Source organism: Weissella uvarum (assembly GCF_016908785.1).
In the GTDB taxonomy this organism is placed as follows: Bacteria; Bacillota; Bacilli; order Lactobacillales; family Lactobacillaceae; genus Weissella; species Weissella uvarum.
Window position 1 is genome coordinate 57,672 of record NZ_JAFBEO010000004.1, and the last position, 57,671, is coordinate 115,342.

A 57,671-nucleotide genomic window follows, 5' to 3' on the forward strand; every position below is an offset into this window, starting at 1 on the left:
TTAGGGCCGTTGGTTTAATCACAGATTCTTGATCCATTAACTTTAAAATATCTGCAGTTTGGTAAGCAATCGACTGTAACGTGGCTTTAATCAAATCATTTTTGGTTGAATTTCGTGTTAGCCCAACGATTGAACCGCGGGCTTGTGGGTCCCAATAAGGAGCGCCAAGTCCGTTAAAAGCAGGGACCATGTAAATTTCGTTGTGGTTGGTTGAAGCTTCAGCAGCATGCCAACTATCAACTTGGTTATCAATCATTTCTAAACTATTGTGTAACCATTGGAGGGCAATTCCAGCACTAAATACGGCTCCATCCAAAGCGTAAACTGTTTCATCACCAATTTGATAAGCGATGGTTGTTGTAAGGTTTTTATCTGAAAGAACCGGTTGGGTACCTGTATTTAGTAATAGGAAAGCTCCCGCTCCGTAAGTTGCCTTGATATCACCGGGATGGGTGCCTAATTGGCCGATTAAACTGGCGTTTTGATCTCCGATTAGGCAAGCGATTGGGACGGCATTTCCAAAGAAGTGTAGTGGGCTTGTTTCGGCAACAACTTCACTTGATGCATGAACTTCGGGCAACATGTCACGTGGAATATCAAAAATATCTAATAGCTCTTGGTCCCATTCTTGGGTATGAATATTGAATAACATTGTCCGGGCGGCATTCGAACTATCAGTGACATGCTTTTTTCCATCAGTTAATTGCCAAACAATCCAGCTGTCTACGTTACCAAAGGCGAGTTTACCTTTTGCCGCTAAGGCTTTGGCACCAGGAACATTATCTAAAATCCAACGAATTTTAGTGGCTGAATAGTAGGGATTAATATTTAATCCAGTTTTTTGGTGAATTAAATCACCATAGCCAGCTTGAAGGTAGTGGGTGGCAATTTTTTCTGATTGAAGTGATGCCCAAGAAATGGCGTTGTAGATTGGTTCACCAGTGTCTTTATTCCAAACAATGGTCGTTTCACGTTGGCTAGCAATTCCAATCGCCTTGATGTCACTGGCATTAATTCCAGCGTTAATTAAGGCATCACCGATAACGGTTTGTACCCCTTCCCAAATATCGGCTGGCCGTTGTTCCTGCCAACCAGAGTGTGGCGTGTGTGAATTTAACGGCGTTGAGGCCGTAATAACTCGACGAGTGTTGTGATTAAAAATGACCGCGCGCGTACCAGTCGTCCCTTGATCTAAGGCTAGTATGTATTCTGGATGCGTAATTGGCATGCTGTTTCCTCAATTCCAAATAAAATCTTTTTATATCAAGCTCATTATAGCATTATCATGGCCGAGATGATTTAATCAAGCTTAAAAAGTATTCCCGCTGGTTGGAAGTTTCGGGATTTGCTAGTCTTGAGCTTAAATAGATGAACGTATTATGGTATAATAATGTGAATATATATAAATACCGAACATTCGAGGATAAAAACTATGAAAACACGTCGCAGCGACCGGTTGGTCGATATGACATATTACTTATTGGAACGACCACGTACGCTAGTGTCGTTAACACATTTTTCTGAAGAATATGAGAGTGCCAAATCTTCTATTTCAGAAGATTTGACGATTTTGAAGCGCACTTTTCAAGAGCGGGGCATTGGACTATTGGAAACAATTCCAGGCGCTGCTGGTGGGGCCATTTTCACACCCTACATGCTGCAAGCTGAGGCTGACGAGTTTGTCGCTTCTTTGATTAACGCTGTTAATGATGACACACGCGTATTACCAGGCGGATATGTGTATTTGTCTGATTTGTTAGGCCAACCATGGTTTTTGAAGCGGATTGGTCGTTTAATTGCGACTCAATACTTGCGAGAACCCATTGATGCAGTGATGACAGCTGCAACTAAAGGGGTTCCTGTTGCGCAAGCCGTCGCTGAAGAGTTAAATGTACCATTCGTGATTGTTCGAAATGATACTAAGGTTACGGAAGGGCCTACCATGTCAGTTAACTATGTGACAGGACAGTCACAACGACTAGAAAAGATGGAACTTTCACGGCGTTCTTTGCCAATGGGCTCACGTGTATTAATTGTCGATGACTTTATGAAGGCTGGTGGGACCATTCGTGGAATGGCATCGTTGGTAAAAGAGTTTGAAGGTCAAGTCGTTGGTGCTGCAGTTGTAGCTGAAGGCCGCGTAGAAAATCGTGTTATCGATGACTATACTTCATTGGTACATGTTGAGACGAATGCTGAAAATGACGGCATTAAGGTGACTCAAGGGAATTATCTACAAGAAATTTATGGTGAAAAAGCCTAAGTTGCGTTAGCAATGAGGCTGAGTTGAGAAGGGGTAAAAATGGATCGTTATATTATTATTCTTGCAGCTGGTAAAGGGACTCGGATGAAGTCAGACATGCCAAAGGTATTACACCAAGTTGGCGGAAAAGCCATGGTTGAACTGGTCTTGGATGCTTCTGAAGCGTTGCACCCTCAAAAAATTGTGACGGTTGTCGGACATGGGGCTGAACAAGTTAGCACTGTAATCGGTGATCGGAGTGCAGTGGTTGAACAAAAGGAACAATTGGGCACAGGACATGCCATCTTGATGGCTGAGGATGAACTAGGTGATAAAGATGGGATGACCTTAATTGCATCTGGGGACGCACCATTGTTTACAGTTGACACATTGAACCATCTCTTTGAGTATCATGCTACTTCTGGTAATGCGGTAACGGTTTTGACTGCTAAAGCACCTGATCCAACTGGTTATGGTCGAATCGTACGAGATGAGCTAGGTAATGTGGTTCGGATTGTTGAGCAAAAAGATGCAACGCCAGCTGAACAGGCCATTCATGAAGTGAATACTGGTGTCTATGTTTTTGACAATAAGTTGCTATTTAGTAGTTTGCATGAAGTGACCAATGATAACGCGCAAGGTGAATATTATCTTCCAGATACTTTGGAAATTTTGCGGACGCAAGGGTACACAGTTGGTGCTTACACGATGGAAGACTTTGATGAATCAATGGGAGTTAATGATCGTGTGGCTTTGTCAAAGGCAAATGCGGTTTTGCGGGAACGTGTGAATAAGCAACACATGCAAAATGGGGTAACTTTGATTGACCCTCAAACAACCTATATTGATACAGATGTTCAAATTGGTCGTGATACAGTGATTGAACCAAATGTAGTCTTGAAGGGACATACGGTCATTGGTGCGAATGTCCATTTAACATCAGGTACGCAAATTGTTGACAGTGTTGTTGATGATGGCGCACAAATTGATGCTAGCCACTTAGAAGAAGCTCACGTTGGGCCAAAAGCAACGGTAGGACCGTTTGCACATTTGCGGCCGAAGGCTGATTTGCGTGAGGAAGCCCATGCAGGTAATTTTGTGGAAGTTAAAAATGCAACTCTTGGGGCTCGTTCAAAGATGGGACATCTATCATACTTAGGCGATGCAACCGTCGGTGAAGATGTCAATATTGGAGCTGGAACGATTTTTGTTAATTATGATGGCGTTGATAAGCATCATTCAAATGTTGGTGATCGTAGTTTCATCGGTTCAAATACTAAAATTATTTCACCAGTTAATATTGGGGATGAAGCGGTTACTGCTGCAGGTTCAACGATTACCGATGATATTCCAGCCCATGCAATGGGGATTGCCCGCAGTCGTCAAACGACTAAGCCTGATTTTTGGAAGCGGACACCGCTCTTTAAAAAATTCGGACAAAGTGATGATGCCAAGTAAATATTTCGATTTAATGACTAATCGTATACATCCGTTGAATTAAGCGCTTGAAGCGGTTAAAATTAAATGTAATCGTTGGGTGACATAATTGTCAGTTGAAAGTAATTTTGGAGGGTAAGGATGGCAACCTATGGGGATGCGCACTTAAAAATCTTTTCGTTGAGTAGTAATCGGCCACTGGCTGAGAAAATTGCCGCATCAATTGGGGTCGAATTATCAAAGATTAACTTGGCTCATTTTAGCGATAATGAAATCCAAGTTAATATTGAAGAATCAGTGCGTGGTGATAATGTTTATATTATTCAGTCTACGTCAGCACCGGTTAATGATAATTTGATGGAAGTCATGATCACGATTGATGCGCTACGCCGAGCAAGTGCGAAATCAATTAACGTGGTTTTGCCATATTATGGTTATGCACGCCAAGATCGAAAGGCACGTTCACGCGAGCCAATCACGGCTAAGCTAGTTGCGAATATGTTACAAATGGCTGGGGCAACACGTGTCTTAGCAATGGACTTACATGCTGCACAAATTCAAGGATTTTTTGATATTCCAGTCGATCATTTGATGGGAGCGCCATTGTTGGCTGATTATTTGCTCACATCAGGCATCGTCGATGACAATACTGTTGTGGTGTCACCTGACCATGGTGGGGTGACCCGTGCACGTAAATTAGCAGAACTATTAGGTTCAGAAGAACCCATTGCCATTATTGACAAACGCCGTCCTAAGGCGAACGTCGCTAAAATTATGAATATCATTGGTGATGTTAAGGGAAAGCGTGCCATCATGATTGATGATATGATTGATACCGGTGGTACAATTACGCAAGGGGCACAAAAGTTAATGGATGAAGGTGCAACAGAAGTATATGTTGTGGCAACACACGCTGTCTTTTCAGATGATGCGCCAGAACGTTTACAAAATTCATGCTTTAAGAAAGTGATTGTTACTGATTCCATTGCATTACCAGAAGAGAAGAAATTCGATAAATTGGTTCAGGTTTCAACTGCTGATTTGATTGCTGAAACAATCGTTCGTATTAATGAAAATCAGGCGATTTCACCATTGTTTAATAGTCGTTATCACCGTGATTAAATAAAAGGCATCCATATGTTATGGATGCCTTTTATTGTTGTACTAGAAAATGCTTGCACATTGCTCAAATAATGTGTACACTTAACTTCTGTGAGTAACGATGAATTTTCGTCGTGGCTCCTTGCTGGAAGTACCAGCCATAGACCAAAAGGAGGAAGATAAAATGGCATACGAACTAACGTACATCATCCGCCCCGACATGGAGGCAGATGCTAAAAAGGCATTGGTTGAACGTTTTGACAAGATTTTGAGTGACAATGGTGCAAACATCATTGACTCAAAAGACTGGTCATCACGCCGTTTCGCATACGAAATTGAAGGATACCGTGAAGGAACATATCATATTGTTAACTTCACTGCCGACGATTCAGCAGCGATTAACGAATTCGATCGTTTGGCTAAGATTTCACAAGACATCTTGCGTCATATGATCGTTAAGCGCGATGATATCGCACAATAATTAGACCGAGCGTTTAATTATATTGTCACAACTTAGAATTAAGTTGAAATCAGAAAGGAGATTCTCCAATGATTAATCGTGTTGTTTTGGTTGGGCGCTTAACGCGTGATGTTGAATTGCGTTACACGACGTCTGGTACAGCTGTTGGGTCATTTACTTTGGCGGTTAACCGTCAATTTACGAATGCTAGCGGTGAACGCGAGGCTGATTTTATTAATTGTGTGATTTGGCGTAAGTCAGCTGAAAACTTTGCGAACTTTACATCGAAGGGTTCACTAGTTGCAGTTGAAGGACGGATTCAAACACGTAATTACGAAAATCAACAAGGACAACGAGTTTATGTAACTGAAGTTGTTGTTGATAATTTCTCATTGTTGGAGAGTCGTGCAGAAAGTGAGCAACGTCGTAACTCAACTGATACGAATAATGGTAGTTTTGGTGGTCAAAATAATGGTAACCAAAATTTCCAGAATAACTCACAAAATAATGCGCAAACTGCAAGTCCATTCGGTACGCAAAATAATACCGGTGGAAATGTGTTTAATGCTTCTGGAGCTAACAACAATCAGGGGAATGCAAATAATGATCCGTTTGCTGGTGGCCAAGAAGTTGATATCTCTGACGATGACTTACCATTCTAAGTTTGAGTAACTTGTCAAAAGACAAAGTCTATTTAGGAGGAAATTAATCATGGCACAACAACGTCGTGGTGGCGCACCTCGTCGCCGTCGTAAGGTTGACTTCATTGCAGCCAACCATATCGAATATGTGGATTACAAGGATACAGAATTGTTGGAACGTTTCATTTCAGAACGTGGTAAGATCTTGCCTCGTCGTGTAACTGGAACTTCAGCAAAGAACCAACGCAAGGTAACAACTGCTATCAAGCGTGCACGTATCATGGGTCTTTTGCCTTTCGTTGCAGAAGACTAATGTAAAAAGAGTGAACTTCGGTTCGCTCTTTTTTATTTGTCTAAAAAAACTATTGAAGCATAAAAAAACACCAGTTCCGAAGAACTGGTGTTTTAAGTAGTGGACAGACAGGGGCTCGAACCCTGGACCCACGGATTAAGAGTCCGTTGCTCTACCAACTGAGCTATCTGTCCAAATGTTTATCGCTATCGCAACAACAGATAATACTATAACATCGTTTTGGAGATGGTGCAAGGGGTTTTCTGAAATTTTTTATCACAAAGCAATATTGGTTGCTAAAAATAGTTAAAAGATTTAAGTTGGCTTTACCGGTAGAGCTGTTAAAGCACAAAAAAACACCAGTTCCGAAGAATTGGTGTTTTAAGAAGTGGACAGACAGGGGCTCGAACCCTGGACCCACGGATTAAGAGTCCGTTGCTCTACCAACTGAGCTATCTGTCCAAATGTTTGTCGCTATCGCAACAACAGATAATAATATACCATCGATTTGAGATTCATGCAAGCCCTATTTGTGTTTTTTTCAAAATTGGGTCAGAAACTCTCTCGGCGTGCATATAGTCAAAGGCTGTGTTTTTTGGTAAACTAGCCTATGTATCATGAACTTTAAATTCGTAATCATATGATTAGCGTAACATGAACATGTTATAATAATAAGCATATAAACCTACCCATAAAGGGGGATAATGAAATGACTAAAATCTTAGTAGTCGATGATGAAAAACCAATCTCGGATATTATTAAATTTAATTTGACCAAAGAGGGCTATGATGTTGTCACAGCCATGGATGGACAAGAAGCATTAGATAAGTTTGATGAAGAAGATCCTGATTTAGTATTACTTGATCAAATGTTGCCAGAAGTTGAAGGGACTGAAGTACTACGTCAAATTAGAACTAAGTCACAAACACCGGTAATTATGGTTACAGCTAAGGATTCTGAAATCGATAAAGTCTTAGGTCTTGAAATGGGTGCGGATGATTACGTTACTAAGCCATTTTCAAATCGTGAACTGTTAGCGCGTGTTAAAGCTAATTTGCGCCGTCAAACACCTGCGACGCCTAGCGAAATGACTGATGGAGATACCGATGATATTAAGGTTGGACCATTGGTTATTCATCCAGATGCCTATATGGTATCAAAAGATGGTGAAGACATTGAATTAACCCATCGTGAATTTGAATTGCTTTATCACTTGGCTAAGCATATTGGACAAGTCATGACGCGTGATGATTTATTGCAAACGGTGTGGGGGTATGACTATTTCGGAGATGTCCGGACGGTTGATGTAACGGTTCGACGGATTCGTGAAAAGATTGAAGAAACTCCTAGCCATCCGCAAATTTTAATGACGCGGCGTGGCGTTGGCTATTATTTGAAGCCAGCGGAAGAAGCACAATCATAATGATGAGATAATGTTGAGCGGGTGCTTTGTTTTGAATACAGGGTACGCGCTTATTTTTATGAAACTATTCAAAAAAGAAAGAAGCTTGTTTCCATGCAACAACCAAAAAAACAAAAATCTAGAAAAAGCTTTTTTTCGTCGATTCATTTTAAGATTGCCTTAGTTTTCACGTTAACGCTATTGGTAACTTTAGAAGTTGTCGGCGCTTTTTTCGTGAAACAGTTGGAACGGCAAAGTTTAGATACGGTTAAGAGCCAAATCACACTTAAGCCATATGCCACAGATACATTGACTGAAGCTTTGACCAGTTCAGATAATCACGATGAAGTGAATGAAAAAATATATAAGGTGCTCAATTCGATTAATAATCCGGCCATTAGTGACTTTACGGTGGTGGATTCCAATGGTGTGATTCGTGGAACGAATGATGTTAATAACCAAGATAATATTAATCGAAAAACTACGGACTCAAATGTTAAAGCTGCTTTGGCAGGAACTAAATATAATAAAAGCCCGATTGAAGAACATGCCGGTAAACGTTATCAAGTTGTCATCCGACCATTGGTGAATAATCGATCGACTGATAATCGCATTGTTGGGGTTGTGGTTGTTCGTGCTAATTTGGAGCCGACGTATAAGAGTCTGAATAATATCTCCCTTATCTTTTTCTCAGCAGCTTTCTTGGCAATTTTGTTGGGATTAGTGATGTCGATTATTATTTCGCAAGGTTTGGCTAAGCCAATTACTGAAATCAATGATCGCACATTGCGGATTGCGCAGGGAGATTATTCTGGTGAAATTCAAGTTCGGTCAAATGATGAAATCAGTCAGTTGGCTGAAAACGTGAATATCTTGGCTTTGCGGATTGAAGAGACTACAAATTCAATTGATTTTGAACGACGACGCTTGGATTCAGTGCTTGAATATATGACAGACGGCGTTATTGCGACCGATCGGCGTGGAAGCATCAATATGATTAATTCAACAGCGGTACGTGATTTAAATCTTGATGATGGTGAAAGTGCCATCGGTAAGTCAATTTTGGATGTTCTGCACATTGATGGTAAAGAAAGTTTGCGTGATTTAGTTGAGAGTCCACATGAATTATCATTGGACTTTAGTGATAATCAACGTGAACTTTACTTGCAAGCTTATTTTAGCTTGATTCAACGTTCTTCAGGTTTTGTTTCTGGAATTGTTGTTGTGCTACATGATGTAACAGAGCAGTATCGGATTGATGCGGAACGTCGTCAATTCGTTTCGAATGTGTCACACGAGCTTCGAACGCCACTAACTTCGGTGAAGTCTTATGTTGATGCATTGCAAGAAGGCGCCATTGATGATCCACAATTAGCTCATAACTTCCTTGATGTGATTCAAGATGAGACAACCCGTATGATTCATATGGTGAATGATTTACTTGAGTTGTCACGGATGGATTCTGGCACAATGCAGGTTGAAAATGAATTCGTGAATATTGCTGAATTATTCAATTATATTTTGGATCGTTTTGACATGATTATTGCGAATGATGAGCAACCTGAAAAGACATATTCGATTCATCGTGAAATTCCAAAGAGTGAGATTTGGGTTGAACTAGATCCTTCAAAGTTCACGCAAGTGATTGATAACATTATGAATAATGCGATTAAGTATTCACCAGATGGTGGAGTGATTACTGCCAAAATGGATGATGAGCAAACGGATGTCGTATTGAGTATTGCTGACCAAGGATTGGGAATTCCAAACAAGGATGTAAACCATGTCTTTGATCGTTTCTTCCGGGTTGATAAAGCGCGTTCGCGGGCACAAGGTGGAACTGGTTTGGGCTTGGCAATTTCTAAGGAAATTATTGAACGCTTCGGCGGTAAAATCTGGGTTGAATCAGTTGAAGGCCAAGGCTCAACCTTCTTCATTTCATTACCATATGAACCATATGTAATTGATGACGAGGATGACTGGGATGATTAAATTAATAAAAAATATTTGGTTTGGCCTAGGTCGTTTCATTAAACGTTATGGGTTGGGGATTTCAGTAACAATTTTAGTTGGTATTAGTATCGTACTTTCAGCTTTATTATGGTATAGCGTTAGTAATCCAGGTGAAATGGATGCGCGCCAAGAGCAACAAGAAGGGGCAAAAAAGATTGTTGCTAATAAACCAATTCAAGCGGTATATGATACAGATCGTTTGATTTTAAATCATAACCATAAGATGACATATGTCGTGAATTATCGCGGCCTTGCCAATGCCGTCTCACAGCAAGCCTATACTTGGAAGGTTGATCCTGTTAAGAGCAAAACTTATTCTAAAAAGGCATATGTGGAACAAATAGCCTCCGATAATCATGTTGTGTTGGGGTATCCCGATGATGTTGCGGGCGAAATTGTGAATAAAGACTTCAAGAGTGATTTGAAGTTTCCTAAGAATACTGCAATTAATCAGGTCGTTGTTCCATTAAATGGTGAAGGGGCAATTTTGTTTGGTGATGATAAGCATCATAAAATTTACCGTGCCAAGTTAAAAACTACTGAGCGACCAATTAAATATAAAAAGCCGACGAATACGGTTGATGTGAAATTAATTTGGCGGAATGGTAAGACGCAATCGTTTAGTACCTCGCCAATTCATATTGAGAAACGTAGTTACTTGCTAGAATCAAGCAAAATCGGTGATGTTACGCAAAATGTGTTTGAAGGAACCAATAATTCGCCGAAGGTGACAACGCAGGGAGATAAAACAACCTATCGCTCCGGTAATCGTCAATTAACATTGAATCAAAAAACGGGTGGGTTAACTTTGAACGCCTATTTGAATCAAAAGACGCCCCATGCGTTATCTAAAAAAGATATGTTAAGTTATCGTTGGTTAACTGCACGGACAACCATTCCCGAAAATATGTATTATTTTGAAACTGATAATCATGGGCGTGATTTAAATTATCGTTTGTATTCAGATGGCTTACCAATCTTTAATCACGATGTTGCGAGTTTGGTAAAGGTAGCTTTCAATCAGAACCAACAAGTTGAAGTACGCTTCTCTAAGTTTTCAATTCAAGTGCCACTACCTCAGCATGAAAATCGCATGGTGACCTTACCAGATGAGGGGACGGCTACGAAGAAAGTTGAAAGTTACGGTGTTAAGGCTGACGAAATCCAAGATTTACGGGTTGGTTATGAATGGGTCAACCAAGGTAATCCGGACTTTGTAAATCTGAACCCGCAGTGGTTTGTTAAGACGAATGGGCGTTGGTTGCCTGTTGATCAACGGCTTAAGGCGTATAAGGATGGTGGCGTCGAATGAATCTGAAAAAAATTCTATGGGCTTTTTTCTACACATTCTTAGTGCTAGATATTGTCTTGATCTATCAATGGGTCGTGGTAAACCGTCCGTTGACCGATCCTGGATCAAGCCAAAGCGTTAAAAAAGAGATGCAGATGGATGGTATTAAATATCATCATATGGATTCTAAGCCACTCTCAGGGGCCTATTTATCTGCGGATGAAGATAATGCGCTGTATGGACAACGTTATCGGATTAGTGGTGCGTTTTCGGCAACTAAATCAGGCAACACATTAGTTGCTACACCTAAAAAGCCGGTTAACCTTGGGCATACACGGGCACAGGCCATTGCTAAGCTCAAAAAAATGATGTTGGATAAAAACGCGGTTATTGATGGGAGCGAGTATCAATATGATCGTTTCATGACTGATTATTTGAATGAGAAGCAAAACGCATCGGGTGATGGTTTTCAAGCTGTCTTTAGTCAACGGGCTCGTCCGGACGTGACGGGAAAAGTTTTCTCAACGGCACGAGCACGCATACAATTTACCGTGGATGAAAATTATAATTTGAAAAACTATACCCAAACCCATGTTAATCATGTCGAAAAGTTGCGGGATATTTCATCGCTGATTAGTGAAGAAGATGCACTAATTAATGCTTATCAGTATAATGAAATCCCCAATAACAGTGTGGTGCAATCAAGCCAGTTAAATTATATGATTTTTAAAATGGTGCGTGGAGATGTCATTTACGTCCCTGTGTGGTCATTTGTGATTAAAAATAATGCAAATGAAGTTTCAACAATTTCGATTAATGCGATGAATGGAGCTTTAATGCATTAAACTTGTGTTTAGAAAGAAGATACAATGGCGAGTGATTTTAAAGTATCGATGTTAGCATCGAGTAGTTCAGGAAATGTGACCTACATTGAAACGCCTGAACATAAGGTGTTGGTAGATGCCGGCTTGTCCGGTAAAAAAATAGCAGATTTAATGGGACAGATTGACCGTAATTTGCAAGATGTCGATGCCATTTTTGTGACGCATGAACATAGTGATCATATTGCAGGGGTAGGCGTTCTCGCTCGAAAATATGGGATGGATGTCTATGCTAATGCGAAAACTTGGTCGGTCATGCAAAATAAGATTGGTAAAGTCAAACCAGAACAAGTGCACGTATTTGAGCCCAATCAAACGCAACTGATGGGCGATTTAGACGTTGAAAGTTTTTCGGTGTCACATGACGCAATTGATCCACAATTTTATGCTTTCCATCATGCTGGTAAAACCTTTGCGATGTTGACTGACACTGGTTATATGAATGATATTAGTCGGAGCATGTTAAAAGACGCAGATACGGTTTTGATGGAAGCCAATCATGATTATGATATGTTGCGGATGGGAAGTTATGCTTGGCCCTTAAAACAAAGAATTTTGAGTGATCGTGGGCACTTATCAAATGAAGATGGCGCTTTAGCCATCGCCGATATTGTTGGACAACATACTAAAAATGTTTACTTGGGACATTTAAGTCCTGAAAATAATGAAAAAGCGTTAGCGCATCTAACTGTGACCGATGTTTTACAGTCTAAAGATCTTGGCGTTGACCATGACTTCTTTTTACATGACACATCGCCACTAGCCGCGACACGCTTACAAGAAATTTAAGCTACCGCAAAGCGGGCTTGTTATACTAAATTGTAAAAGCAATCAAGGAGACAAGGTCATGACAGACAAACAACCGACTGGTCGTAAAATGATGATAATCGGCTTGTGTGCCGGGTTGATTGGTGGAGGTGTTTCTGCCGGGGCGGTGACATATTTTGCCAATCAAAACCAAACTATGAATCAAACACAAACCAAAGAGGTTAAGGTGCAAGATTCTAAGGTTAAGGGGACTGCTTCAGCAACAAAAGCTTTTAATCAAGTGTCTGGTGCTGTTGTATCAGTGCTGAATTTACAATCTGATCAATCATTGTCAGCTGGCAATTTATTTGGTGAAGATACAAACCAGGATGATGATAAAACAACTGCCTCTGAAGGTTCAGGCGTAATTTATAAAAAAGCTGGAGATGCTGCCTATGTTGTGACTAATAATCATGTCGTTGATGGGGCAAATTCATTACAGGTATTGATGAGTGATGGTACCAAAGTTTCTGCTAAACTAGTTGGAAAAGATAAAACGACCGATTTAGCTGTGCTCAAAATTAGTTCCAAAGATGTTAAGCAAGTGGCCGAGTTTGCCAACTCTGCCAAATTGCAACCAGGGCAAACGGCATTGGCCATTGGTTCACCGTTAGGGTCACAATATGCAACATCTGTGACCGAAGGTATTATTTCAGCAACAAATCGTGAAATTGACGCAAAAGACTCGCAAGGGCAATCAATGGGCAAAGCAACGGTAATTCAAACGGATGCTGCGATTAATCCAGGTAATTCTGGGGGGCCATTGATTAACTTAGCTGGCCAAGTTGTTGGTATTAACTCAATGAAATTAGCAGGATCTGAAGATGGTACTGCCGTAGAAGGAATGGGCTTTGCGATTCCTTCTAACACCGTGACTCATATCATTGCTCAGCTAGAACAAAATGGTAAAGTGGAACGTCCAAGCTTAGGAATTTCACTTGTAGATTTGGACGCAGTCTCAACCCGTGATCAAAAAGATGTTTTGAAATTGCCTAATAATGCGAACGGGGTGGTGGTGATGAAAGTTTCAAAATTCTCACCAGCAGCGACAGCAGGACTTAAGCAATACGATGTGATTACAAAAATTGATGATACTAAAGTAACGGATGCAGCTAGTTTGCGTGAAGCTTTGTATAAGCACAAAGTTGGCGATAAGGTAGCGCTAACTTACTATCGTGATGGGAAACAACAAGAAACAACCGTTTCGCTAAACAAAAGTCAGTAAAACGGTTTAAGCGGATTATTCAGCCATAACTATGAATTTCAGATTTAAATGTAATTTTTTTGTAATGAAATATTTGGAGTTTCACGGTATACTGAACTTATCTGCTAGTATAAGCAGGTCTCATTACTCCCCAAAGTAATAAGTCGGAATATGTAACCCCCATTACATATTCTAAGGTGTCGGCATGCTTTAATGTCGACGTCGTTATTGCTATATTTCCCCCTCTTATAGTAATAACAAAAAGCCGTTCAAATTGAGTTATCTCTACTTTTGGTAGAAATAGTACAGTTTGAACAGCTTTTTTTTTTGCCTAAAATGTATAAGTGATTTGCATCTGATAATCACCAAGTGGAGATTCGTTCTCAATCAATTGGTAAGCGATATTGACGGTGCCTCCTTGGTTGGTCGTTTCTTGGGTGAGGGCAGTGGTTTTAATATCCAGAATGATATTGCCGGCCGGTGTATGATAATTTGTGTGGGTTAAGTGGTCGAGCGTAAATTGAAACTGGGTGTTTAAGATGCCACTTTGACGCATCTTGACTGAACCATCGTCAGCTAGCTTTAGCATCATTTTAGTTTCTGGTAGTTTGGGTTCTGGAGCGGCCTGCGTGTAACGCAGGTAGCGAGCATCGCCAGCTATGGTTAAACTACCGGGCTCATCAACGTCATAGATTTCTTGTTCATCCAAGCGATTAATCACACTATGCAGTGTGATCTGCACGGGAATTGCGGTGTTTTCTGGTAAATTTTCCATGTAAATGCTCCATTTTTTTATTAGTATTCTTATTATACCGTCTTTATGCGGTATAATGAACGTAAATGAAAAGATGGAGGCGTGGCCTTAAATGCAAAATGAAAAAATATTTCGAGACCCGGTTTTAAATGAAATTCATGTTTATGATCAGGTGATTCTGGATCTAATTGGGACCCCAGAATTTCAACGGCTCCGTCGTATTGATCAGCTAGGTGTGACAAGTTCAGTGTTTCATGGTGCTGAGCATTCACGATTTTCACATTCGCTAGGGGTCTATGAAATTGCTCGTCGCATTGAAATGCATCTAGAGAATTTTTATCCAACGCAAACGCCAGGTGATGGGCTGTGGGATGCTAACGAACGTTTAGTCTTGCTTTGTGCGGCATTGTTGCATGATGTCGGTCATGGTGCATATTCACATACCTTCGAACACATTTTTCATACGGACCACGAGGCTTATACGCAGGCCGTTATTCTTTCCGAGGAAACGAATGTCAATGCAGTCTTGCGGCAGGTTGCACCTGACTTTCCAGAAAAAGTGGCCCAGGTCATTGCTAAGACATATCCTAATCCACAAGTTGTGCAATTAATTTCAAGCCAAATTGACGCTGACCGGATGGACTATTTGTTGCGAGATGCCTTCTTTACTGGGGCTACTTATGGAAAGTTCGATTTGGCGCGGATTGTCCAAACCATCCATCCTTATGCTGGCGGGATTGCTTTTGATGAAAAAGGCATGTACGCGATTGAAGACTACGTTGTGTCACGTTATCAAATGTATGTACAAGTTTATTTCCACCCAGTCTCACGGGCCTTGGAAGTGCTCTTACAACATTTGTTGGAGCGAGCAAAAGTAGTTTATGATGATCGTCGAGAGCGCGGGCTTAGTACAGATTTTGTGCCAAAATTGTTGCAACCATTATTTTCAGGTGATTTGTCTTTAGAACAGTACTTGACCCTGGATGATTCTGTTTTACTGGCTGCGATTAATCAATGGCGCTTTGATGAAGACAGTGTTCTGGCTGATTTGTCACAACGTTTTTTGAATCGCGTGCCATTAAAATCAATCACCGTTGGTAAAGCACAGCGTCATTTGTTGCCAGAATTACGACGACTAGTTGAGGCAGCCGGGTTCGACCCACGCTATTATACTGCAGAGAATGATAGCTTTGACTTGCCCTATGATGCCTATAATCCTGATGCTAAGCAACAACGGACGCAAATTGAATTACGCCAACAAAACGGTAATTTGGTAGAGTTATCTGAAAAAAGTGCGTTAGTCAAAGCTTTGATGGGTCGCGAATTTGGCGATGCGCGCTTTTTCTTTCCAAGCGAAATGGTTAAAAAGCAAGCAACTGATGATATGATGGCGCCAATCTACGCTGAATTCCAACAATACATTGAGAATGGGCAGCTTGTTGAACCAGAAACGAAAAATAGTATAAAATAGAGCTAAAAGCAAATCCATGTGGATTGATGAGGAGTAAACATGATTAAGTTAATCGCAATTGATATTGATGACACTTTGGTGAATACCAGTAAAGAGATAACTGACCACGTCAAAAAGTCGGTCCAAGCAGCTACTGCAGCTGGGATTAAGATTGTGTTGACCACTGGACGTCCAGTGCGCGGGGTCCAAAATTATTTGAAGACCCTTGGATTGGATAATCAGGCTGATCAATATGTCATTGCTTACAACGGTAGTGTTGTTGAAACTACAACTGGAGAAGTTATCTTTTCTAAAGAAGTCGGAATGCCAGCATATCAAGAAATGACTAAGTTGGGTGATGCTTGGGGTGACGTATTAGTCCAAGCTGAAATGCTTGATGATATTTATACGACCTCACATGATATTAATCCCATGGCAAGTCGCGAAAGCTATTTTATGGGGATGCCAATAAAGGTTCGGGCTATGGAAGAAATGCCTGAAGATGGCGATTATGTTAAGGTGATGTTAATTGGCGAAGTAGCAAAGATGGACGACATTAGCGCGAAAATGCCACAAGACATTCAAGACAAGTATACAATCGTGCGTTCTGATCAATACTTTATTGAAATTATCAATAAGGAAGCCAGTAAGGGTGCTGGATTACGTGCGCTAGCTGATCATCTAGGAATTAGCATGGATGAAACGATGGCGATTGGGGACCAACAAAATGATATGTCTATGGTTGAAGCTGCTGGCTTCGGTGTGGCCATGGGTAATGCTATCGATGATTTAAAGGCAGCAGCTGATGCCGTTACTACGACACAAGATGAAGATGGCGTAGGGGTTGCAATCGACAAGTATGTGTTAGATAATTAATTAGTTATACTGATTTTTTGGGCCATTGCTCAGAACAGGAATATATTGTATGATTAAACATTGAAAAAGACTGCGAAAGGACGTGCGTGATTTGGCAATTACACAATTCGACGGCCAAAACCGATCAGAGCTCTCAATGATTGAGGTTGCTCGTGCGATTTTATCTGACCGTCATGAAACCATGGCGTTTTCTGATTTACTAAATGAGGTGCAAAACTTCACGGGTAAGTCAGATGAAGAAATTCGAGCGCGCTTGGCTCAGTTCTACACTGATTTGAATATCGACGGTTCATTTATTTCATTAGGAGATAATACTTGGGGCCTTCGTTCATGGTATCCAATTGATTCAATTGATGAAGCTGTGCATTTGGATTTGGATGAAGAACAAGAAAACAAGCCAAAGAAGAAGCGTAAGAAGATCAACGCCTTTTTGGCGGATGTCGATGATGACGATGATGTTATTGACTATAACGACGATGATCCTGAAGATGATGACTTTGGTGAAAACGAAGTTAACGCTGATGGTGCTGATGAAGATGATACCGAAGCCGACGATGAAGCTGAAACTGAAGAAGATGATTTGAGTGAAGTTTCAAGTGGAATTGGTGACGAAATTGTTGGCATCAAGCCCGTTGATGATGATTACGGTTCAGGTGATAAAGAATAATTATTGACATAATGATTATTATTCTGTATCATTAAGTTCCGGGCTCTTATATTATACATATAAGACAAGAAGAATTAGACACAGATTGCTCCCAACGCTAATGTAATTAGCATTGGGAGCCTTTTTATTTTCAAGACCTGGAGGACATTATAATGGCTACAAAATATATCTTTGTGACTGGTGGAGTGGTTTCTTCACTAGGTAAAGGAATCGTTGCCGCTTCATTGGGCCGGTTGTTAAAGAATCGTGGATTTAAGATTGCGGTACAAAAGTTTGATCCGTACATCAATATTGATCCAGGAACCATGTCACCTTACCAACACGGTGAGACTTTCGTTACTGATGATGGTCTGGAAACTGACCTGGATCTTGGTCATTATGAGCGTTTTATTGATATTAACCTAAACAAGTATTCAAATATTACATCAGGTCGTATTTATTCAGAAGTATTGGCCAAGGAACGTCGTGGTGATTATGATGGCGCTACGGTACAAGTTATCCCACACATCACAAATATGTTGAAAGAAAAGATGATGCGAGCCGGTGAAACAACTGATGCTGATATCGTAATTACTGAAGTTGGTGGCACGGTTGGTGATATTGAATCATTGCCATTTATCGAAGCTTTGCGTCAAATGAAGGGTGAAGTTGGTGCGGAAAACACTTTCTATATCCATACATCATTAATTCCATATTTGCGGGCCGCTGGTGAAATGAAGACTAAGCCTACGCAACACTCTGTTTCAGAATTGCGTTCATTGGGAATTCAACCCGATATGTTAGTTGTTCGAACTGAAAAGCCAATTACTGATGATATGCGTCAAAAGCTTGCTTTGTTTACGGATGTTCCAGCGAACGCGGTGATTGAGTCAATGGACGTAGATGTCTTATATGAAGTTGCCTTAAACATGCAAGCGCAAGGGATGGATGACGTTGTCTTGGATAATCTTGGTCTAGAGGCACCTGCTGCAGATATGTCTGGTTGGGTTGATATGATTAACCGCATTAAGCATTTGTCAAAGCACGTCAAGATTGCATTGGTTGGAAAGTATGCTGACTTGCAAGATGCATATATTTCAGTTAATGAAGCTCTTCGCGCCGGTGGTTATGCGATTGATGCCGATGTTGAAATTAATCCAATCAATTCAGAATTGATTAACGATGATAATGTGGCTGAAATGTTGGGGGATGCTGATGGTGTGATGGTACCCGGTGGCTTTGGTCAACGTGGAACTGAAGGTAAGATTGCTGCTATCAAGTATGCTCGTGAAAACAACGTGCCATTCCTAGGGGTCTGCTTAGGGATGCAAATGGCTAGTGTGGAATTTGCTCGGAATGTTTTGGGCTATGACGATGCCAATTCAATTGAATTAGATCCAGATACAACACATCCAATTATTGCATTGATGAATGATCAACAAGAAGTGACAAATATTGGTGGTACGCAACGACTAGGTTTGTATACCAATGACTTGAAGCCAGGTAGCCAAGCACATGCGTTATACGGTAAGGATGAGATCCAACAACGTCACCGTCACCGTTACGAATTTAATACTGACTTCAAAAAGGAATTTGAAGATGCTGGGATGGTCTTCTCAGGTACTTCACCTGATGGTAGCTTGATGGAAATCATCGAATTACCAGAAAACGATTTCTTTATGGCTGATCAAGCTCATCCAGAATTCCAATCACGACCAAATCATGCTGAACCACTTTATCAAGGCTTTGTGACTGCGGCGCTTAAGCATCACGAATCAAAATAAGACGTTTTCAGACGTGACAGATCGGTTGTTAATGGGAGAAAAAGGCGACCACATATAGACGTGTGGTCGCCTTTTTTTTATACATATATTTTAATTTAGTGTAGATTGTTTACGAGAAGTTTAAGCCTGCTAAAATAACTACAAATTATAGGTGAATATGCGTTAAACTATAAGAAGTGATATTTTGGTATTAGCATATTTGCCAAAATTCTAATAAATGAGTTTAATTTGAAATAAGGACCATTCTGGTCATCGATTATAGTGATAATTGCATGGGAATCGGCTCATGCAAATTGAGGAGAACGATTATGAAAAAGTTAGTCATTCGTGGTGGTCGCCCACTGAGCGGAGAAGTGACAATTGGCGGAGCCAAGAATTCAACAGTTGCCTTAATTCCGGCAGCAATTTTATCTGAAGACCCTGTCCATTTTGATGGTATGCCTGATATTTTGGATGTATACAATTTGCAAGTGATTTTGGAGTCAATGAATGTTAGTTCTGAATTTTCAGATGGTAAATTGACGATTGATCCAACCCAAATTGTTGAAGCTGAATTGCCTTCAACAGCAATCAAGAGTTTACGGGCATCATATTATTTCATGGGGTCTTTGCTTGGACGCTTTGGGCGTGCCACGGTGACTTTCCCTGGTGGCGATAATATTGGACCACGTCCAATCGATCAACACATCAAAGGGTTTGAAGCGCTGGGTGCGACAGTTCGTGAAGAAAATGATACGATTCATATCGAAGCTGAGCATGGTCTTAAGGGGGCTCATATTTTCTTAGATATGGTTTCCGTTGGGGCAACGATGAATATCATTTTGGCAGCTGTGCATGCCGAAGGTGTGACGATTATTGAAAATGCGGCTAAAGAGCCAGAAATCATTGACCTAGCTACTTTCTTGAATAACATGGGTGCTAAGATTCGTGGTGTTGGTACGGATACAATCCGCATTACTGGTGTTGAACATCTTGGTAGTGAGACAACGCATACGGCTATCCCCGACCGGATTGAAGCTGGTACGTACTTGGCCTTAGCTGCGGCACAAGGTGAAGGTGTACTTGTTAAAAATGTTATTCCAGAACATTTGGAAGCTTTCATTTCTAAAATGATTGAGATGGGTGTTGATTTAGATGTCCGTGAAGATAGCATTTATGTGCCAAAGACAACACATCTAAAGCCAATTACCATTAAAACAGCACCATATCCAAGTTTTGCGACTGATTTGCAACAACCAATTACACCATTGCTTGGTAAGATTGATGGAACAAGTCGTATTTTTGAAACCATCTATCCGGAACGGACACGTCATATCCCAGAGTTAAACAAGTTGGGAATGAACATCGAAGTGAAGAATGAAGGTGAGATTGATGTGCATCCTAGTCATGAATTGCATGGTGCTCAAGTTTCTGCTGAAGAAATTCGGGCGGGGGCTGCGTTAGTAGTCGCTGGATTGATGGCTGACGGTGTCACTGAAATTTCAAATGCTGAACATGTTTTGCGTGGTTATGATCGTTTGGTGCACAAGCTAACGATGTTGAATGCGGATATTAAAATTGAAGATGACTTTTAAGTAAAAAAAGATTGATTGCAGATGAGCAACCAATCTTTTTTAATTTGTTTTTACTTGATTAATGCAGTGTAACAAGATAGAATAGACAAGTTACATTTAGAAAGCTGATTGCCAAGACTCGGCGCGTTACGAACACCGGATTGTGTTTAGCCTGAGGATTGATCAATTAACTACGATACAAAGAGATGATGATGGTTTAGAGCTATCATCCCTGGAGGATATATTTTGAAGTTTGCAGAATTAGGTCTATCAGATGACCTGTTGACAGCCATTACAAAGCAAGGCTATGAAGAAGCTACCCCAATCCAAGAAAAGACGATTCCATTGATTTTAGATGGAAAAGATGTGATTGGCCAAGCTCAAACTGGAACTGGTAAAACCGCAGCCTTTGGTTTACCAATTTTACAAATGCTTGATGAGAACGTGATGAAGCCTCAAGCATTGGTTGTTTCACCAACACGTGAGTTGGCGATTCAAACCCAAGACGAGATTTTTAAATTAGGCCGTGACAAGCATGTCAAGGTCCAAGCTGTCTTTGGTGGTGCAGATATTCGCCGTCAAATCAACGGCTTAAAGCATGGTGCTCAAGTTGTTGTGGGTACTCCTGGTCGTTTACTTGACCACATTAACCGTGGCACCGTTGACCTATCAAATGTGAAGACACTTGTGTTAGACGAAGCGGACGAAATGTTGAACATGGGCTTTTTGGATGATATTGAATCAATCCTAAAGGCTGTTCCAGACAAACGTCAAACTTTGTTGTTCTCAGCCACAATGCCACCTGCTATTAAGCGGATTGGTGTGCAATTCATGAAGGACCCAGTTCATGTCCAAATTGAAGCAAAAGAACTAACGACTGACTTAGTTGACCAATACTATGTTAAGGTTCGTGAAAATGAAAAGTTCGATACATTGACGCGTATTTTGGATGTTCAAAATCCAGAATTGGCGATTATGTTTGGACGGACAAAGCGCCGTGTTGATGAATTAACACGAGGACTTGAACTTCGTGGTTACAATGCCGCAGGTATTCACGGTGATTTGACGCAACAAAAGCGTTCACAAGTTTTGAAGCAATTCAAGAACGGTGAAATTAATATCTTAGTCGCAACTGATGTGGCGGCGCGTGGTTTGGACGTTTCAGGTGTGGACTATGTTTATAACTTTGATATTCCACAAGATTCTGAATCGTATGTGCACCGAATTGGTCGTACTGGTCGTGCCGGACACACGGGTACTTCAGTAACCTTTGTGACAAGTGCCGAAATGGATTACTTGAAGGATATTGAAAAGCTAACCAAGAAGCGGATGCAACCATTAAAGCCAGCTACTAAGGAAGAAGCAATTGCTGGTCGTTTGGCTAAGGTTGGTTCTAAGGTTGAAAAGTTAGCTGATGAAGCTAACCCAGCATTAGCCGAAGAAGAAGTGAATAATTTGGTTAACAAGTATGATGCCAAGACATTAGCGGCTGCTTTGCTTGGTTCTGTTGCGAATATTGATGATATGGACACGCCATACTCATTGTCTCGTGAGCGTCCATTGCCACGTAAGCGTTACGGTAATGGTGGCGGTGGTAACCGTCGTTCAGGTAACGGTGGTGGCTATCGTGGTGGTAATCGTCGTGACAATGGTCATGGCGGTGGCAACCGTCGCTCAGGAAATGGTGGATCTGACCGTCGGGGTAATGGCGGACAATCACGTCGTTCACGCGACTTTGTCATCAAGAATAAAGACTAATATAAAAAGTACAACTCATAATGAGTTGTACTTTTTTTGTTTATGAAAATTTTAGAGTGATGATTTGAAGGGAAATAGCGTATAATAAAGTGACGATAGGAGGTCGGTATGCTTAATGGTATAGGAACGGACATTCAAACGATTAGTGCAGTAATGAAGACAGCAGAAAGAACGCCGCGCTTTATTGATACAGTATTAACCCCAAATGAACGCGCAATTTATGATCAACGCAAGGGGAAGCATCAAGGTGAATTTTTAGCAGGACGCTTCTCAGCTAAAGAAGCTTTTAGTAAGGCCCTGGGGACTGGGATAGGTTCTAAAGCTGGCTTTTTGGATATTGAAATTTTGTCGGACCAACAAGGTGCGCCAGTGATAACAAAAATGCCAGAGCTTGGTGCCGTTAAAACACATATTTCAATTTCACATTCAGGTGATTACGTACATAGTTTAGTCATATTGGAGCAAGACATGAGTAAGGAACAAGAGCCACAGATGCTTGACCGTCAACCAATTGCTAGTCATCGACCAGCTTGGTTAGAGGTTTCAAAGTCAGCATTATTACATAATATTGATTATATTAAAGACTTAACACAAACTGAGCGTTTTTGTGCGGTTGTTAAGGCAAATGCCTATGGACATGGTTTAGAGCAAGTTGTACCTATTTTACAAGCAGCGCATGTAGATTATTTTGCAGTTGCCACCATGGATGAAGGCATCTGGTTACGTCAATTTGGTGTAACAGAACCAGTGATGATTTTAGGGATGACTCCTGCTAAATATGCCGATGAATTGGTAGAAAATGACTTAGTTGCAGTTGCAGGAAGTTTGACATGGTTAAAAGCGGCTTTAGCGGCGAAGACGAGTTCTAAAATTTTAAAGGTGTCTGTCCCCGTCGATACAGGAATGGGGCGCATTGGACTCCGTACTCGGGATGAGCTTACTGAACTCATCACCTTTATTAATCAACAAGCGGATGTTCACTTTGATTCGATTTGGACCCATTTTGCAACGGCTGATACCACGAATCAAGCATATTTTGATCAACAAGTTACCAAATGGCATGAATTAACTGATCAACAAAATATTCCAGAACATACTTTACGACACTTAGCTAATTCTGGAACATCACTGTGGCATGAGTTACCTAGCCACGATATGATACGGGTCGGTGCCGGAATGTATGGCCTTGATTCATCGCAAGGACAATTAGCAAGGCGTCAGTTACAACCGGTGATGCGGCTAAAAGCAGAATTGGTTTATGTTAAGCAAGTGCCTGCAGGTAGCTCAATTTCTTATGGGGCAACTTATACAGCAAAAAGAGATGAATGGATTGGAACACTACCGATTGGGTATGCTGACGGTTATTCGCGGGATATGCAAGGAATGCAGGCTTTGCTACCAGATGGACGGACAGTCGAACTCATTGGGCGCATTGCTATGGATCAATGTATGGTTCGGCTACCTGAGGAAATGCCAGTTGGGACAGAGATTACCCTACTAGGTCAAGCTGGTGACGCCACTATTACTTTGGAGGATTTAGCTGACCAAGCTGACACGATTCCATATGAGATTGCCACGAGTATGGCACAACGTTTACCACGACGAGTCGTAGAGTAGGAGCAGAAAATGGGAAAATATGTGGACATTAAACGTGGCGACATTTTTTTTGCAGAACTTTCACCTGTGGTTGGTTCGGAACAAGGTGGTCAACGGCCGGTTGTGATTGTGCAAAATGATGTCGGAAACCATCATTCACCAACCATTATTATGGTACCAATCACGGCTCAAATCGATAAGCCACGTTTACCGACGCACGTCGGTCTCCCAGCAGAAATTGAACACACTGGGATTAGCCGTGATTCAGTTTTGTTGGCTGAACAAGTACGTACGCTGGATAAGCGACGGTTACAAGATAAAATTGGGGTGGTTCCTGAAGAAATTATGATTACTCTAAACCGTGCCTTGGCGATTAGTTTGGGGTTAAATGAGTTAACTGAATAGCCAAAACCTTGGCTAATATATGTGAAAGGCATTGGTTTTTTCCAATGCCTTTTGTGCTTTTAGAAAGGATGGGTTGATGGAGACACGTGAATGGAAAATGGAACAGCAACGTTTAGAACGCGTGAGTGATGAAATTGAGCAACAGCTAACTAAGGCTGAGCAAAATTTTGATCAGGCCCATGCAGAAACGTATGCGGTTGAAACGAATTATGGTGCTAACACGTCAATTAATACAATTGAAGAAGATGACGCGATGGAAACCAATGCGGAAATTCAGCAGCAACGAAATATTGTGGCGCGGGTAACCGAAACAGAGCAAATCATGCAAAACATGGTTACTACGTTGCATAATTTGAAAGCGAGCCCTTATTTTGGACGGGTTGATATTGTTGAAGATGGCGAAGCTGAAAGTTTATATATTGGTTTGGCATCATTGCAAGATGAGAATGGGGAGTTCCTGATTAACGATTGGCGGGCGCCCATTAGTGGAGTTTATTATAATGGTGCCTTAGGTGAGGTCACTTATCCAACTCCGCTCGGCGATCAAGTCGCAAAATTAACGAAAAAGCGGCAATTTAAGATTACGGGTCGTACGATTGAGAACATGTTTGATACAGACGTTACGATTGGCGATGAAATGTTGCAAACGGTTTTGGGCGAGCAAAATGATCAAAAAATGCATAATATTGTTGCGACGATTCAACAAGAACAGAATCAAATTATTCGCGATACTGAGAGTGATTTAATGGTTGTTCAGGGAGTTGCAGGTTCTGGTAAGACCTCAGCGATTTTGCAACGTATCGCATTTTTATTGTTCCATGCTCGTGAAAATTTGAATTCTGATCAGATTGTCTTGTTTTCACCAAATCGTCTTTTCTCAAGTTATATTTCTGACGTGCTACCTTCACTAGGTGAGCGTAATATGCGGCAGGTTACAATGAGTGAGTTTTTGACGGCGCGGTTGCAAGGGCTCACCGTACAAACCTTGTTTAATCAATATGAACAAGATCAAGGACCAAGCCAAGCAATTCGACAACGATTACAACAAGCACTTGAGTCAGCTGACTTAGTTACTGCTTTGCAAGAATATCTAATACAATTGACGAGTGATCAGATTGTCTTTACGGATATTTATTTCCAAGGTGAAAAGTGGTTTAAAGCGAATGACTTTAAAAATTATTATGACCGATTGCCAACTGCTTATCCTGTCGTAGAGCGGATTGGGATGACGCGAAAACATTTTTTGGAGAAGTTACAAGCGCAAATAGAGACTGAACAACAAGCTGATTGGGTTTTGGATGCGTTAAATCAACTCAATGATCATGAATATCAACGTTTGTTAGATGAAGATGTCGATGTATTAAACGAAGCAGATGTCGATATGGATGAGACCATTAAACATGTCGCGACCGCTTATCTGAATGAAGTTTTTCAACCAATTGACGATGCGCTGTATAATACGCAATTTGTTGATGTCTATCAGCAATTTGCGGACTTTTTGACTTATCTAGGTCATTTACAGTATGCAGAAATTGATGAAAAGTGGTGGATCACGAAAGCCCAACGCTTCTTATATCAATTAGAGCAACACCAAATCGATTATGAAGATGCAGTTCCAGTCTTACTTTTACGTGATCTTATGACCGGTAGTGGGACGAATCAATTTATGCAATATGTTTTCGTTGATGAAATGCAAGATTATGCAATGCTACAAATGTTGTATCTGAAACATGCCTTTCCAAATGCGAAGTTTACGCTATTAGGGGATGCTGAGCAGGCCTTATTCCGGCCGATTCAAACACCCGAAGCGCTGATGGATGAGTATGCAGCAGCGTTTCAAGTTAAAAAACAACGTTTAATTAAATTGACGAAGTCTTACCGTTCAACTCAGCCGATTATGAATTTTGCCAAGGCATTGTTACCAGATGGGGCTCAAATTGAAGCCTTTCAACGGGATGGCAATCAGCCTCGCTTGATTACAACAACGCTTGAGAATGAGGCACACATCTTGGCAGAGGTGATTCAACAATTGCAAGAGACACAAAAAACAATTGCGATTCTAACGAAGACTCAAGCTCAAGCAGAAACAGTCAGTGCATATTTGGAAGCTCAAGCGATTCAGCATCAATTACTTGATGCTGATGACCGAACCAGGACAGAAAATATATTGGTGATGCCAATTTATTTGGCGAAAGGGTTAGAGTTTGATGCGGTGATTGGTTATGACGTGTCTGAGACAAATTATCCTGGTGAGGCGTCACGTGGGCTTTTGTATACATTGGCGTCACGAGCAATGCATGAGTTAGTTTTGATTAGCGTTGGTGATGTTACCCCACTCATTTGGCAAGTCGCTGATACCCTCCAAATTGAAACGTAATGCGGTTGTTATCAAGCTTAAAAAAACCTACAATAGTAAGGACATATAAAATACAGAAGACGAGGAAGCGCACATGACGGAAAAGCAAGTGTTATTAACTGGTGACCGCCCTACAGGGAAATTACATATTGGTCATTATGTTGGCTCATTAAAAAAACGTGTAGAAATGCAAAATTCAGGCTTGTATGATCCCTATATTATGATTGCGGATAAGCAAGCTTTTACAGATAATGCGCGTAATCCTGAAAAAATTAAAAACTCTCTTTTGGAAGTTGCATTGGACTATTTAGCAGTTGGCTTGGACCCTCAAAAATCAACGATTTTCGTTCAAACTGCGGTACCACAACTTTCAGAGTTAACGGAATATTTCATGAACTTGGTTTCGATTGCACGTTTGCAACGAAACCCAACCGTTAAGGCTGAGATTCAACAAAAAGGTTTTGGTGAAAGTATTCCAGCTGGCTTTTTCAATTATCCAATTTCGCAAGCGGCTGATATTGCCATGTTTAAGGGGCAAGTTGTGCCAGTTGGGGATGACCAAGAGCCAATGCTCGAGCAGACGCGTGAAATTGTACGTTCATTCAATAGCATTTATGGCGTAGATGTATTAGTGGAACCAAAGGGGATTTTCCCACCAAAGGGCCAGGGTCGCTTGCCTGGTTTGGATGGTAACGCGAAGATGTCAAAGTCTTTGGATAATTGCATTTATTTGAGTGATGATGCGGATCAACTATGGCAACGCGTGCGGTCGATGTATACGGACCCTGAACACGTACAAGTAAGTGACCCAGGCCATGTTGAAGGTAATATGGTCTTTACTTATTTGGATGTCTTTGATCCAGATAAGGATCAAGTAGCAGCCTTAAAGGAACAATATCAAGCTGGTGGGCTTGGTGATATGAAGATTAAGAAGTATTTGTTTGAAGTTTTGGATGCTGAATTAGCACCAATTCGTGAACGTCGTGCTGAATATGCCCAGGATTTGCCAGCCGTTTTGGCGATGCTTGAAGCTGGTTCAGCTAAGGCGCGCGAAAAGGCCGACCAAACTATGCATGAAGTTCGTGATGCCATGGGTATTAATTACTGGGGCTAATAGATAAGGGGTACAACGATGAGTTACTTAGCAGTGATTGATTTTGGTTCAAATTCAACCCGCATGGTCATTGAAGAGCTTGATGAACAAGGCCAATTTACGGAATTAAAGCGTCGTAAATTGGACACACGAATGGCGCAAGGGATGGATCAAAATGATGGCAATTTAACGGATGCGGCCATTCAACGGGCGGTTGATGCATTGCTTGAATTTAAAAAAGATTATGAACGTTATCCAGAAATTGAACTAGAAGGGATTGCTACTGCTGCAGTTCGTGAAGCCCATAATCAGGATGTTTTTTTGAACCAAGTCCTTGATGTAAGCGGGATTGAAGTCCGCGTTTTGACTGGTGATCAAGAAGCCTATTATGATTATTTGGGAGCGATGTGTGCCCTAGATGTTGATGATGCCTGGTTGTTAGATACGGGTGGTGCTAGTGTAGAATTAGTTAGCATCGAAGATCGGATGGCTGATAATTTTGTCAGTTTACCTTTTGGTGCAGTTAATTTAGCTGAAAAATTTCATTTGAACCAGGAGAAATTGGATCCCAAAGATGTTCAAGCGGCTGTTAATTATATTGAAAATCAATATGATCAACTCAGTTGGGTTAATGACAGCGAAGAGCCACTCCCAATTATTCTTTTGGGTGGTGCCAACCGATCATTGGCTCGATTGGATCGCTTGCGGCATGGTTATGATGTGAAACAAGACTTCCATGGTTATCGGATGAGTGTTGATGATGTGATGGCGACGTTTGATGAATTATTACATGCCTCATTACCAGAGCGACAAGCGGCGCTGGGCACTGAAGCTAACCGCGCTGACATTATTATTAGTGGTTTATTACCATTAGTTGTGTTAATCCGTGATACAAAGGCTCGCGAAGTTATTTTTTCTTCGTCCGGTGTGCGTGAAGGATTGTTACAAGAATATCGCATGTCATTAAATTAATAATGCGGGTAAAGACCATTAATTTGGTCTTTTTTTTTGCGGGGGCATTGCTAGTATTACACTTGAAAATGCTATAAACTTAATACAAGAGATCAGAGAAAATTGAGGGTGATGGCATGGTTGAACAAATAACGGATAATATTTTGAATGAAGTGATCGTGCAGCGACCAGCAGATAGTTTTAAGGGCGATTTTGGCCATGTCCTTTTAATTGGTGGTGATGTGCAATATGGTGGGGCGATTATTATGGCGGCTCAAGCAGCTGTTTCATCTGGAGCAGGTTTGGTCACAGTTGCTTCTGATGAAGTTAATCGGTCTGCGTTGCATAGTCGGGTCCCCGAAGCGATGTTTATTGATTGGCATAATCTAACAGCCCTCATTGCTGCCTTAGATCGAAGTGATGTGGTACTTATGGGGCCTGGTATGGGCTTGAGTGATTATGCGGTATCGTTGGTAAAGCGGGTTTTGTTGGAATTAAATGATCAACAAATTCTGGTTGCCGATGGATCAGCATTGACAATTGTGGCCAATGAGCAACTCTCGTTCCCACATGATACTTTTACGATTATTACACCACATCAAATGGAATGGGCTCGCTTAAGTAACATTCAATTAAATTATCAGCATGAAATTCAAATGAATGATGTGCAACGTCAGATGTTAAATGTGGATGTTTTGGTCTTAAAGCAACATCATACAATTTTGTATGATAATGAAGGCCAACAGCAGTTGATGTTAGGTGGCCCTTATCAATCAGTAGGCGGTATGGGGGATGTTTTGGCTGGTATAACAGCAGCCTTTGTGGCCCAATTCCAACATAATTTGATTCATACAGTGCAAGCGGCGGTTTATGCCCATTCCGATTTAGCACAACAAATGGCGGGTTATAATTATGTTGTTCGTCCATCATTGTTGGCAGATGGGATGGCTAATTACATGGGACGCGTGCAAAATAATTTAGTTGATTAATATAGCTTGATTTGTGAAAAAATGTGTTATGTAAATTATTGAGAAGTAGCGTATAATGAATAGAAATTAGTTTTGGAGGATAACGACTTATGGTGAAAGCAACAGATTGGTTAGCAAAGTCATTAACATATGAAGATGATTTATTGACTGATTTAAAGGAAATGATCTCAATCAAGTCTGTCCGTGATGATGCGGCAGCAACTGAGGATGCACCTTTAGGACCTGGTCCTAAGGCTGCCTTGGATAAGTTTTTAGAGATTGCAAAGCGTGATGGATTCCGGACGGGTAACTACCGTAATTTGGTTGCTTATGCTGAATTGGGACCTGAGGATGCCGAAGAATCTGTTGCCATTATTGGCCATTTGGATGTTATGCCTGCTGGTGATGGCTGGACCAAAGATCCATGGACACCAGTCATTGAAGATGGTCGTCTTTATGGTCGTGGTTCAATTGATGATAAGGGACCAACCTTTGCGGCTTATTATGCGATGAAGATGCTAAAAGATATGGGTGTACCACTTAAGCGTAAGTTGGTCTTCATGGTTGGAATCGATGAAGAGTCTGACTGGACTGGTATGGATGATTTCATCGCTGAGTACGGCGAACCAACAATGGGATTCTCACCTGACGCTGATTTCCCAATCATCAATGGTGAAAAGGGAAATGGGTCAACTGTGGCTCGCTTTGCTGGTAACAACAGTGGTAGTGCTCGTTTGGTTTCATTTACCGCTGGTGAGCGTCCAAACATGGTGCCTGGAACAGCGACAGCAGTTGTTGAAACGAGCGATCCAGCCACACTACAAGCTAAGATGGATGCTTATTTGGCAGATGAAACACGTGTTCAAGGTAAGGCTGAAGTGGATGGCAACCAAGTTACCATTACATTCTATGGTCTTCAAGTTCACGGTGCCTTCCCTGAAACTGGTGAAAATGCCGGTACTTACTTGGCAAACTTCTTGAAGGATGCAGATGACTTTGGTGGTAACGCTAAGGGCTTCCTAGATTTCTTGGGTGGTGTTTTGCATGATGATACCAAAGCCACTAAGATGGGTGCGGCGATCCATGATGATCTGATGGGTGATCTTTCAATGAACGTTGGAATCCAACGCTTTAACGATGGTCAAGATGGTTTCATTGATATGAACTTCCGTTACCCACAGAACACAGATGCTGAAACAATCGAGCGCAAGGTTCAAGAATCAATTCCAGCTAACTTTGATGCCACAGCTGCTAATGAAGGTCACGCAATGGTACCTCATTACGTGCCAGGTGATGATCCAATCGTTGATACTTTGCTTAACGTCTTCCGCGAGCATACAGGTTTGCCTGCTGGTGAACGTGTTATCGGTGGTGGGACATTCGGTCGTTTGCTCAAGCGTGGTGTTGCGTTCGGAGCGCTTTTCGAAGGTGTGCCTGATACGATGCATCAAGCGGATGAGTTCTTCCCTGTGCAAGATATTACGCGTTCAATGGCAATTTATGCGCATGCCATGAATGATTTAGCAACTAAATAAATAGAATAAAATCTTTAATATAAAAACCCTATTGGTTGTTTAACCAATGGGGTTTTTATAGTTTCCTTTAGACCAAGGTTTAAAGGCATACAAGGACTGTAATAAATGATAAAATATAGTTCGAATAGCTTTTAGTTTTTTAAAAGTTAACGAGTGGGCTAGTGTTTTTAGCTGTTTTTAAGACGGAACATTGTAAAATAAGTAGATAGGGCAAGGGGGAAGTGAAAATGAAGTGGATGCAAAAACTCTTAGGGGTAACGGTTGTAACGGTTATCATGAGTCTGCTACCTTTAACAGTTGTAGGACATGCTGAGGATAATCACACACAAAAACCGGCCACCCAGGGGCAGGTCCGTGCACTTTCAAAGCCATATGTGGTTTACGGTTCCGGTGCTGTGCAACGGACGCAAATCGCCCAAACCCTAGGGATCAATAAAAATTATGAAAAGCTTGTCATCAATGGTAAAGATGCGCGCTACATTGGTATCAATCAGGTCAATGATTCTGACATGATTAGCTCGGTTGCTGTCGCACCGGCTGAACCGGGGACTGGGGTGCTAGTAAATATTGAAAAATTTGAAGGTCAGAATAACATTCAACGTGTGAGCGCTCAAGAATACGCGATGGCCGCTACGATGGCTGGTCTTAAGGATGTCATTATCACGGTGACTTCAGAAAAGCCAGTGTCAGGCGATTCAGCTTTAGCTGGTGTCTATAAGGCGCTCCAAACAGATGGCATGCCTATGGATCCGCGGAATGTTAATGCAGCAAATCATTTGATGGATGTGACGAATGGAATTATTATGCCTGATGATAAATCATCACATCGGTTGACTGCAGCGGTGACAGATACAGCTAGTGAGTTGGCCAGTCAAAAGCAAAAGCATGCCAAGATTGATGATAGTCGTGTTGATAATCAACTTGTGGTTAATTTAAAGCAGCGAAGGGTGGCTAACGATGTTAATGGCGACCAAATGGCTCAACTCAAAGAAGCACTTAAGGCTGTTAATGCAGCGCCAATTTCGGATTCAAAAGCATTTGTAAAACAATCAGCGCAATTGGCCAATAAAATTAATGCTTCATCTGGAAACACGATGGCTGATGCGGATGATTTCAAAAATTCACAGGATGCGCATAATGCCTCAAATTGGTTTGTAGAAAATATTGTGCATCCAGTTCAACGCTTCTTTACTGCGATTAAAGATCGATTGAACTAGTTGATGTATTTTTAAATCGAGGAAGTAACTTTGAAAATTAATCAAACAAAAATTCAAGCAGCCTTACCAGAGGTAGCAGTGGAAGTCTTTGACGAGATTGATTCCACAAATCGTTATGCTAAAGCACTAGTAACAGCACCGCATTATACGAATCAAGCCCGGTTGGTTGTGGCTAATCAACAAACTAATGGTTACGGTCGACAAAAGCGGGCTTTTTTTTCTCCCGCAGATGTTGGCATTTATATGTCGTTAATGTTTCCGCTAGAGGCTAGTCAATTTACCCACCCGGGAACATTGACGTTGAATGTTGCCGTAGCCGTGCAACAAGTGTTAGCAGAACAGTTGGGTGTTGAGCTAGATATTAAATGGGTTAATGATTTATATCATAATCAACGTAAAGTGGTTGGTATATTAGTGGAAGTACCACAAGCGCCCACAGCAGTTGAAGCTGGCACGGTTGTGATTGGGATGGGAATTAATTTGAACCAGAGTGATGTTCCTACTGAGTTAGCCCAAAAAGTTGGTGCCATTACAGATGAATCTATTCAGCGTGAACAGTTGATTGTTGCCTTACAACGTGCTTGTCAAAAAGTCATTCAATTACCATTTTCAGCCTTACGTGAACAATACTTAGCACATAGTTTGTTGCAAAATCGGATGGTTTCGTTACATGTAAATCAACAGGATATTGTTGGGAAAGTTGTGGACGTTGATGAACAAGGTCGACTCGTGTTGGAGACTAAACAGCAGCGAATGGCATTTACATCAGGAGAAGTGACGAAAGTCAACTTTTCATCATAGGAGTGAACATGAGAGTGAGAGGGATTACCTTGGCGGCAATGTTTGCCGCTATTATTAGTATTATTGCGCCCTTTGCGTTACCAATTGGAATGGTTCCGTTAAGCATGCAGACATTGATTGTGCCATTAGTAGCAAGTATTACGACGCCGCGGATTGCAGTGTTGTCGGTTCTAGGGTATTTTGCTGTTGGCTTGGTTGGCTTACCAGTGTTCGCAGGCTTTCATAGTGGCTTGTCTAGTTTTGTAGCGCCGAATGGTGGTTATCTATTAGGAATGCTAATTTTTCCTTTGGTGAATAGTCCAATGTTAAAGCGTTGGCCAGGTTGGTTGAGCTTAGTATTGAGCAATTTGTTGGCAGCAATCTTACAACTTGGCTTTGGATCTTTATGGTTGGGTATTGCAGCCCATTTGTCACCTCAAGCTGCCTTAAGCACAGGCTTTGTTGGTTTCTTAGTACCATTAGTGATTAAGGTCGTCTTAGTGGTCTTAATCGTATTGATTATGAAGCGATCAATGCGTTTGCCAATTGCATAAGTTGATGCGGGGTGTAAGGAGAAAGTTGTGAAACGTAAAATATTTGTTGTCACGGGTAATACCGGAACTGGTAAAACGACTGTGACAAAATACTTAAATGAATTTTTTGAAATGCCTAAGGTGGTAACACATACCACACGGGCACCACGAATTGACGAAATGGATCAAGTTGATTATTATTTTGAAACACCAAAAACATTTGATGAAAATCATTTTTTAGAAACAGTCTCATATGCTGGTAATCGTTATGGATCTTCCATGGAAGGTTTGGAAAGGGCATTTGAAAAGAATCCGCTCATCACGATTGTCTTAGACACGAAAGGGGCGACAACTTATGTTGAAAAACTGCCAGAAGACGAGGTTGAAGTCATCTATTTGACCGTTTCAAAGGAACAAGATTTGTATCAACGTTTAGTGCAACGTGGGGATGATGTGCAAGCAATCCATCATCGTTTAAAAAGTGAAGAATATGAAAGAGATACAACATTACCAGCTGCATTAAAGTCACGAGCACATATTGTGATTAATGATGATTGGGAACAAACAAAAAAACAAATTAATCAAATCGTCCAAAATGCGATTACAGCTGATACTTAAGAAAAAAGGAGGGATATTATATGGCATATCGAACACCACCATTTATTACACCTGTGGCGTTAGTATCGATTATTTTAGCTTTGAGTGCTGGAAATGCAGTCGTTAATGTGACGACAAAAACGCATAACGGTGGTCCAACTAAGGAGCAGGTGGCTTCAAGTAAAAAAGCATCTGAAAAACGCTCAGCTTCAATTTCTGAATCAAAGAGTCAAAGTCAAAAGGAGGCTAGCCGTCAGAGTGCATCTTCTGACACGAATGATGATTCAATGAATGCTTCAAGTAGTGCGGTTGATGAAACACAAGCAAGTTCTGAGAAGCAACAAAATGGTAGTCAATCCGAAAATCAGCAGGCCTCTTCGTCAGCCGCCTCTGAGGATAATACTGGTTCAGCTTCATCAAGTGCGCAGGAGAGTAGTTCAGCTCAAAATAATGGCGGAGAATCAGGGACGCAAACGCATGCGTCATCAACGGCGACCCAAGATCAAGGAGGTAATGATTAATGTTATCAATGCTTGATTTAATCAATCACTACATGGGTTATCTGAACGTTAACTCTAAATTCAAGGGTCGGGTTTATACCTTACTTGCCTTAGTTGGTGATGCCTATATTTTGTACTTGGCTTTTTCATATTTTAAGAATCACGCCTATGTGCGAGGCGCTTTGTTGTGTTTAGCTTTTCTGGGCATTCTCTATTTTGCGGTAATTAATTTTTATTATTACTTCACCCAACGTGAGCCAAAATGGGATGTCTCGCCATATATTGCGAAGGTCTTAGGCGCGGAAGAGCAAAAACAAGAGACTCAACAAGCGGGTGATAATGTTCAATTTGTGCCTGCAAACGGCTTGTATAACAATGAAGATGTTTTGCCAGCGACGGTTGTATTGGATCCTGGAAAACAGGTTGATTTGAGCCAAATTGCGGATACTTTGGTGCAAACACATTTGGCTGATAATAATTATGGTGGCCTCAGTGATGCAGAACAAATGGCGCAACTAGAGAATGGACAGACTAAGCTGTATGCGGATGGTGATGGGATGCCGTTACCATATTATAAATTACAGCAAGATCAAGATGGCTTAGCCGTTTATGGTGGAGTCAATGAAATGTCTGCAGAACGCTTAGGCTTGATTACTAAGGTGGGATTACAACCAATCCATGAAGCATTACGCCATTACGATTTATTTATCGCAACAGCGACCATTCAAGGTGGCCCTGCCCATGTTAAAGGACGTTCAGGATTAACCACGGTCCAAGATCCGTATGACTTGCAAGTTACCTTAGCTTATCAAGCAAAATAAATAATGTTCGTGTTTTAATTGTTTTAGCATGACTTTGAGTAAAAAAAAGCCCTTTCTGGGCTTTTTTATTGACATCAAGTCCGCTTAATACTAATATGAACACAGTACAACAAATAGATGTTCGTATGTACCCCGGTGTGGCTGTCTGTCGCACCGGGTTGCTTTATATCTATTTTGTTTTTAAGGTAATGATTTTATTTTTAGGAGGACACCCGATGTCAATGATCGAGTTTAAGGATGTCGAAAAGTATTATGGAGAATTCCATGCTTTGCATGATATCAATTTAAAAGTTGAAAAAGGTGAAACAGTTGTTTTGCTAGGACCATCAGGATCAGGAAAGTCGACCTTGATTAGAACGGTTAACGGATTGGAATCAATTGAAGGAGGCCAATTGATTGTTAATAATCAAGATTTGGCAAATCCAAAAACTGATTTGAATCGCCTCCGTAAAGATGTTGGTATGGTATTCCAGCACTTTAATTTATATGCAAATAAAACGATTCTTGAAAATATTATGTTAGCACCACGTTTGGTGTTGCATCGTGATGAGACGAGCAATAAGAAAATGGCCATGGAGTTACTTGACCGCGTGGACTTGGCAGACCAAGCCAACAAGTACCCATCACAGTTATCTGGGGGTCAACAACAACGAATTGCCATTGCACGTTCATTAGCCATGGAACCTAAGGCGCTTTTGTTTGACGAACCAACCTCAGCTTTAGACCCAGAAATGGTTAATGGTGTATTGAAGATCATGCGTGAAATTGCGCAAGATTCATCAATGACGATGTTGGTTGTGACACACGAAATGGGATTTGCTAAGCAAGTGGCTGATCGGGTTATTTTCATGGCTGATGGTAAAATCTTGGAAGATGCACCAACGGAACAATTCTTTGAAAACCCATCTGAGCCACGGGCTCGTCAATTCTTGTCACAAATCGTGCACTAAGGGGGTGGCAACATGCCAAGTAAGATGAAAAAACGCATTCTTGGATTGGCCCTAGGTAGCTTGATGATTGGTGGTTTAACATTAGGGTTAGCCAGCCCAACTGTACAGGCAAAGTCTAAGGAAGAACCTAAGAACCAAACTTACTATCAAATTAAAAAGACCCATAAAATGCAGTGGGGTGTTAAAGGTGATACTAAGCTAATGGGGCTAATGGATATCAAAACTGGTAAATTACAAGGTTTTGATATTGATATGGCCAAAGAGATTACGAAGCGAGTTGATCCAAAAGCTAAGCCAGTGTTTACGCAGATTACTTCTGGAACTCGTATCCCAATGCTATTAAATGGTAATATCGATGCGATTATCGCAACGATGAGTATTACACCAGAACGTGAAGAAGTCGTTGATTTTTCAAAGCCATATTTTAAGGCGGGACAAGCAATTTTGGTTAAAAAGGACAGTAAGATCAAGTCAATCAAGGATTTGAATCATTCCAACATGAAAATCTTAGCTGTTCAAGGTTCTAACTCATTACAGAATGCTAAAAAGTATGCGCCAAAGGCTAAGGGTTCGGCATTGCAAGATTATGCCACAGCTTTGACAGCCTTACAATCAGGCCAAGGGGATGCATTGACAACTGATAGTAGTATTCTATATGGAATGGCTGTAGACAATAAAGATACTAAGGTTGTTGGTGGTAATTTCACTGATGATCCATATGGTGTTGCCATGGCCAAAAATGATCCAAAATTACGTCATGCTATTAATCATGCGATTGATGATATTAAGGCTGACGGAACGTACGATCGTTTGGCCAAGAAGTGGTTCAGTGATGTGCCCGGTATGAGTTGGAAGGAGGTCGCTGAATAATGTGGTCATTGTTTACGAGTCATGCCAGTGATTTTTTAACTGGTTTTGGATGGACGATTTTATCTAGTGTCATTGCCTTGATTGGTGCAACAATTTTGGGCTTGGGCTTTGCTTTATTACAAATTGTGCCTAACCGCGCTGCTAATATTGCCGGTAAAATCTATATTGAAATTGTTCGAAATATTCCGTTATTGGTGATTACAATGTTTTTCTATGTGGTCGTGGCCAAAGTCTTTCATTTGAACGGCTTTGTTTCTGGAACGATTGGTTTGACGTTGTATTCATCAGCTTTCATTGCTGAAACTATTCGTGCGGGAATTAATTCCGTTGATACTGGTCAATATGAAGGTGCCCGCTCGAATGGTTTAACATGGTGGGAAGCTATGCGCTATGTGGTCTTGCCACAAGCAATTAAGTTAGTGATTCCGCCATTGGGGAATCAATTTGTGAATTTGATTAAAAATTCTTCAATTCTTGCCTTTGTCGCTGGAATGGATTTGATGTATCAAGCGAATATGATTTCGCAAACTACTTTTGATACATTTGGACCATATATTATTGTAGCGATTTTCTATCTAATGCTAACAATGCCATTGAGTTATTATATGCGTTACTTAGAAAACAAACTTGAGAATTAGGAGGAACGAAAGTGATGCAAGAATTTTTACAAGCTTACTCATGGATTAATATGCGCTTCCTCCTAAATGGACTGTGGATTACGGGGATTGTTTCTGTGATTTCAATCCTCTTGAGTTTCGTTTTGGGCTCAGTGTTGGGAATTATCCGTTATATGGGAGTGAAATATTTATCACGGATTGTCGGTTTTTTGATTGATTTAATTCGAAATTTGCCGCTTTTGTTGATTATTTTCTTTACATACTTTGCTTTGCCTAAGATTGGTATCCATTTGAATGTGATTACTTCAACGATTGTAGCAATGACGGTGTTTGAATCAGCAATGCTTGCAGAAATTGTCCGTTCTGGAATCAAGGCGGTTCCAAAGGGACAACTTGAAGGAGCCTTATCGAATGGTTTGAATTTCTATCAAGCCCTCTGGTATGTTTTGCTACCACAAGCTTACAAGAAGATGATTCCACCGATTGTGTCGCAATTTGTGTCTTTGATTAAGGATACATCGTTGGCAACGATTATTATGTTGCCTGAAGTGACTTTCCGGGCTCAAACGATTTATGCGCAACAACCTAAGTTCATTATTCCAATGTTCTTGATGTTAGCCATTATGTATTTCGTTTTGAACTTTGCAATTTCACGTTTAGGTGGGTATATTGATCGCCGGATGGCTTCATAACAATAATAAAAAAGGATTGGCTGTGATAAACAGCCAATCCTTTTTTATTATGCAATTATTCGAAGTAAACACAGACCGTTTCCGGACCGTAGAAAGTATCATCAAGCAACGTTAACTTACCGTTTGTTTGGTCGATTTCAAATAATGTTAGATTATCTGAGAATTGGTGACCTACAACAATGAATTGACCGGTTGGATCGATGTTGAAATCACGTGGGAAGTGACCTTCGGTTTTAATGCGTTGGATTAATTCTAGTTCGCGTCCATCTTCTGATACTTGGAAGACTGCGATTGAATCGTGACCACGATTTGAAACATACAATGTATTTGTCTTTTCATTAAAGCGAATGGCTGCAGCACTGTTAAAGTCCGTCCAATCATCAGGCTTTGTTGAATACTTTTCAACAAAGACCAAATCGCCAGATTCATGATATTCAAGGACAGAAACACTACTATCAAGTTCCCCAACTAAGTAAACATATTTACCATTTGGATTGAAGACTAGGTGGCGTGGACCGGTAGCAGGTTGCGCTTTGTAAATTGAACGCGTTGAGATAAGTCCTTTATCTTCAACATCATAAACATAAACTTGATCAGTTCCTAAGTCGCAGACAATTAAACGACCATCTGGTGTTTGGTTTGTAAAGTGAATGTGGGGCGCATCCTGGTTAGGATGGGGACCAGTCTTATCATGATGGTAGTATGATGTTGCGGGACCAACACCTTTTTCTTCCGTCACAGTATAAGTATTTAATTCACCCTTATGGTAATTAGCCCCATAAATCAATTGGCGATCTTCGTCAAAAGCAACGTAACAAACAGGTGCGCCAGTTTCTAGGACTTTGTTAATTAGTGTAAAAGTACCATCTTCCTCAGGCTTAAAGGCTGCGACACCACCCATCCGTTCTTGATCATAAACGGCATAAAGTGTACCGTCGGATGACTTAGTCAAATATGTGGGATTGCTTTCTTTAGCGACCAATTGCAAGTTTTGCAATTGTTTCTTTTCAGTATCTAATTCAGCACGATAGATACCTTCACTATTTTTCTTAGTATATGTTCCAAGCAATAAAGTTTCAATCATGAGCCTCTCCTTATCTAATAAAAAAGCAACATCGACCAGTTGCAAGTATTGGTCGGTGTTGCTGTAAAAATAAAATAACCAATAAGCTTTTTATTTACAATCTATATAAATTTGTTGATGATTAGTTCTTAATAAAAACATCTTGTGGGAACTTTGGTAGCATCTTATTCCAAATTGAAATCATTGATCCGGCACCAAAGGCAACCGCAATCGTACCAACACCAATTGGACCAGCCAAGATGAAGGCCAAGATAACAAAGGTAATGTCTTGCCAAGTTCGAACGGCATCATATTCACGATGCAATTGCTTTGATAGGATTGGTGCGACCGCATCGTATGGGGCAGTTCCCATGTTACCGGCCATGTAAATTGCTGAACCTAATGTAAATAGAAGGAAACCAACAACTAACAAAACTAATTTCATCAAAAATGATGCACCACTTAAGTGGAGTGGTTGTAGAACTGAAGTGAAGATTTGGATGAAGACACCAACCAAAGTCATGTTCAATAGCGTTCCCCAACCAATAATCTTCTTATTATTGAAGAAAACATAAATCATCATAATTAAGTTTGTGCACAATTGCGTAACACCAAGTGACATACCTAATTTAGTTGATAGCCCAATATTGAACGCGGTAAAGGGATCAACCCCTAAGCCGGATTGACGTAATGTTGAGGCTGCCACCCCAATAATCACCAAACCAACCATAATATAAGCGATTTGTAATACCTTTTTCATAAAAACCCTCCATATTCGTTTGATTTTGATTATAAAGGAAATAAAAAAGACATTCAACGGATTTTACATTTATTTTACAAATTGAATGTCTTTCCTATTAGATTTAATCAATTATGTGTATAAATAATGAAGTGAGACACAAGTTATTATGAAAGCGCTTTTAGCAAAATATGAGAAAAATTAAAAACACGAACATTGTCATAAAGCAGTGGAAAAGCATAAAAATGAGAATTTTATCATTGACGGGTTAGTTTTGTGAGCGTATATTTATCAAATAACAAATAGGTTCTCATAAAGCAGTTTTTGGGGGTAGGATTATGGCAATGAAAATAATAAAGCCTGCATTGATTGCAACTGGAGTTAGCTTAGCGCTTCCACTTGCATTTCAAACAGGCGTGCATGCTGATAAGTACAAAACGATTAATTGGACCGAAACAGCACCAATCAGTACGATGGATCCATCAAAAGTTACTGCAGCAAATGACTTTGATGCGTTAACTGCAACAAATGACGGATTATTTCGAGCAGACAAACATAACAATCCACAGTTAGCTTTAGCTGAATCATATACGAAGAGTAAAGATGGTAAGAAGTACATTTTTAAACTTCGCCCGAATTTGAAATGGTCAAATGGGACGCCATTGACTGCGCATGATTTTGTCTATGGTTGGCAAAGAACCAATGATCCTAAAACTGGGTCACAATATGCATATCTCTATTCAGGAATTAAAAATGCGGATGCTATTCAAAGTGGTAAAGAAAAAGATCTTTCTAAATTAGGCGTTAAAGCACTCGATGATCGAACTCTTGAAGTTGATTTAGAGCGACCTTTACCGCAATTGATTCAGATGCTACCTATGGCACCGTTCTTCCCACAAAACGAAGCATTTGTAAAGAAGGCCGGTTCTAATTTTGGAACGCAATCTAAATACATTTTGTCATCTGGACCTTATGTACAACAGGATTGGAATGGCTCGAATGATACGGTTTCATATAAGAAAAACCAAAATTACTATGATAAGCGAGCAGTGAAAACTAATCATTTGGTGATTAAGACAATTGCTGATGCAAACACTGGATATAATTTGTATAAGTCAAACACAATTGACTTTACTAATTTATCACCACAACAAGTGACGGCTTCAAGACATAATAAGGCTTATACAACAGTGCCATCTGCAACAACCTCATACATGGAGTTGAATGAAAAGACAGTTCCAGAGTTTAAAAACACTAATATTCGTCGCGCCATTTCTTATGCGATTGATCGAAATGTCTTAACTGATAAGTTGTTGACAGGTAGTGCAACACCAGCAACGACTTTCTCTTCAACTCACTTGGTTAAGGATCCAAATAATGGAGAAGACTTCTCAAAGTCAGCCACCGTCAAAGGCGCGGTGGACTACGATTTGCCTAAAGCGCAAAAGCTCTTTGATGAAGGGATGAAGCAAGAAGGTAAGAAAAACTTGAAGGTGCAACTATTGATTGATGATAGTGATGCCGGTAAGCGGAGTGCGCAATTCTTGCAAGATCAATTGCAACGCATTAAGGGATTGGATGTTTCAATTAAGACGGTGCCTTATAAGCAACGTTTGTCTCTAACCCAGGAAAAGAATTTCCAAATGGTAATTTCGCTTTGGGGAGCTGACTACGCTGATCCATCAACTTTCTTGGACTTATACAAGAGTGGAGCACCATTTAATTCCGGTTCTTGGAACAATGAAAAGTACACGAAGCTGATTGATAAGGCGAATAACCAGGATGTGAATAATCCTAAGAAGCGCTTTGCCGATTATAAGCAAGCTGAACAAATTATGAGTAAAGAAATGGGTGTGGTACCACTTTATTACCGTTCGCAAGCTGCATTTATGCGTCCAAGCGTCAAGGGCATGGTGACTCATCCAGCCGGAGCCATTTATGACTTTAAGTGGGCTTACAAGGAGTAGTTAATCATAATGTTTCAGACGTGGATAGCGTCGGTGCATGAGTTATGGAGAGAGGTTTGTCAGTATGTCAGGAATGATTAAATATGTATTAAAAAGACTGGGAATAATCCTGCTAACGTTGATTATCATTATTTCAATCACGTTCTTCTTAATGAAGTTAATGCCGGGTTCACCTTTAGCCAATGCGGCGCGCTTGTCAGATACACAACGACAAGTGATTGAGGCGCAGTATGGGTTGGATAAGCCATTAATTGTCCAATATTGGAACTATGTCGTAAATGCTTTGCAGTTTAATTTTGGAAATTCATTTCAATTCCAAAATCAACCAGTTTCAACTTTGATTGCACAACGAATTGGACCTTCAGCTCAATTAGGAATTCAAGCTTTGGTCTTTGGGATTGTTTTTGGAATCGGTTTAGGTGCGGCGGCTGCCGTGCGGCGCAATACAGCTGCTGATACTGGGCTTTCAATTATTGCGGTGCTTGGTGTATCAATTCCATCATTTGTGTTCGCCGCTTTGTTGCAATACTATGTTGGTTTGAAATTGAATTGGTTGCCAATTGCTGGTTGGGAAGGGTTTAAGTTTACCATTCTACCAACCATCGCTTTAGGCATGCAGCCAATGGCGACGGCCGCTCGGTTCATTCGAACTGAAATGGTTGATGTGATGGGGTCTGATTACATTGAATTGGCCCGTGCCAAGGGGCTTTCAGGAAGTGATATTGTGTGGAAGCACACGTTGCGGAATTCATTGATTCCTTTGGTGACATTGATTGGACCAATGGCCGTTAACTTAATGACTGGTTCAGTCGTTATTGAAAAAATCTTTGCTATCCCAGGTATTGGTGGTCAATTCGTTTCATCAATTTTGACGAATGATTATCCTTTGATTATGGGAACGACAATTGTCTACTCAATGATGTTGATGGTTGTGTTATTAATTACTGATATTGTCTATGGATTGATTGATCCACGGATTCGCTTATCAAATTAGGAGGAACGAGAATGGCTGAATTAAATCAAGCAACACCAGCAGATTTTACGTTGCTACCGAATGATCGTAAACGAAATAATGAAACTATCGAGAAACCATCATTGAGTTTTATGCAAGATGCATGGCGACGATTAAAGAAAAATAAGGGTGCTTTTATTTCACTATGGATTGTTGTGATTATTGCTTTAGCCGCCTTTTTGACGGTCCCTTATGCTAATCCAACGACAACTTCAAAACAAGATGTTAATCAACAAAATTTGCCCGCTAAAGTTCCGGGAAATATTCCTGGATTAAATGGGATGCAAAAAGTTGATGGACAGCGTTTTGACGCCTATAAAAAAGCCCATGTTAAGCAGGGCGAATATCACGTGTTTGGAACTGATCAATTTGGTCGTGATATTTTCAAGCGGGTGCTTTATGGAACCCGGATTTCTCTTGAAGTCGCGTTGATTGCGGCAATGATTGACTTGGTCTTTGGCGTAAGCTATGGCCTAATTTCTGGTTGGAAGGGCGGCCGAGTTGATATGATTATGCAACGAATTGTTGAAATTGTATCTTCCGTACCGAACTTGGTCATTTTCGTCCTATTGATTCTGATTCTAAAGCCAGGCCTATTCTCAATTGCGCTTGGAATTTCCTTAACGTCATGGACGTCCATGGCTCGGTTAGTCCGGGCGGAAGTGCTATCGTTGAAGGAACAAGATTTCGTTTCAGCGGCGCGCACCTTAGGAACATCGCCAGTTAAAATTGGGCTCCGCCATTTGGTGCCAAACATCTCCTCAACGATTATCGTGCAATTGATGTTTACAATTCCATCGGCGATTTTCTTTGAAGCTTTGCTTTCATTTATTGGAATCGGAATTCCGGTGCCAATGGCTTCATTGGGAACATTGTTGAATGACGGTCAGGCGGCCTTCCAATTCTATCCATATCAATTGGTATTCCCTGCGATTGTCATGTCAGTTTTGATGATTGCCTTTAATTTGTTGGCTGATGGCTTGCGGGATGCCTTTGATCCTAGAACACGTGATTAAGGAGTGGTGAGGAAATGTCAGAAAAAATCCTTGAAGTAAACGATTTAAAAATCAATTTCCACACTGATAACGGAAATGTCCAAGCGATTCGCGACGTCTACTTTGATTTGAAAAAGGGTGAAACCCTTGCGTTAGTGGGTGAGTCTGGGTCTGGTAAGTCAGTAACGACTCGTGCGATTATGGGCTTGCTAGCAAAAAATGCGGAAATTGAACGTGGTTCAATTAAATTTAAAGGTGAAGAATTGGTTGGTTTAGATGAAAAGTCTTTCCGCCGCATCAGAGGATCAGAAATTGCAATGATTTTCCAAGATCCGATGACTTCACTTGATCCAACGATGAAAATTGGGCAACAAATCGCTGAGCCATTGATTGAACACCAAAATATGAGTAAAAAGGAAGCTTGGCACCGCGCCCTAGAGATGATGAATTTAGTTGGGATTCCGAATGCGGAAGCGCATATTAACGATTATCCGCATCAGTTTTCGGGTGGGATGCGTCAAAGAATTGTGATTGCGATTGCTTTGATTGATAGTCCAGAGGTTTTGATTGCTGATGAACCAACGACGGCCTTAGATGTGACGATTCAAGCTCAAATTATTGATTTAATGAAGAAGATTCAGGCGGAAACTGGAACTTCAATTATCTTTATTACCCATGATTTAGGTGTGGTGGCCGGTGTTGCCGACCGTGTGGCCGTAATGTATGCCGGTCAAATCGTGGAAACAGGAACTGTGGATGAAATTTATAATTATCCCCAGCACCCATATACTTGGGGCTTGCTCAATTCAATGCCGACAACACAAACAAGTCGTGGTACTTTGGAACCAATTCCAGGAACACCACCAGATTTGTTGAATCCACCTAAGGGGGATGCGTTTGCACCACGTAATCGTTACGCTTTGAAAATTGATGAAGAGCAACAACCACCTTATTTCCAATTGTCACCGACGCATTTTGCAGCGACATGGTTGTTGGATTCTCGTGCACCAAAAGTGGAACCACCACTAACGGTGCAACAGCGCTGGGCAAAGTATATCGCAGAACATCCAGAGGTTACGCAACAACAAGCGCAACCAGTTGAAGCCTCTGCAATTTTGACAGAATAGGAGTGGTTTGATGGTAGAAGATCGTAAAAAACTGGTTGAAGTGCAAAACTTAGATATTACCTTTAATCAAGGACGTAAAAATCAAACGCTCGCAGTCCAAAATGTCTCATTTGATATTTATGAAGGAGAAACTTTTGGGTTAGTTGGTGAATCTGGTTCAGGTAAGACAACGATTGGTCGTGCCATTATGAAGTTGTATCAGCCAACCGCCGGTAAAATTAATTATGATGGTCAAGATGTGACCAAAATTAAGAAAAAAGCTGACTTGCAGCAATTCCACCAAGCGGTCCAAATGATTTTCCAAGACCCACAAGCATCATTGGATATGCGGATGAAGGTTAAGGATATTATCGCCGAAGGGCTAGATGCCAATCATTTAGTTGATAGTGATGAACAACGTACTAAAATCGTTGAAGATATGTTAGAAACCGTGGGTTTGAAGCGTGAGCATGCTAATCGTTATCCCCACGAGTTCTCAGGTGGTCAACGGCAACGGATTGGGATCGCACGTGCTTTGGCGATGAATCCGAAGTTTATTATTGCTGATGAGCCCATCTCGGCCTTAGATGTGTCAATTCAAGCGCAGGTTGTGAATTTGATGCAAGAATTGCAAAAAAAGCAAAATCTAACCTATCTCTTTATTGCCCATGACTTATCGATGGTTAAGTATATTTCAGATCGAATTGGCGTATTGCATTGGGGTAAGATGGTTGAAATTGGACCAGCCGATGAAGTATACAATCATCCTTTGCATGATTATACGAAGTCGCTATTAAGTTCTATTCCAGAACCTGATCCAGATGTAGAAAAGCATCGTCAGCCAATTATCTATGATCCCACGCGTGAAATGGATGGGAAGGCACGTGATATGGTTGAAATTGCTCCCCAACACTTTGTTTGGGCAACGCCAGAGGAAATTCCAATGTATCAAGAGCGGGCGCAAGCCTATGGCTTAATCTAATAGATTTAAATAAAAGGCAGGATCTTGGATTCTGTCTTTTATTGTGGTTGCTATGGTTAGGTTAGAAGGGGACTGAGCTTAATTTCCCAATGTTCTTCAACCGTGGTATAATCTTCTTTAATATTAAAGTTTTGGTTAAGGAGACCCATTCGGTGAAACAAGAAAATAAAAAATTAAGGGTACCGCAAATTTTTCAAAATCGTTCAATCGGTTGGATTGCCGTCCTCGTTTCGCTGATTGCGCTACTGGGAACAATTTTAGCTTTTAACGTTAATTGGCTAGTTGGTGTCATTTGGTTGGTTCTGGTTTTAATTGCGTTAATGATTATTTTCCGGACTTTACGCGAAATGAGCGAAGATACCGCAAAATATTTAGCGAATTTATCATATCGCATTAAGCGTAGTGGTGAAGAGTCAGCTTTAAAAATGCCGATTGGGTTGTTGCTCTATAATGAGAAGCATGAAGTCAATTGGGTTAACCCATACTTACAACATGTTTTGGGTGACAACGTAATTATTGGTGAGCAACTTAGTGAAGTTTCAGAAAAGCTTGATCAACTCGTAACTGATGTGACTGAAGCTGATGAGGCAGATGATCAGAAGCAGTTGGACGAACAAGAGACTCGAATTAATTGGCAGGATCATACTTTTGTCGTTAAGGTTCAACCGGATATTCAAGTCGTCTATCTTTATGATGTGACCGAAAATGAAGAAATTCGTGAAAACTATGAAAATCATCGACTTTTCATCGGAATGGTTTCGATTGATAATTATGATGAAATTACTGAAAGTATGAGCGATGCGAACGCTTCATCATTACGAACATTTGTAACGCGGTCATTAACCAATTGGATGGATGCTCATCAAATTTATACACGCCGGACAGCGGGCGACCGATTTATGTTGATTGGTTATGATGAAGGCTTGAAACAAGCTGAAAGTGATAAGTTCAGTATTTTAGGTGATGTGCGCGAAGCAACATCAGCGCAAAATATGCCACTGACTTTGAGTATCGGAATTGCGTACCATGAAGTATCAATTAACCGTTTGGCTGAAAATGCACAGTCTAATTTGGATTTGGCCCTTGGCCGTGGTGGTGATCAAGTTGTTGTTAAGGCTGAAGATGGTGAGGCCCGTTTCTATGGTGGTTCAACGAACCCGATGGTTAAGCGGACGCGTGTACGTGCGCGTGTCATCTCGCAAGCCTTGAGTGAATTGATTTCACAGGCTGACCAAGTCTTTATTATGGGACACTCAAAGCCAGATATGGATTCGTTTGGGTCAGCACTAGGGGTTCGACGAATTGCGCAAATGCATGATAAACCATCGTGGGTGGTTTATGATACCGAGCAAGAAGCCCATTCAGATATTAAATTACTGTTGAATGAGTTGAGTAAAGAAAGTCGCAATGAAAATGCGATTATTGCCCCGGATGAGGTGCAAAATCAAGCGACCGATCATAGTTTATTGATTATGGTCGACCATTCAAAGCCATCGATTACTGAGTCTAAGGCGGTTTATGAGCAGTTAAGTGGCCATGTTGTGGTCATTGATCATCATCGACGTGGTGAAGAGTTCCCAGCTGAACCGCAATTGGTTTATGTGGAATCTTATGCTTCATCAAGTTCAGAATTGGTATCAGAGTTGTTTGAATATCAACCTAATAATCAAGCACGTGGTTTGACGCGTGTTGAAGCAACTGCGATGCTTGCCGGAATTCAAATTGATACAAAGTCGTTCACTTTGCGGACAGGAACACGAACATTTGATGCAGCTAGTTACTTGCGTTCAGTGGGGGCTGATAGCACATTGATTCAAGACTTTATGAAAGAGTCCGTGGAATCATATCGTGATCGTTCACACCTGATTGAAAAAGTTCAAGTTAATGATGATGTTGCCATTTCAGTTGGTGAAGATGATACGATTTATGATCCAGTTGTGGCAGCACAAGCCGCCGACAGTTTGTTACAATTAATTGGGGTAACCCGTTCATTTGTGATTACGCGACGTGATGATGATACAATTTCAATTTCTGCACGTTCTGATGGCAATGAAAATGTGCAAATTGTCATGGAAGAAATGGGTGGCGGTGGCCACTTGAGCAATGCGGCAACCCAGTTGAAAGGCATTACAACTGATGAGGCTTATGACCAACTGGTAGAAATTTTGCAAGCACAAACACAAATAGATGAATAAATAGTGAGGTGTCAAAGATGAAGGTTATCTTTCTAGAAGACGTTAAAGGCCGTGGTAAAAAGGGCGACATTAAAGATGTTCCGGATGGCTATGCCAATAATTTCTTGATTAAAAATCATAAGGCTGAACCAGCTACTAAGAAGAATGTGGCAGTTAGCGCTGCTAAGAAGAAAGCAGCTGATCGCGATGCTGCTGAAGAAAAAGCTGCTGCTGAGGCATTAAAGGCTAAGTTAGAAGCTGATGATTCAGTGATTGAACTAAAAGCCAAGGCTGGTAATGATGGACGTCTGTTTGGAGCGGTTTCTTCTAAACAAGTTGTTGAAGCATCCCAAAAGCAATTAGGTTTGAAGCTTGATAAGCGTAAGATGGACATGAAAGAGCCTATCCGCGCGCTAGGCTATACAAATATTAAAATTAAGTTGCATAAAGATGTCGAAGCAACCTTACGGGTGCACGTCGACGAGCAATAGAAACATTACAAATGTAATAAAAAGCGACGGCTGAAGTCCGTTGCTTTTTATTTTGTAGGAATCTGTTAGAATGATTAGGACGATAATTATAGAAAACGAGGTGGTGGGCGCATGCCAGAAAATGAACAAAATGTTGCTTTAAGTGCACCACAAGATATTAGTGCTGAGCAAGCTGTGCTAGGTTCAATTCTATTATCGACTGATCCGACTGATCTTGTCGCACAAGTATCGACAATCCTTGAACCGAACGATTTCTTTCGGACTGCGCACCAATTAATATATCGGGCGATTTTAGCACTTGATGAAGACCAACGACCAATTGATGTGTTAACCATTACGGACGAGTTGGAAAAAAATAATCAGGTCGAAAATGCGGGTGGCATCAGCTATTTGACTGAATTGGCTTCTAGTGTGCCGGTTTCAGGCAATGCGATGTACTATGCGCGCATTGTTAAAGAAAAATCACTTCGTCGTGAATTGATTGATACATTGCAAGAGGGAACCCAAGGAACTTACACTGGAGCAACGGATATTGAAGATTTAGTTTCAGATATTAGTACGAAACTGGATTCAATCAATGCAGGTGAAAAGACAAATGACTTTAAAGAGATTTCCGATGTCGTGACACGGTCATTTGAACAAATTGAAGCAAATTCGACGAATGACGAGCAAGTAACTGGGTTGGCAACTGGGTACCAAGCCTTGGATAATTTAACGACTGGATTTCACGGTGGTGAAATGATTATCGTGGCGGCACGTCCGGCGGTTGGTAAAACAGCTTTCGTCTTGAATATTGCCCAGCGGGTCGCGGTAAATGATCCGACGCTACCCGTTGTGATTTTTTCATTGGAAATGCCAGATACAGCCTTGGTTAATCGTATGTTGGCGGCTGAAGGAAATATTAATTCCCAACACATGCGAACAGGTAGTCTAGATCCAGAAGAATGGAATAGTTTGGCAGTGGCGATGGGATCTTTGTCACGCACGAAAATTTTCATTGATGATACACCTGGGATTAAGGTCAATGAAATTCGATCAAAGTTGCGCCGTTTGCAGAAAAAAGAAGGCCAAATTGGTTTGGTCATTATTGACTATTTGCAGCTAATTGAAGGAAATGGTTCTGAAGGACGGCAACAAGAAGTGTCAGCTATTTCACGTTCGATTAAGAAGATGGCGATGGAATTGGATACACCTGTGATTGCGCTATCACAGCTTTCACGTAGTGTTGAACAGCGTCAAGATAAGCGTCCGATGTTGTCAGATATTCGTGAATCAGGATCTATCGAGCAGGATGCTGATATCGTTGCCTTTTTGTATCGTGATGATTATTATCGTGAGAATGAAGATGATGATAGTCCGCAAGATCCACGCGATGAAGAGCAACAAGACGTGGGTGAAATCGAAGTTATTATTGAAAAGAATCGTTCAGGAGCACGTGGAACAGCACGGCTTTTGTTTGTGAAGTCATATAATAAGTTTTCTAATATTGAATATCGGGATGATAATAGTGGCTTTGGATGATGAAGCCAAAGAATCAGTCAATCATGATTTGGATTGGCTGATTCTTTAATTAAGAAGGGGGATTGTAAATGAAGAAAACAGGTGGTATGTCAATCAAAGCTTTATTGATGGCATCACTAATTAATAATTTTGCATTTGGTTTTATTTGGCCAATTATTACGGTTTATTTGAATGGGCCACTACATCAAACCCTGATTACAGCGGGATGGGTCATGTTGATGGTTGCCTTTGGGCAGGCATTCGGTTCGATTTTGAGCGGCCGCTTGTTTGACCGTTTTGAACCGTATCATTTGATGTTATATGGTACGTTGGCCATGATTGGCATTCAAATTGTGTTAATTTTCGTGCATGGCTGGCCGTTTTATGTCATTAATTTGATGATTGCGTCATTCCTAAATGGGTGGATTATGGCAATTATTAATGCTTATGGAACGTTAGTACGTAGTCACGATGGCCGTTATGTGTTCAATATGCTATATTTCACAAATAATTTTGGTATGGTCTTTGCTACAGCATTGATGGGCTTAATTTATCCACATGGGATTACTTGGTTGTTTATTGGTTCGTTAGTGCTTTATTTGTTGTTATTGGTAAATGTGCGGTTCAATTTTAATATCGAAGCAAGTTTTCAGACGGTTAAAGATGCGATGGGGGTCAATAAATTACCAGTCTGGAATAAACGAATTGTCTTTGGGGTTATCTTAGGCTTGATTGTTTTATGGATTGCTTATGCCCAATGGCAAGGAAATTTGTCGGTATATATGACTGATAATTTGCACCTACCACTATGGCAATATTCACTGCTTTGGACGATCAATGGTTTGCTGATCGCAGTAATTCAATTGATTATTAATAAATTTAACCTAGGTAGTGGTAGCAAAGCGATGTGGATTCAAATTTTTGGCGGAATTTTGATGTTTGGCTGTGCCTTTTTGATTTTACCATTTGCCAAAAACTTTACTGGCTTTGCTTTTGCAATGATTGTGACAACACTTGGTGAGGTCACCGCCTTTCCGATGATTCCGGCATTGGTCAATGAATTGACACCAGCTAATTTGAAGGGGCGCTACCAAGGCTTGGTTTCTGCGGCTCCATCGATTGGTCGAGCCATTGGACCGCTTTTGGGTGGGATGATGATTGAGCAATTTAATTATAAGATATTATTTGACAGTGGCGCAGGCCTCGTGTTTGTAACTTTTGCTATTTTGGTATACTTGATTAGTAAAGGCTATCGACATACTCAACAATTTACAGAAGGAGACTAGTTGCAGATGGACGCACCACATTTAAAATTTAGATTTGGTTTACGGACGGTTAAAACCGGAATTTCAGTGATGATTTTAATTGTTATTTTTTTGGTTTTACATCGGGGTAATCCAATGATTGCGTGCCTCTCAGCGGTCTTTTCATTGCGCCAAGATTTTGAAACAACATTGCAGTTTGGTCGGTCACGCGTAATTGCCAATGCCTTTGGTGGTGCTTTTGCGATGGTCTATTCATTTTCAATGATGGCAACGCACCATGCTGCATGGGTGCAAGTGATTGTACTTCCAGCCTTATTAATGCTATTGATTGCAGTGAATGATGCCATTAACAATAATCGGGGGATTATTGGTGCGTCGGCAGCGTTTTTGATGATTTGTTTTACGATTCCAAGTGATGGTGACTATCTGTATGCGATCAACCGGGTCATCGATACTTTTATTGGTATGGCAGTGGCTATTTTAATGAATGTTGGCGTACATCCGGTGAAATTTGAAGAGCCAATTAAGCAAGAAGCCAAAAAAATTCATGAAGAAATCTTGGATGAAATTGAGCATAAGAATTAAAAAAAGGCAGGTTAACCATGTATGTTAACTTGCCTTTTTTTATTTGTATGCCAGACTAGGGGCTTAATTTGGTTTGTGTTATAGTAGGGACAATTCTATAGAAGCGTGGAGGAAATCATGATGCGAGCAGTTCAATTGGTAGAAGCAGGTGGCCAACCGATTGTCACGGATGTCCCAGAACCAAAGCAAACAGATGCTGATCAAGTTTTAGTACATGTGAAAGCAGTGGCTTTATCGAATCTTGCAAAAATGGTAGCGACCGGCCAACACTATTCAAGTCAATCAGTTTACCCACAAACGTTGGGAATTGATGGAGTTGGTGTGTTGGATGATGGCACGCGGGTTTATTTTGATCAAGTTGTGGACGGGGGTGCGCTTGCCGAAACGGTCAAAGTGGCTGTCGATCACTTACGCTTGCTTCCAGCTGAATTAGATGACATAACAGCAGCGGCAATTGCAAATCCTGGTATGAGTGCGATGGCTGCCTTAACTAAGCGTATTCAATGGCATCCTGGCGCAACGGTCTTAATTAATGGTGCGACTGGTACGGCGGGACAGCTGGCCGTGAAAATCGCTAAGGCGATTGGGGCCAAACGTGTGATTGCAACAGGCCGGCGGACGGAAGCGCTTGAAGCAAGTGGTGCCGACGTCATTTTGGCCACGGAAAGCCTTGATTTAACGGATGCGACTGATTTTGCTCAGTATCAAGCTGGTTTGCGGACGGTCGTGGGGAATGTTGATATTGTGCTGGACTATTTGTATGGGCCGGCTGCTAAGGCCATTTTAACGACGATTGCAGACGCTGTAGGTGGCCAACACGCGGTTCAATATATTGATGTTGGGTCAATGGCTGGTAAGACGTTAGATTTACCAGCAAGTGTTTTGCGTAGCTCAAAATTAACCTTAATGGGTTCGGGGTTACAATCTGTCGATAGCTCAGAATTGCTTGACGCTGTCGAGACAGTTTTTCAATTGGCTGCACACTATGACTGGCGGATTGCTACGCAAGTATATCCTGTTAAAGAATCAGCAACGGCTTTTAATGCACCAAATCAACCACGGGCTGTTATTACTTTTTCATAAAAAAACATCGCTCATATAATCAGCGATGTTTTGCAGTTATTCAGTTTCATTTAATTTTACGCGTTCATTGTGTTTTTTGAATAAATTGTTGAAGAGGTAACCGCGATAGAAACCTTCCATACTAATAATCTGAGCCAACGAACAAGCAATTAAAGTTAAGCGAAGCCAAAGTTTGGGTACGGTGATGAATGGAATGGCCATAAAAGCGGCCGAAAATAGATAAATGGCAATGCGTTGTTTCTGATTTAATTTCCGCTGATATACGCCTTCTTCAACGTAGCGTTGGTAATATTTATTTTTTAAGATCCAAGCGTGTAAGCGTGGTGAAGAGCGAGCCCAACAGAAAGCTGCAAAGAAATAAAAACCTGTGGTTGGGAGACCGGGAATCCAAATGGCAACGGTTCCGATGGAAAAGAGGATGAGGCCAGTCAGTATGTAGAGATAGCGCATAGTGTTCCAATCCTTTTTTGTGTTTGTTGCGCATATTATAACAAGATTTTGTGGTTCCGCCTATGGACTAACCTATTTTGTTGCATATTTGTTATAATGACTGTAATACTTTGAGAAGCTGGGGGAGGAGTGAGTGGAAATTTTAGAACGCGCCTATGCTAAACTGAATATTAGCTTAGATACCCCGTATCTCCATCGTGATGGGCTTCAAGAATGGGATATGTTCATGGTGCCAATCGATTTGGCGGATTATGTCACAATCAAAACGACTCAAGAACATCATGATATTCATGTTGATTCAACGAGTGGGGTACTCCCATTGAATGAAAAGAATTTAGCCTATCAGGCCGCAGCGTTGATGCGTGAACAAGCTCAGCAAAGTGACGGTGTTGATATTTATATCGATAAACGAATTCCGGTTGCAGCTGGCTTGGGTGGTGGTTCTTCGGATGCGGCTGCGGTGATGCGGGGCTTAAATAAACTGTGGTCAATGCATCTGAGTGAAGCCCAGTTAGCTAAATTGGGTCTGTCAATTGATGCTGATGTACCATTTTGTATTTATAGCCGACCAGCGCGAGTAACTGGTCGTGGTGAAGTGGTGGAACCAATTCAAAATAAACTACCCTCTCTTTGGGTAGTCGTCGCTAAACCAGCGGTGAGTGTGTCCACCCCTAAAATCTTGAAACAAATTGATTATGATCAATTACAGCATGGTGATATGGCGGCTTTGATGGCAGCTTTGGAACTGGGAGATATGTCCCAGGTCTATGCAGAAATGTTTAATGTGCTCGAACCGGTCACGGCGACACGTTATCCTGAAATTACTAACTTAAAAATAAAAATGCAGAAATTTGGTGCTGATGCCGTCCAAATGTCTGGAACCGGGCCAACTGTATTTGCGATTACAAATAAGCAATCGCGTGCAAAAAGAATTTACAATGCTGTACGTGGCTTTGTACAAGAGACTTTTATTGCCCACATTGTTCAATAATGAAAGAGAGCGTATGAAATGTTTGAATTAGATATTACGAATCAACCCGTCTTAGATGCTTTACATGATTTGCGAGAAAATCAAAATGAGGATACGGAAGCTGCGTATACACAAGCTTTGCTAGAAGCCCACTTTATTGCGCCAGTTAGTTTTACTGAGCCTTTGCAAGAACAGGCTGATGGTTCAATTGTTTTGCCAGAAGGGGCCGAGGTACGCTTTGTCACTTTACGTGATGAAGATGATAATATGGTTTTCCCTGTCTTCACAGATATGGAGAAGTATAATACTGATGGAGAATGGCAAGCTGAAGAACCGGTTTACCCTTATCCAATGTCAATTGAACAATATTTGCCAATGGTTTTTGACGAAGAAGTACCAAATATGGGCGGTTTGGTCTTAAACCCATTCTCAGAGGACGGCATGCCAATTACGAAAGATAACATGGGGTATTTGGCGAATGTCTTGGAAGCACTTCAAGAAGATGGTGGCGTTCCAGTAATTCCAGCTGATGAAATTGCACCAGGTGCATTGCAATATGATTTAGTCAACTTTGCGGATGATCATGGTGATATTATTAATGCCCTTTATCTACTTTGGTTGGGGCAAGAAGATGGCGGTAATTACTTGATTGTCGTTGATGGTCCTGACCGTGATGCTGTGATGGCCTTAGGCCCTGATCTTGAAAAGCTCTTCACGGATGACGCTGGTAGTGAAGGTCCTGACTTTAATATGATGATGAGTGAAGACTTTGGTGATGGATTATCAGAATTCAAACCAGTCTTTGATCATACAGTTTAAGTAAGCATGGTCGCTCAAAAAAGTTTTGAGTGGCTTTTTTTGTAAGGAGGCAAGCTGTGGAAAAGACACAAGTCGCAATAATTGGTGCTGGACCAGTTGGATTGTATACTGCTTTCTATGCGCGGATGCGTGGTCTAGATGTGACAGTTTTAGATAGTTTAGAAACAGTTGGGGGTCAAGTCGCTCATTTATATCCGCAAAAAGATTTATTAGATATTCCTGGTTTTACTAAAATTGATGGACAAACCTTGGTTAAAAATCTAAAACAACAGGCTGATCAGTTGGAAACGCGGTTTTCACTGAATACAGTGGTGCAGGATTTAAACTACGACGCGACACATGATTATTTTGTGTTACAAACGAATCAAGGTGAGTTGATTGCGCAAAGAGTAGTTTTGGCAATTGGCCGTGGTGCGTTTGAGCCAAAACGGTTGCCAAATGGAATTGGATCAGCCTTTGAAGGCCAAGGGGTTTACTATATTGCGGATGATTTGCAACACTTTGCGGGGCGTGATGTTTTAGTAGCTGGTGGTGGCGACTCAGCTGTTGATCAAGCACTGGCTTTGGTACCCTATGCGCATCAAGTTTACTTGACCCACCGGCGCAATCGCTTTCGTGCAATGGCATACACTCTGGAGCAATTAGCAAATACGAATGTGAAGCAATTAACACCATATAATATTACGGATATCCAGGCTGCAAGTGGGAAATTAGCTGTTAACTTAGAAAATAATGAAGATCAGACTGATCAAACACTTTTGGTTGATGATGTTGTTGTGAGTTATGGTTTTCAATCTAATAGTCAAATGATTGAAGGTTGGACATGTCATCCGGTGATTGAACGGCAGCGTTGTGTGGTCCGACAAGATATGGCAACAACAGTTCCTGGGTTGTACGCTGTAGGAGATATTGCTGGTTATCCAGGTAAAGCTGACTTGATTGCAACTGGTTTTGGTGAAGGACCAGTGGCGATTCTATCTATCTTAAAGGAATTGGACCCTGCAGCCGCAGGACCTTTACACTCATCAGGATTTACCATTACGGATGGTGATTTGAACCCATTAAAGTAAGGTTCATTGTGCGCAGACGCACAAAATTTGTTATACTAATTAGGAAAATAAAAATAAGAAGAGGTATCGTAATGTCAAAGTTAGTTATGGTTCGTCACGGACAAAGTGAATGGAACGCCAAGAATCTATTTAATGGTTGGGTTGATACCAAGTTGAGCCCAGTTGGGGTAGAACAAGCTCGTTCAGCTGGTCAATTGTTAGCTGAATCTGGCATTGAATTTGATCAAGCTTATACTTCTGTTTTGACTCGTGCAATTCAAACGTTGCATTTGGTTTTGGAAGAAGATGGTCAACTTTGGATTCCAGAAGAAAAGTCATGGCGTTTGA

At 41.0% G+C, this 57,671-nt stretch carries 55 protein-coding genes and 2 tRNA genes (2 of these 57 cut by a window edge); 50 read left to right on the top strand and 7 right to left on the bottom strand.

Going from position 1 to position 57,671, the window contains the following annotated elements; translation table 11 throughout:
• Window positions 1-1,228, bottom strand: the 5' portion of a protein-coding gene (gene glpK, locus JOC36_RS05935; RefSeq protein WP_205145587.1) for a glycerol kinase GlpK. Its footprint begins 281 nt before the window's first position; the window shows 1,228 of its 1,509 coding nt (coding positions 1-1,228); the start codon lies at window positions 1,226-1,228; its stop codon lies off the left edge, out of view.
• Window positions 1,229-1,432: 204 nt separating this feature from the next.
• Here glpK and purR point away from each other — a divergent pair, with 204 nt between their 5' ends.
• The 6 genes from purR to rpsR all read left to right on the top strand — a co-directional run bounded on the left by purR (window position 1,433) and on the right by rpsR (window position 6,194).
• Window positions 1,433-2,263 carry a pur operon repressor gene (purR, locus tag JOC36_RS05940; RefSeq protein WP_205145588.1) on the top strand — a complete coding sequence of 277 codons (831 nt, stop codon included), beginning with the start codon at window positions 1,433-1,435 and terminating at the stop codon, window positions 2,261-2,263.
• A 39-nt stretch (window positions 2,264-2,302) separates the two neighbouring features.
• The gene (gene glmU, locus JOC36_RS05945) at window positions 2,303-3,700 is read left to right on the top strand and encodes a bifunctional UDP-N-acetylglucosamine diphosphorylase/glucosamine-1-phosphate N-acetyltransferase GlmU (protein ID WP_205145589.1); all 1,398 of its coding nucleotides are present in this window, start codon (window positions 2,303-2,305) and stop codon (window positions 3,698-3,700) included.
• Window positions 3,701-3,820: 120 nt separating this feature from the next.
• Window positions 3,821-4,801 (top strand): ribose-phosphate diphosphokinase, encoded by a 981-nt coding sequence (locus JOC36_RS05950; protein WP_205145590.1) that lies wholly within the window; start codon window positions 3,821-3,823, stop codon window positions 4,799-4,801.
• 163 nt (window positions 4,802-4,964) lie between these two features.
• A complete protein-coding gene (gene rpsF / locus JOC36_RS05955; RefSeq protein WP_205145591.1) occupies window positions 4,965-5,261 on the top strand; it encodes a 30S ribosomal protein S6 in 297 nt (98 codons plus the stop codon).
• Window positions 5,262-5,329: 68 nt separating this feature from the next.
• Window positions 5,330-5,902: a single-stranded DNA-binding protein gene (gene ssb, locus JOC36_RS05960; RefSeq protein ID WP_205145592.1), complete on the top strand. Its 573-nt coding sequence runs from the start codon at window positions 5,330-5,332 to the stop codon at window positions 5,900-5,902.
• A 49-nt stretch (window positions 5,903-5,951) separates the two neighbouring features.
• Window positions 5,952-6,194: a 30S ribosomal protein S18 gene (gene rpsR / locus JOC36_RS05965; RefSeq protein ID WP_205145593.1), complete on the top strand. Its 243-nt coding sequence runs from the start codon at window positions 5,952-5,954 to the stop codon at window positions 6,192-6,194.
• A 100-nt stretch (window positions 6,195-6,294) separates the two neighbouring features.
• Here rpsR and JOC36_RS05970 read toward each other — a convergent pair.
• Window positions 6,295-6,367, bottom strand: a tRNA-Lys gene (locus JOC36_RS05970).
• A gap of 195 nt (window positions 6,368-6,562) precedes the next feature.
• Window positions 6,563-6,635 (bottom strand) — tRNA-Lys (locus tag JOC36_RS05975).
• Window positions 6,636-6,882: 247 nt separating this feature from the next.
• Here JOC36_RS05975 and yycF point away from each other — a divergent pair.
• The 6 genes from yycF to JOC36_RS06005 all read left to right on the top strand — a co-directional run bounded on the left by yycF (window position 6,883) and on the right by JOC36_RS06005 (window position 13,792).
• Window positions 6,883-7,596 carry a response regulator YycF gene (gene yycF, locus JOC36_RS05980; protein ID WP_205145594.1) on the top strand — a complete coding sequence of 238 codons (714 nt, stop codon included), beginning with the start codon at window positions 6,883-6,885 and terminating at the stop codon, window positions 7,594-7,596.
• Window positions 7,597-7,689: 93 nt separating this feature from the next.
• Entirely contained in the window at window positions 7,690-9,567 is a 1,878-nt protein-coding gene (gene walK, locus JOC36_RS05985) for a cell wall metabolism sensor histidine kinase WalK (RefSeq protein WP_205145595.1), read from the top strand.
• Complete coding sequence (gene yycH, locus JOC36_RS05990; RefSeq protein ID WP_205145596.1) at window positions 9,560-10,900, top strand: two-component system activity regulator YycH; 1,341 nt, start codon at window positions 9,560-9,562, stop codon at window positions 10,898-10,900. The genes walK and yycH overlap by 8 nt, the downstream gene beginning before the upstream one ends.
• Window positions 10,897-11,724, top strand: a complete 828-nt coding sequence (gene yycI, locus JOC36_RS05995) for a two-component system regulatory protein YycI (protein ID WP_205145597.1) — start codon at window positions 10,897-10,899, stop codon at window positions 11,722-11,724. The genes yycH and yycI overlap by 4 nt, the downstream gene beginning before the upstream one ends.
• A gap of 24 nt (window positions 11,725-11,748) precedes the next feature.
• Complete coding sequence (locus JOC36_RS06000) at window positions 11,749-12,549, top strand: MBL fold metallo-hydrolase (protein WP_205145598.1); 801 nt, start codon at window positions 11,749-11,751, stop codon at window positions 12,547-12,549.
• A gap of 58 nt (window positions 12,550-12,607) precedes the next feature.
• Window positions 12,608-13,792: a S1C family serine protease gene (locus JOC36_RS06005; protein ID WP_205145599.1), complete on the top strand. Its 1,185-nt coding sequence runs from the start codon at window positions 12,608-12,610 to the stop codon at window positions 13,790-13,792.
• Window positions 13,793-14,102: 310 nt separating this feature from the next.
• On the opposite strand, the gene JOC36_RS06010 is transcribed toward JOC36_RS06005, so the two are convergent.
• The gene (locus JOC36_RS06010; RefSeq protein ID WP_205145600.1) at window positions 14,103-14,513 is read right to left on the bottom strand and encodes a DUF1934 family protein; all 411 of its coding nucleotides are present in this window, start codon (window positions 14,511-14,513) and stop codon (window positions 14,103-14,105) included.
• Between the two features lie 124 nt (window positions 14,514-14,637).
• On the opposite strand from JOC36_RS06010, the gene JOC36_RS06015 reads away from it, so the two are divergent.
• The 23 genes from JOC36_RS06015 (at window position 14,638) to JOC36_RS06125 (ending at window position 39,073) form a co-directional block, all read left to right on the top strand.
• On the top strand, window positions 14,638-15,996 hold the full coding sequence (locus tag JOC36_RS06015; RefSeq protein WP_205145601.1) for an HD domain-containing protein: 1,359 nt from the start codon (window positions 14,638-14,640) through the stop codon (window positions 15,994-15,996).
• A gap of 39 nt (window positions 15,997-16,035) precedes the next feature.
• Window positions 16,036-16,851 carry a Cof-type HAD-IIB family hydrolase gene (locus tag JOC36_RS06020; RefSeq protein ID WP_205145602.1) on the top strand — a complete coding sequence of 272 codons (816 nt, stop codon included), beginning with the start codon at window positions 16,036-16,038 and terminating at the stop codon, window positions 16,849-16,851.
• 91 nt (window positions 16,852-16,942) lie between these two features.
• A complete protein-coding gene (rpoE, locus tag JOC36_RS06025) occupies window positions 16,943-17,518 on the top strand; it encodes a DNA-directed RNA polymerase subunit delta (protein ID WP_205145603.1) in 576 nt (191 codons plus the stop codon).
• Between the two features lie 152 nt (window positions 17,519-17,670).
• Window positions 17,671-19,281: a CTP synthase gene (locus JOC36_RS06030; RefSeq protein ID WP_205145604.1), complete on the top strand. Its 1,611-nt coding sequence runs from the start codon at window positions 17,671-17,673 to the stop codon at window positions 19,279-19,281.
• Window positions 19,282-19,589: 308 nt separating this feature from the next.
• Window positions 19,590-20,855: a UDP-N-acetylglucosamine 1-carboxyvinyltransferase gene (locus JOC36_RS06035; RefSeq protein WP_205145605.1), complete on the top strand. Its 1,266-nt coding sequence runs from the start codon at window positions 19,590-19,592 to the stop codon at window positions 20,853-20,855.
• Window positions 20,856-21,080: 225 nt separating this feature from the next.
• On the top strand, window positions 21,081-22,592 hold the full coding sequence (gene cshA, locus JOC36_RS06040) for a degradosome RNA helicase CshA (RefSeq protein WP_239517553.1): 1,512 nt from the start codon (window positions 21,081-21,083) through the stop codon (window positions 22,590-22,592).
• A gap of 108 nt (window positions 22,593-22,700) precedes the next feature.
• On the top strand, window positions 22,701-24,209 hold the full coding sequence (gene alr / locus JOC36_RS06045) for an alanine racemase (protein WP_205145606.1): 1,509 nt from the start codon (window positions 22,701-22,703) through the stop codon (window positions 24,207-24,209).
• A gap of 9 nt (window positions 24,210-24,218) precedes the next feature.
• Window positions 24,219-24,593, top strand: a complete 375-nt coding sequence (locus tag JOC36_RS06050; protein WP_239517554.1) for a type II toxin-antitoxin system PemK/MazF family toxin — start codon at window positions 24,219-24,221, stop codon at window positions 24,591-24,593.
• Between the two features lie 76 nt (window positions 24,594-24,669).
• The gene (gene helD / locus JOC36_RS06055) at window positions 24,670-26,970 is read left to right on the top strand and encodes an RNA polymerase recycling motor HelD (RefSeq protein ID WP_205145607.1); all 2,301 of its coding nucleotides are present in this window, start codon (window positions 24,670-24,672) and stop codon (window positions 26,968-26,970) included.
• A 73-nt stretch (window positions 26,971-27,043) separates the two neighbouring features.
• Window positions 27,044-28,063: a tryptophan--tRNA ligase gene (gene trpS, locus JOC36_RS06060; protein WP_205145608.1), complete on the top strand. Its 1,020-nt coding sequence runs from the start codon at window positions 27,044-27,046 to the stop codon at window positions 28,061-28,063.
• Window positions 28,064-28,081: 18 nt separating this feature from the next.
• Window positions 28,082-29,014, top strand: a complete 933-nt coding sequence (locus JOC36_RS06065) for a Ppx/GppA phosphatase family protein (RefSeq protein WP_205145609.1) — start codon at window positions 28,082-28,084, stop codon at window positions 29,012-29,014.
• A 116-nt stretch (window positions 29,015-29,130) separates the two neighbouring features.
• Entirely contained in the window at window positions 29,131-29,982 is an 852-nt protein-coding gene (locus JOC36_RS06070) for an NAD(P)H-hydrate dehydratase (protein ID WP_205145610.1), read from the top strand.
• A gap of 89 nt (window positions 29,983-30,071) precedes the next feature.
• Window positions 30,072-31,496: a dipeptidase PepV gene (pepV, locus tag JOC36_RS06075; RefSeq protein WP_205145611.1), complete on the top strand. Its 1,425-nt coding sequence runs from the start codon at window positions 30,072-30,074 to the stop codon at window positions 31,494-31,496.
• 227 nt (window positions 31,497-31,723) lie between these two features.
• Window positions 31,724-32,713, top strand: a complete 990-nt coding sequence (locus JOC36_RS06080; RefSeq protein WP_205145612.1) for a DUF1002 domain-containing protein — start codon at window positions 31,724-31,726, stop codon at window positions 32,711-32,713.
• A gap of 30 nt (window positions 32,714-32,743) precedes the next feature.
• On the top strand, window positions 32,744-33,514 hold the full coding sequence (locus tag JOC36_RS06085) for a biotin--[acetyl-CoA-carboxylase] ligase (RefSeq protein ID WP_205145613.1): 771 nt from the start codon (window positions 32,744-32,746) through the stop codon (window positions 33,512-33,514).
• Between the two features lie 8 nt (window positions 33,515-33,522).
• Complete coding sequence (locus JOC36_RS06090; RefSeq protein ID WP_205145614.1) at window positions 33,523-34,047, top strand: biotin transporter BioY; 525 nt, start codon at window positions 33,523-33,525, stop codon at window positions 34,045-34,047.
• A 27-nt stretch (window positions 34,048-34,074) separates the two neighbouring features.
• The gene (locus JOC36_RS06095) at window positions 34,075-34,644 is read left to right on the top strand and encodes a guanylate kinase (protein WP_205145615.1); all 570 of its coding nucleotides are present in this window, start codon (window positions 34,075-34,077) and stop codon (window positions 34,642-34,644) included.
• A gap of 20 nt (window positions 34,645-34,664) precedes the next feature.
• Entirely contained in the window at window positions 34,665-35,144 is a 480-nt protein-coding gene (locus JOC36_RS06100; RefSeq protein WP_205145616.1) for a hypothetical protein, read from the top strand.
• Window positions 35,144-35,944: a DUF6681 family protein gene (locus tag JOC36_RS06105; RefSeq protein WP_205145617.1), complete on the top strand. Its 801-nt coding sequence runs from the start codon at window positions 35,144-35,146 to the stop codon at window positions 35,942-35,944. The genes JOC36_RS06100 and JOC36_RS06105 overlap by 1 nt, the downstream gene beginning before the upstream one ends.
• Window positions 35,945-36,159: 215 nt before the next feature.
• Window positions 36,160-36,894 (top strand): amino acid ABC transporter ATP-binding protein, encoded by a 735-nt coding sequence (locus JOC36_RS06110; RefSeq protein WP_275585851.1) that lies wholly within the window; start codon window positions 36,160-36,162, stop codon window positions 36,892-36,894.
• Window positions 36,895-36,906: 12 nt separating this feature from the next.
• A complete protein-coding gene (locus JOC36_RS06115) occupies window positions 36,907-37,764 on the top strand; it encodes a transporter substrate-binding domain-containing protein (RefSeq protein ID WP_239517555.1) in 858 nt (285 codons plus the stop codon).
• Window positions 37,764-38,402, top strand: coding sequence for an amino acid ABC transporter permease (locus tag JOC36_RS06120; protein ID WP_205145618.1), 639 nt, complete (start codon window positions 37,764-37,766; stop codon window positions 38,400-38,402). Before JOC36_RS06115 ends, JOC36_RS06120 begins: the two co-directional genes overlap by 1 nt.
• A 14-nt stretch (window positions 38,403-38,416) precedes the next feature.
• A complete protein-coding gene (locus JOC36_RS06125; protein ID WP_205145619.1) occupies window positions 38,417-39,073 on the top strand; it encodes an amino acid ABC transporter permease in 657 nt (218 codons plus the stop codon).
• Window positions 39,074-39,128: 55 nt separating this feature from the next.
• Here the strand turns inward: JOC36_RS06125 and JOC36_RS06130 are convergent, their stop codons facing one another.
• Window positions 39,129-40,157 (bottom strand): lactonase family protein, encoded by a 1,029-nt coding sequence (locus JOC36_RS06130; protein ID WP_205145620.1) that lies wholly within the window; start codon window positions 40,155-40,157, stop codon window positions 39,129-39,131.
• A 121-nt stretch (window positions 40,158-40,278) separates the two neighbouring features.
• Complete coding sequence (locus JOC36_RS06135) at window positions 40,279-40,896, bottom strand: YczE/YyaS/YitT family protein (RefSeq protein WP_205145621.1); 618 nt, start codon at window positions 40,894-40,896, stop codon at window positions 40,279-40,281.
• A 317-nt stretch (window positions 40,897-41,213) separates the two neighbouring features.
• On the opposite strand from JOC36_RS06135, the gene JOC36_RS06140 reads away from it, so the two are divergent.
• From JOC36_RS06140 to JOC36_RS06190, 11 genes are all read left to right on the top strand, one after another.
• Window positions 41,214-42,842 (top strand): peptide ABC transporter substrate-binding protein, encoded by a 1,629-nt coding sequence (locus JOC36_RS06140; RefSeq protein WP_239517556.1) that lies wholly within the window; start codon window positions 41,214-41,216, stop codon window positions 42,840-42,842.
• Between the two features lie 73 nt (window positions 42,843-42,915).
• A complete protein-coding gene (locus JOC36_RS06145) occupies window positions 42,916-43,836 on the top strand; it encodes an ABC transporter permease (RefSeq protein WP_205145666.1) in 921 nt (306 codons plus the stop codon).
• Window positions 43,837-43,847: 11 nt separating this feature from the next.
• Window positions 43,848-44,870, top strand: a complete 1,023-nt coding sequence (locus tag JOC36_RS06150; protein WP_205145622.1) for an ABC transporter permease — start codon at window positions 43,848-43,850, stop codon at window positions 44,868-44,870.
• Between the two features lie 14 nt (window positions 44,871-44,884).
• Entirely contained in the window at window positions 44,885-45,976 is a 1,092-nt protein-coding gene (locus JOC36_RS06155; RefSeq protein WP_205145623.1) for an ABC transporter ATP-binding protein, read from the top strand.
• A gap of 10 nt (window positions 45,977-45,986) precedes the next feature.
• Entirely contained in the window at window positions 45,987-46,937 is a 951-nt protein-coding gene (locus JOC36_RS06160) for an ABC transporter ATP-binding protein (protein ID WP_205145624.1), read from the top strand.
• A 152-nt stretch (window positions 46,938-47,089) separates the two neighbouring features.
• Window positions 47,090-49,132, top strand: coding sequence for a GGDEF domain-containing protein (locus tag JOC36_RS06165; protein WP_250780507.1), 2,043 nt, complete (start codon window positions 47,090-47,092; stop codon window positions 49,130-49,132).
• Window positions 49,133-49,149: 17 nt separating this feature from the next.
• A complete protein-coding gene (gene rplI, locus JOC36_RS06170; protein ID WP_205145626.1) occupies window positions 49,150-49,602 on the top strand; it encodes a 50S ribosomal protein L9 in 453 nt (150 codons plus the stop codon).
• A 111-nt stretch (window positions 49,603-49,713) separates the two neighbouring features.
• The gene (gene dnaB / locus JOC36_RS06175; RefSeq protein WP_205145627.1) at window positions 49,714-51,123 is read left to right on the top strand and encodes a replicative DNA helicase; all 1,410 of its coding nucleotides are present in this window, start codon (window positions 49,714-49,716) and stop codon (window positions 51,121-51,123) included.
• A 68-nt stretch (window positions 51,124-51,191) separates the two neighbouring features.
• Complete coding sequence (locus JOC36_RS06180; RefSeq protein WP_205145628.1) at window positions 51,192-52,388, top strand: MDR family MFS transporter; 1,197 nt, start codon at window positions 51,192-51,194, stop codon at window positions 52,386-52,388.
• Between the two features lie 6 nt (window positions 52,389-52,394).
• Window positions 52,395-52,952 carry an FUSC family protein gene (locus JOC36_RS06185; RefSeq protein ID WP_205145629.1) on the top strand — a complete coding sequence of 186 codons (558 nt, stop codon included), beginning with the start codon at window positions 52,395-52,397 and terminating at the stop codon, window positions 52,950-52,952.
• 117 nt (window positions 52,953-53,069) lie between these two features.
• Complete coding sequence (locus tag JOC36_RS06190; protein ID WP_205145630.1) at window positions 53,070-54,035, top strand: quinone oxidoreductase family protein; 966 nt, start codon at window positions 53,070-53,072, stop codon at window positions 54,033-54,035.
• A 36-nt stretch (window positions 54,036-54,071) separates the two neighbouring features.
• Here JOC36_RS06190 and JOC36_RS06195 read toward each other — a convergent pair whose 3' ends face one another.
• Entirely contained in the window at window positions 54,072-54,485 is a 414-nt protein-coding gene (locus tag JOC36_RS06195; protein ID WP_205145631.1) for a YbaN family protein, read from the bottom strand.
• 133 nt (window positions 54,486-54,618) lie between these two features.
• Here JOC36_RS06195 and ispE point away from each other — a divergent pair, with 133 nt between their 5' ends.
• The 4 genes from ispE to gpmA all read left to right on the top strand — a co-directional run.
• A complete protein-coding gene (ispE, locus tag JOC36_RS06200) occupies window positions 54,619-55,476 on the top strand; it encodes a 4-(cytidine 5'-diphospho)-2-C-methyl-D-erythritol kinase (RefSeq protein WP_205145632.1) in 858 nt (285 codons plus the stop codon).
• Between the two features lie 18 nt (window positions 55,477-55,494).
• Window positions 55,495-56,274 carry an SseB family protein gene (locus JOC36_RS06205; RefSeq protein WP_205145633.1) on the top strand — a complete coding sequence of 260 codons (780 nt, stop codon included), beginning with the start codon at window positions 55,495-55,497 and terminating at the stop codon, window positions 56,272-56,274.
• Window positions 56,275-56,330: 56 nt separating this feature from the next.
• A complete protein-coding gene (locus tag JOC36_RS06210; protein WP_205145634.1) occupies window positions 56,331-57,344 on the top strand; it encodes an FAD-dependent oxidoreductase in 1,014 nt (337 codons plus the stop codon).
• Window positions 57,345-57,415: 71 nt separating this feature from the next.
• Window positions 57,416-57,671: the beginning of a 2,3-diphosphoglycerate-dependent phosphoglycerate mutase gene (gene gpmA, locus JOC36_RS06215; RefSeq protein WP_205145635.1), read on the top strand. The gene runs 458 nt beyond the window's last position; 256 of the gene's 714 nt are visible here — the first part of the coding sequence; it begins with the start codon at window positions 57,416-57,418; its stop codon lies beyond the right edge, outside the window.

Coding starts and splice junctions, on each gene's coding strand:
- JOC36_RS06000 (WP_205145598.1), top strand. CDS start 11,749: ATGGCGAGTGATTTTAAAGTATCGATGTTAGCATCGAGTAGTTCAGGA.
- JOC36_RS06005 (WP_205145599.1), top strand. CDS start 12,608: ATGACAGACAAACAACCGACTGGTCGTAAAATGATGATAATCGGCTTG.
- JOC36_RS06030 (WP_205145604.1), top strand. CDS start 17,671: ATGGCTACAAAATATATCTTTGTGACTGGTGGAGTGGTTTCTTCACTA.
- JOC36_RS06205 (WP_205145633.1), top strand. CDS start 55,495: ATGTTTGAATTAGATATTACGAATCAACCCGTCTTAGATGCTTTACAT.
- dnaB (WP_205145627.1), top strand. CDS start 49,714: ATGCCAGAAAATGAACAAAATGTTGCTTTAAGTGCACCACAAGATATT.
- JOC36_RS06050 (WP_239517554.1), top strand. CDS start 24,219: ATGGGAAAATATGTGGACATTAAACGTGGCGACATTTTTTTTGCAGAA.
- ssb (WP_205145592.1), top strand. CDS start 5,330: ATGATTAATCGTGTTGTTTTGGTTGGGCGCTTAACGCGTGATGTTGAA.
- trpS (WP_205145608.1), top strand. CDS start 27,044: ATGACGGAAAAGCAAGTGTTATTAACTGGTGACCGCCCTACAGGGAAA.
- JOC36_RS06035 (WP_205145605.1), top strand. CDS start 19,590: ATGAAAAAGTTAGTCATTCGTGGTGGTCGCCCACTGAGCGGAGAAGTG.
- JOC36_RS06155 (WP_205145623.1), top strand. CDS start 44,885: ATGTCAGAAAAAATCCTTGAAGTAAACGATTTAAAAATCAATTTCCAC.
- alr (WP_205145606.1), top strand. CDS start 22,701: ATGCTTAATGGTATAGGAACGGACATTCAAACGATTAGTGCAGTAATG.
- pepV (WP_205145611.1), top strand. CDS start 30,072: ATGGTGAAAGCAACAGATTGGTTAGCAAAGTCATTAACATATGAAGAT.
- JOC36_RS06065 (WP_205145609.1), top strand. CDS start 28,082: ATGAGTTACTTAGCAGTGATTGATTTTGGTTCAAATTCAACCCGCATG.
- JOC36_RS06145 (WP_205145666.1), top strand. CDS start 42,916: ATGATTAAATATGTATTAAAAAGACTGGGAATAATCCTGCTAACGTTG.
- JOC36_RS06090 (WP_205145614.1), top strand. CDS start 33,523: ATGAGAGTGAGAGGGATTACCTTGGCGGCAATGTTTGCCGCTATTATT.
- JOC36_RS06160 (WP_205145624.1), top strand. CDS start 45,987: ATGGTAGAAGATCGTAAAAAACTGGTTGAAGTGCAAAACTTAGATATT.
- JOC36_RS06070 (WP_205145610.1), top strand. CDS start 29,131: ATGGTTGAACAAATAACGGATAATATTTTGAATGAAGTGATCGTGCAG.
- JOC36_RS06180 (WP_205145628.1), top strand. CDS start 51,192: ATGAAGAAAACAGGTGGTATGTCAATCAAAGCTTTATTGATGGCATCA.
- glmU (WP_205145589.1), top strand. CDS start 2,303: ATGGATCGTTATATTATTATTCTTGCAGCTGGTAAAGGGACTCGGATG.
- yycI (WP_205145597.1), top strand. CDS start 10,897: ATGAATCTGAAAAAAATTCTATGGGCTTTTTTCTACACATTCTTAGTG.
- JOC36_RS06130 (WP_205145620.1), bottom strand. CDS start 40,157: ATGATTGAAACTTTATTGCTTGGAACATATACTAAGAAAAATAGTGAA.
- JOC36_RS06120 (WP_205145618.1), top strand. CDS start 37,764: ATGTGGTCATTGTTTACGAGTCATGCCAGTGATTTTTTAACTGGTTTT.
- JOC36_RS06195 (WP_205145631.1), bottom strand. CDS start 54,485: ATGCGCTATCTCTACATACTGACTGGCCTCATCCTCTTTTCCATCGGA.
- yycH (WP_205145596.1), top strand. CDS start 9,560: ATGATTAAATTAATAAAAAATATTTGGTTTGGCCTAGGTCGTTTCATT.
- purR (WP_205145588.1), top strand. CDS start 1,433: ATGAAAACACGTCGCAGCGACCGGTTGGTCGATATGACATATTACTTA.
- rplI (WP_205145626.1), top strand. CDS start 49,150: ATGAAGGTTATCTTTCTAGAAGACGTTAAAGGCCGTGGTAAAAAGGGC.
- JOC36_RS06115 (WP_239517555.1), top strand. CDS start 36,907: ATGCCAAGTAAGATGAAAAAACGCATTCTTGGATTGGCCCTAGGTAGC.
- JOC36_RS06015 (WP_205145601.1), top strand. CDS start 14,638: ATGCAAAATGAAAAAATATTTCGAGACCCGGTTTTAAATGAAATTCAT.
- JOC36_RS05950 (WP_205145590.1), top strand. CDS start 3,821: ATGGCAACCTATGGGGATGCGCACTTAAAAATCTTTTCGTTGAGTAGT.
- JOC36_RS06140 (WP_239517556.1), top strand. CDS start 41,214: ATGGCAATGAAAATAATAAAGCCTGCATTGATTGCAACTGGAGTTAGC.
- walK (WP_205145595.1), top strand. CDS start 7,690: ATGCAACAACCAAAAAAACAAAAATCTAGAAAAAGCTTTTTTTCGTCG.
- JOC36_RS06125 (WP_205145619.1), top strand. CDS start 38,417: ATGCAAGAATTTTTACAAGCTTACTCATGGATTAATATGCGCTTCCTC.
- helD (WP_205145607.1), top strand. CDS start 24,670: ATGGAGACACGTGAATGGAAAATGGAACAGCAACGTTTAGAACGCGTG.
- yycF (WP_205145594.1), top strand. CDS start 6,883: ATGACTAAAATCTTAGTAGTCGATGATGAAAAACCAATCTCGGATATT.
- JOC36_RS06105 (WP_205145617.1), top strand. CDS start 35,144: ATGTTATCAATGCTTGATTTAATCAATCACTACATGGGTTATCTGAAC.
- JOC36_RS06110 (WP_275585851.1), top strand. CDS start 36,160: ATGTCAATGATCGAGTTTAAGGATGTCGAAAAGTATTATGGAGAATTC.
- JOC36_RS06135 (WP_205145621.1), bottom strand. CDS start 40,896: ATGAAAAAGGTATTACAAATCGCTTATATTATGGTTGGTTTGGTGATT.
- JOC36_RS06020 (WP_205145602.1), top strand. CDS start 16,036: ATGATTAAGTTAATCGCAATTGATATTGATGACACTTTGGTGAATACC.
- JOC36_RS06150 (WP_205145622.1), top strand. CDS start 43,848: ATGGCTGAATTAAATCAAGCAACACCAGCAGATTTTACGTTGCTACCG.
- JOC36_RS06100 (WP_205145616.1), top strand. CDS start 34,665: ATGGCATATCGAACACCACCATTTATTACACCTGTGGCGTTAGTATCG.
- rpsR (WP_205145593.1), top strand. CDS start 5,952: ATGGCACAACAACGTCGTGGTGGCGCACCTCGTCGCCGTCGTAAGGTT.
- JOC36_RS06190 (WP_205145630.1), top strand. CDS start 53,070: ATGATGCGAGCAGTTCAATTGGTAGAAGCAGGTGGCCAACCGATTGTC.
- rpsF (WP_205145591.1), top strand. CDS start 4,965: ATGGCATACGAACTAACGTACATCATCCGCCCCGACATGGAGGCAGAT.
- JOC36_RS06185 (WP_205145629.1), top strand. CDS start 52,395: ATGGACGCACCACATTTAAAATTTAGATTTGGTTTACGGACGGTTAAA.
- JOC36_RS06080 (WP_205145612.1), top strand. CDS start 31,724: ATGAAGTGGATGCAAAAACTCTTAGGGGTAACGGTTGTAACGGTTATC.